The organism is Syntrophaceae bacterium, assembly GCA_013177825.1.
Lineage (GTDB): Bacteria > Desulfobacterota > Syntrophia > Syntrophales > PHBD01 > PHBD01.
The window spans coordinates 1-56,710 of the sequence record JABLXX010000007.1 but is presented as its reverse complement, the minus strand read 5'-3'; the positions used below and the strand labels follow the sequence as shown (position 1 = coordinate 56,710).

Annotated in this window: 57 protein-coding genes (1 of these 57 cut by a window edge); 34 read left to right on the top strand and 23 right to left on the bottom strand. The window is 61.6% G+C overall.

Going from position 1 to position 56,710, the window contains the following annotated elements:
• Window positions 1-354, top strand: the 3' end of a protein-coding gene (locus HPY65_14645; protein NPU85712.1) for a hypothetical protein. Its footprint begins 501 nt before the window's first position; the window shows 354 of its 855 coding nt (coding positions 502-855); the start codon falls outside the window, past its left edge; its stop codon occupies window positions 352-354.
• A 127-nt stretch (window positions 355-481) separates the two neighbouring features.
• Entirely contained in the window at window positions 482-886 is a 405-nt protein-coding gene (locus HPY65_14640; GenBank protein ID NPU85711.1) for a PaaI family thioesterase, read from the top strand.
• Window positions 887-972: 86 nt separating this feature from the next.
• On the opposite strand, the gene HPY65_14635 is transcribed toward HPY65_14640, so the two are convergent.
• Entirely contained in the window at window positions 973-1,509 is a 537-nt protein-coding gene (locus HPY65_14635; GenBank protein ID NPU85710.1) for a bacterioferritin, read from the bottom strand.
• 156 nt (window positions 1,510-1,665) lie between these two features.
• Here HPY65_14635 and HPY65_14630 point away from each other — a divergent pair, with 156 nt between their 5' ends.
• The 5 genes from HPY65_14630 to HPY65_14610 are packed head-to-tail and all read left to right on the top strand — an operon-like array spanning window position 1,666 to window position 6,323.
• The gene (locus tag HPY65_14630; protein NPU85709.1) at window positions 1,666-2,214 is read left to right on the top strand and encodes a cysteine hydrolase; all 549 of its coding nucleotides are present in this window, start codon (window positions 1,666-1,668) and stop codon (window positions 2,212-2,214) included.
• Between the two features lie 34 nt (window positions 2,215-2,248).
• On the top strand, window positions 2,249-3,250 hold the full coding sequence (locus HPY65_14625; protein ID NPU85708.1) for a radical SAM protein: 1,002 nt from the start codon (window positions 2,249-2,251) through the stop codon (window positions 3,248-3,250).
• A gap of 39 nt (window positions 3,251-3,289) precedes the next feature.
• Window positions 3,290-4,285, top strand: a complete 996-nt coding sequence (locus tag HPY65_14620) for a tripartite tricarboxylate transporter substrate binding protein (protein NPU85707.1) — start codon at window positions 3,290-3,292, stop codon at window positions 4,283-4,285.
• Between the two features lie 52 nt (window positions 4,286-4,337).
• Window positions 4,338-4,784, top strand: a complete 447-nt coding sequence (locus tag HPY65_14615; protein ID NPU85706.1) for a tripartite tricarboxylate transporter TctB family protein — start codon at window positions 4,338-4,340, stop codon at window positions 4,782-4,784.
• 24 nt (window positions 4,785-4,808) lie between these two features.
• The gene (locus tag HPY65_14610; protein ID NPU85705.1) at window positions 4,809-6,323 is read left to right on the top strand and encodes a tripartite tricarboxylate transporter permease; all 1,515 of its coding nucleotides are present in this window, start codon (window positions 4,809-4,811) and stop codon (window positions 6,321-6,323) included.
• 40 nt (window positions 6,324-6,363) lie between these two features.
• On the opposite strand, the gene HPY65_14605 is transcribed toward HPY65_14610, so the two are convergent.
• The 9 genes from HPY65_14605 to HPY65_14565 form a co-directional block, all read right to left on the bottom strand.
• On the bottom strand, window positions 6,364-8,160 hold the full coding sequence (locus tag HPY65_14605) for a 4Fe-4S binding protein (protein ID NPU85704.1): 1,797 nt from the start codon (window positions 8,158-8,160) through the stop codon (window positions 6,364-6,366).
• Between the two features lie 48 nt (window positions 8,161-8,208).
• Window positions 8,209-11,265, bottom strand: a complete 3,057-nt coding sequence (locus HPY65_14600) for an FAD-dependent oxidoreductase (protein ID NPU85703.1) — start codon at window positions 11,263-11,265, stop codon at window positions 8,209-8,211.
• Window positions 11,266-11,304: 39 nt separating this feature from the next.
• On the bottom strand, window positions 11,305-11,688 hold the full coding sequence (locus HPY65_14595; protein ID NPU85702.1) for a (2Fe-2S) ferredoxin domain-containing protein: 384 nt from the start codon (window positions 11,686-11,688) through the stop codon (window positions 11,305-11,307).
• Between the two features lie 30 nt (window positions 11,689-11,718).
• Entirely contained in the window at window positions 11,719-12,213 is a 495-nt protein-coding gene (locus HPY65_14590) for an NAD(P)H-dependent oxidoreductase subunit E (protein ID NPU85701.1), read from the bottom strand.
• A 31-nt stretch (window positions 12,214-12,244) separates the two neighbouring features.
• Entirely contained in the window at window positions 12,245-12,793 is a 549-nt protein-coding gene (locus HPY65_14585; protein ID NPU85700.1) for a sensor histidine kinase, read from the bottom strand.
• Window positions 12,794-12,798: 5 nt separating this feature from the next.
• Entirely contained in the window at window positions 12,799-13,536 is a 738-nt protein-coding gene (locus tag HPY65_14580; GenBank protein ID NPU85699.1) for a PHP domain-containing protein, read from the bottom strand.
• A gap of 65 nt (window positions 13,537-13,601) precedes the next feature.
• A complete protein-coding gene (locus HPY65_14575) occupies window positions 13,602-13,946 on the bottom strand; it encodes a serine kinase (GenBank protein ID NPU85698.1) in 345 nt (114 codons plus the stop codon).
• A gap of 15 nt (window positions 13,947-13,961) precedes the next feature.
• Entirely contained in the window at window positions 13,962-14,309 is a 348-nt protein-coding gene (locus HPY65_14570) for an anti-sigma regulatory factor (GenBank protein ID NPU85697.1), read from the bottom strand.
• Between the two features lie 94 nt (window positions 14,310-14,403).
• Entirely contained in the window at window positions 14,404-14,778 is a 375-nt protein-coding gene (locus HPY65_14565) for a hypothetical protein (protein NPU85696.1), read from the bottom strand.
• Window positions 14,779-14,976: 198 nt separating this feature from the next.
• On the opposite strand from HPY65_14565, the gene xerD reads away from it, so the two are divergent.
• From xerD to rapZ, 12 genes are all read left to right on the top strand, one after another.
• Window positions 14,977-15,867 carry a site-specific tyrosine recombinase XerD gene (gene xerD, locus HPY65_14560; GenBank protein NPU85695.1) on the top strand — a complete coding sequence of 297 codons (891 nt, stop codon included), beginning with the start codon at window positions 14,977-14,979 and terminating at the stop codon, window positions 15,865-15,867.
• A gap of 3 nt (window positions 15,868-15,870) precedes the next feature.
• Window positions 15,871-17,871, top strand: a complete 2,001-nt coding sequence (locus tag HPY65_14555; protein ID NPU85694.1) for a tetratricopeptide repeat protein — start codon at window positions 15,871-15,873, stop codon at window positions 17,869-17,871.
• Between the two features lie 35 nt (window positions 17,872-17,906).
• Entirely contained in the window at window positions 17,907-18,752 is an 846-nt protein-coding gene (gene kdsA / locus HPY65_14550; GenBank protein ID NPU85693.1) for a 3-deoxy-8-phosphooctulonate synthase, read from the top strand.
• On the top strand, window positions 18,739-19,296 hold the full coding sequence (locus tag HPY65_14545) for an HAD hydrolase family protein (GenBank protein NPU85692.1): 558 nt from the start codon (window positions 18,739-18,741) through the stop codon (window positions 19,294-19,296). Before kdsA ends, HPY65_14545 begins: the two co-directional genes overlap by 14 nt.
• A gap of 109 nt (window positions 19,297-19,405) precedes the next feature.
• Window positions 19,406-20,014, top strand: a complete 609-nt coding sequence (gene lptC, locus HPY65_14540; protein ID NPU85691.1) for an LPS export ABC transporter periplasmic protein LptC — start codon at window positions 19,406-19,408, stop codon at window positions 20,012-20,014.
• Window positions 20,015-20,099: 85 nt separating this feature from the next.
• Window positions 20,100-20,573 carry a hypothetical protein gene (locus tag HPY65_14535; protein ID NPU85690.1) on the top strand — a complete coding sequence of 158 codons (474 nt, stop codon included), beginning with the start codon at window positions 20,100-20,102 and terminating at the stop codon, window positions 20,571-20,573.
• A 1-nt stretch (window position 20,574) separates the two neighbouring features.
• The gene (gene lptB, locus HPY65_14530) at window positions 20,575-21,297 is read left to right on the top strand and encodes an LPS export ABC transporter ATP-binding protein (GenBank protein ID NPU85689.1); all 723 of its coding nucleotides are present in this window, start codon (window positions 20,575-20,577) and stop codon (window positions 21,295-21,297) included.
• A gap of 57 nt (window positions 21,298-21,354) precedes the next feature.
• Complete coding sequence (rpoN, locus tag HPY65_14525) at window positions 21,355-22,821, top strand: RNA polymerase factor sigma-54 (protein NPU85688.1); 1,467 nt, start codon at window positions 21,355-21,357, stop codon at window positions 22,819-22,821.
• Window positions 22,822-22,930: 109 nt separating this feature from the next.
• Complete coding sequence (gene raiA / locus HPY65_14520) at window positions 22,931-23,464, top strand: ribosome-associated translation inhibitor RaiA (protein NPU85687.1); 534 nt, start codon at window positions 22,931-22,933, stop codon at window positions 23,462-23,464.
• A 17-nt stretch (window positions 23,465-23,481) separates the two neighbouring features.
• The gene (locus HPY65_14515) at window positions 23,482-23,940 is read left to right on the top strand and encodes a PTS sugar transporter subunit IIA (protein NPU85686.1); all 459 of its coding nucleotides are present in this window, start codon (window positions 23,482-23,484) and stop codon (window positions 23,938-23,940) included.
• Between the two features lie 28 nt (window positions 23,941-23,968).
• Window positions 23,969-24,850: a hypothetical protein gene (locus HPY65_14510; protein ID NPU85685.1), complete on the top strand. Its 882-nt coding sequence runs from the start codon at window positions 23,969-23,971 to the stop codon at window positions 24,848-24,850.
• Window positions 24,847-25,716, top strand: coding sequence for an RNase adapter RapZ (gene rapZ / locus HPY65_14505; protein NPU85684.1), 870 nt, complete (start codon window positions 24,847-24,849; stop codon window positions 25,714-25,716). The genes HPY65_14510 and rapZ overlap by 4 nt, the downstream gene beginning before the upstream one ends.
• Before the next feature lie 8 nt (window positions 25,717-25,724).
• On the opposite strand, the gene HPY65_14500 is transcribed toward rapZ, so the two are convergent.
• Window positions 25,725-27,053, bottom strand: a complete 1,329-nt coding sequence (locus HPY65_14500) for a M23 family metallopeptidase (GenBank protein ID NPU85683.1) — start codon at window positions 27,051-27,053, stop codon at window positions 25,725-25,727.
• Window positions 27,054-27,781: 728 nt separating this feature from the next.
• Between HPY65_14500 and coaBC the strand changes: the two genes are divergently transcribed.
• The 13 genes from coaBC (at window position 27,782) to HPY65_14435 (ending at window position 39,989) form a co-directional block, all read left to right on the top strand.
• On the top strand, window positions 27,782-28,999 hold the full coding sequence (gene coaBC / locus HPY65_14495) for a bifunctional phosphopantothenoylcysteine decarboxylase/phosphopantothenate--cysteine ligase CoaBC (GenBank protein ID NPU85682.1): 1,218 nt from the start codon (window positions 27,782-27,784) through the stop codon (window positions 28,997-28,999).
• Window positions 28,996-29,736 (top strand): uracil-DNA glycosylase, encoded by a 741-nt coding sequence (locus HPY65_14490; protein NPU85681.1) that lies wholly within the window; start codon window positions 28,996-28,998, stop codon window positions 29,734-29,736. The genes coaBC and HPY65_14490 overlap by 4 nt, the downstream gene beginning before the upstream one ends.
• Window positions 29,736-31,037, top strand: a complete 1,302-nt coding sequence (locus HPY65_14485) for a nodulation protein NfeD (GenBank protein NPU85680.1) — start codon at window positions 29,736-29,738, stop codon at window positions 31,035-31,037. The genes HPY65_14490 and HPY65_14485 overlap by 1 nt, the downstream gene beginning before the upstream one ends.
• 18 nt (window positions 31,038-31,055) lie before the next feature.
• Complete coding sequence (locus HPY65_14480) at window positions 31,056-31,802, top strand: slipin family protein (GenBank protein ID NPU85679.1); 747 nt, start codon at window positions 31,056-31,058, stop codon at window positions 31,800-31,802.
• A gap of 111 nt (window positions 31,803-31,913) precedes the next feature.
• Window positions 31,914-32,243, top strand: a complete 330-nt coding sequence (locus tag HPY65_14475) for a hypothetical protein (protein ID NPU85678.1) — start codon at window positions 31,914-31,916, stop codon at window positions 32,241-32,243.
• Window positions 32,240-32,986: an MtnX-like HAD-IB family phosphatase gene (locus HPY65_14470; protein NPU85677.1), complete on the top strand. Its 747-nt coding sequence runs from the start codon at window positions 32,240-32,242 to the stop codon at window positions 32,984-32,986. The genes HPY65_14475 and HPY65_14470 overlap by 4 nt, the downstream gene beginning before the upstream one ends.
• Before the next feature lie 6 nt (window positions 32,987-32,992).
• The gene (locus HPY65_14465; GenBank protein NPU85676.1) at window positions 32,993-33,370 is read left to right on the top strand and encodes a hypothetical protein; all 378 of its coding nucleotides are present in this window, start codon (window positions 32,993-32,995) and stop codon (window positions 33,368-33,370) included.
• Window positions 33,367-34,362, top strand: coding sequence for a methyltransferase domain-containing protein (locus tag HPY65_14460; protein ID NPU85675.1), 996 nt, complete (start codon window positions 33,367-33,369; stop codon window positions 34,360-34,362). Before HPY65_14465 ends, HPY65_14460 begins: the two co-directional genes overlap by 4 nt.
• Before the next feature lie 520 nt (window positions 34,363-34,882).
• Window positions 34,883-35,857, top strand: coding sequence for a phosphotriesterase-related protein (locus HPY65_14455; protein NPU85674.1), 975 nt, complete (start codon window positions 34,883-34,885; stop codon window positions 35,855-35,857).
• A 60-nt stretch (window positions 35,858-35,917) separates the two neighbouring features.
• On the top strand, window positions 35,918-37,570 hold the full coding sequence (locus tag HPY65_14450; GenBank protein ID NPU85673.1) for an acyl--CoA ligase: 1,653 nt from the start codon (window positions 35,918-35,920) through the stop codon (window positions 37,568-37,570).
• On the top strand, window positions 37,567-38,601 hold the full coding sequence (locus HPY65_14445) for a hypothetical protein (protein ID NPU85672.1): 1,035 nt from the start codon (window positions 37,567-37,569) through the stop codon (window positions 38,599-38,601). Before HPY65_14450 ends, HPY65_14445 begins: the two co-directional genes overlap by 4 nt.
• Window position 38,602: 1 nt before the next feature.
• Window positions 38,603-39,595 (top strand): phosphotransferase family protein, encoded by a 993-nt coding sequence (locus HPY65_14440; protein NPU85671.1) that lies wholly within the window; start codon window positions 38,603-38,605, stop codon window positions 39,593-39,595.
• A gap of 1 nt (window position 39,596) precedes the next feature.
• Window positions 39,597-39,989 (top strand): hypothetical protein, encoded by a 393-nt coding sequence (locus HPY65_14435; protein NPU85670.1) that lies wholly within the window; start codon window positions 39,597-39,599, stop codon window positions 39,987-39,989.
• A gap of 22 nt (window positions 39,990-40,011) precedes the next feature.
• Here HPY65_14435 and HPY65_14430 read toward each other — a convergent pair whose 3' ends face one another.
• Window positions 40,012-41,655, bottom strand: coding sequence for a sigma-54-dependent Fis family transcriptional regulator (locus tag HPY65_14430; protein ID NPU85669.1), 1,644 nt, complete (start codon window positions 41,653-41,655; stop codon window positions 40,012-40,014).
• 672 nt (window positions 41,656-42,327) lie between these two features.
• Between HPY65_14430 and HPY65_14425 the strand changes: the two genes are divergently transcribed.
• The gene (locus tag HPY65_14425; protein ID NPU85668.1) at window positions 42,328-43,581 is read left to right on the top strand and encodes an EAL domain-containing protein; all 1,254 of its coding nucleotides are present in this window, start codon (window positions 42,328-42,330) and stop codon (window positions 43,579-43,581) included.
• A gap of 402 nt (window positions 43,582-43,983) precedes the next feature.
• Window positions 43,984-44,679 (top strand): hypothetical protein, encoded by a 696-nt coding sequence (locus tag HPY65_14420; protein ID NPU85667.1) that lies wholly within the window; start codon window positions 43,984-43,986, stop codon window positions 44,677-44,679.
• 79 nt (window positions 44,680-44,758) lie between these two features.
• Here the strand turns inward: HPY65_14420 and HPY65_14415 are convergent, their stop codons facing one another.
• The 11 genes from HPY65_14415 to HPY65_14365 all read right to left on the bottom strand — a co-directional run.
• Window positions 44,759-45,532 (bottom strand): hypothetical protein, encoded by a 774-nt coding sequence (locus HPY65_14415; protein NPU85666.1) that lies wholly within the window; start codon window positions 45,530-45,532, stop codon window positions 44,759-44,761.
• A gap of 7 nt (window positions 45,533-45,539) precedes the next feature.
• Window positions 45,540-47,870, bottom strand: coding sequence for an acetate/propionate family kinase (locus HPY65_14410; protein ID NPU85665.1), 2,331 nt, complete (start codon window positions 47,868-47,870; stop codon window positions 45,540-45,542).
• 290 nt (window positions 47,871-48,160) lie between these two features.
• Window positions 48,161-49,375, bottom strand: a complete 1,215-nt coding sequence (locus HPY65_14405; protein ID NPU85664.1) for a SufD family Fe-S cluster assembly protein — start codon at window positions 49,373-49,375, stop codon at window positions 48,161-48,163.
• Window positions 49,363-50,118, bottom strand: coding sequence for an ABC transporter ATP-binding protein (locus HPY65_14400; GenBank protein ID NPU85663.1), 756 nt, complete (start codon window positions 50,116-50,118; stop codon window positions 49,363-49,365). The genes HPY65_14405 and HPY65_14400 overlap by 13 nt, the downstream gene beginning before the upstream one ends.
• 184 nt (window positions 50,119-50,302) lie before the next feature.
• The gene (locus HPY65_14395; GenBank protein ID NPU85662.1) at window positions 50,303-51,193 is read right to left on the bottom strand and encodes a nitronate monooxygenase; all 891 of its coding nucleotides are present in this window, start codon (window positions 51,191-51,193) and stop codon (window positions 50,303-50,305) included.
• Between the two features lie 143 nt (window positions 51,194-51,336).
• Window positions 51,337-51,528, bottom strand: coding sequence for a ferredoxin (locus HPY65_14390; protein ID NPU85661.1), 192 nt, complete (start codon window positions 51,526-51,528; stop codon window positions 51,337-51,339).
• Between the two features lie 18 nt (window positions 51,529-51,546).
• Entirely contained in the window at window positions 51,547-52,638 is a 1,092-nt protein-coding gene (locus tag HPY65_14385; GenBank protein NPU85660.1) for a hypothetical protein, read from the bottom strand.
• 168 nt (window positions 52,639-52,806) lie between these two features.
• The gene (locus HPY65_14380) at window positions 52,807-53,376 is read right to left on the bottom strand and encodes a hypothetical protein (protein ID NPU85659.1); all 570 of its coding nucleotides are present in this window, start codon (window positions 53,374-53,376) and stop codon (window positions 52,807-52,809) included.
• 248 nt (window positions 53,377-53,624) lie between these two features.
• Window positions 53,625-54,764, bottom strand: a complete 1,140-nt coding sequence (locus HPY65_14375) for an acyl-CoA dehydrogenase (protein NPU85658.1) — start codon at window positions 54,762-54,764, stop codon at window positions 53,625-53,627.
• A gap of 88 nt (window positions 54,765-54,852) precedes the next feature.
• A complete protein-coding gene (locus HPY65_14370; protein ID NPU85657.1) occupies window positions 54,853-56,427 on the bottom strand; it encodes an AMP-binding protein in 1,575 nt (524 codons plus the stop codon).
• Window positions 56,428-56,573: 146 nt separating this feature from the next.
• On the bottom strand, window positions 56,574-56,710 hold a 137-nt coding region (locus HPY65_14365), incomplete at its 5' end, for an acyl-CoA dehydrogenase (protein ID NPU85656.1).

Here is a 56,710-nt window from a genome sequence, read left to right as displayed (position 1 = left end):
GCCTGGTTTCCGACCGCTCTCCTTCCTTCCCAGGGTGTCTCCTGGACGGCCATCGACGCCTCGAGTGCGAGGGCAACCCTGGATACATCCGGTGTCAAGGTTTCTCTTGTCTTCCGCTTCGGTGACGACGGCCTGATCCGGAGCGCTTATGCCCCGGATCGGCCGCGCAGCGTCGGCGGCCGGGAAGTTCCCACGCCCTGGGAGGGCCGCTGGCTGGAATACGGAATCCTGGGGGAGATGCGCGTGCCCGTTCGCGGGGAAGTGGCCTGGCTGCTTCCGGAAGGGCGGCAGGTGTATTGGAAGGGACGGATCACGGAGGCTCTGTACGAATCATGTCGGAGTGGCGGGACCTGATGCCTGGGAAATGGAAAGGGCCACGGCCAGGAGCGGGGTCAGAACCGTCAGGTACCCGTGAATGGGTCCCCGTCGGATCCTGCTCCAGGCGGTGTGATGAAAAAATAATCCGTGAAGGAATCGAAGCATGACACTGGAAGAACAGATCAACCAGGTTCTGGCGGAGCTCCTGCCGGGCCATCTCGGCATCCGGATCGAGAAAGCCTCAACAGAGGAAGTGGTGGGTTCGCTAGCCGTCGAGGAACAACTGTGCACGTATGGCGGCATCCTCCACGGCGGCTCCGTCATGGCCCTGGCGGATACGCTGGGCGGCGTCGGGGCCTTCCTGAACCTTCCCCCCGGGACACGGACCTCGACGGTGGAATCCAAGACGAACTTCGTCCGGGCCGCGAAGATCGGGACGAAGGTGACGGCGACGAGCCGGCTGGTCCACAAGGGACGGACCCTCGTGCTCTGGCAGACGGAGGTGCGGGACCCGGAAGGAAACCTGTTGGCCCTGGTTTCCCAGTCGCAGATGGTTGTCCCGGACTGAGGGGGGAGGCTGCATGCCGGGCGGGAGAACGGGCGTCCCGTCCATTGCCGGCAGCAGGGATGCTCCGTTCTCCCGCAATCGCCGCGTTATGCGGCCGGACCGGTTGCAAAGCCCTTGGACGGGGGGCCTGTGTCGGCCGGTGTTCCCGCGATCTGGGCGAGGTAGGCAGCGCCGAGCTTCTTCAAGTGATCGCTGACATTGTCGAAATAGTTGAAATGAATCTGCTCTTCGTCGTTGATGGTCTCGAAGAGCTTCATGCTGATGCTGTCCCCGTTTTCCCGGCATACCAGGATGAACTGGTTGTAGGCGTCGATCGTGTCGTCCTCCAGGTTGGAGTTGAACGGGAACACAGCCTCCACCTTCTGGCCTTTCTGCACCTTGGCGGCAAGATCTGTCGTCGGCTCCCCGCCCAGTTCCTTGATCCGCTCCGCGAACATCTCGGCGTGGCGCATCTCGTCGATGGCGATCAGCTTGATCTTGGCCGCCAGTTCCCCGTAGTCCATGTCGTCCAGGTTATAGTGCTGGTTCATATACTGGTGGATGGCCATCAGCTCCATGGACCGTGCCTTGTTCAGGACTTCGATGACCTTCTTCCTGCGCTGTTCCTTGCTGCCCTGTGCCATAAAAGCCTCCTTTCCAGACTGTGTTGGATGATCTTCCGTTGTTGGAGACAAGAACCGCCATTCGTGGTATGCAGTTCCCCCGAACGCGGAGGGAACCGGCGGTTCCCTGGAGATCCAGAACGAAGCGATGCCCACTATACCAAAAAGGGGGTGCAAATGAAAAGAGTCCTGCTGTTGATCGACATTCAGAACGATTACTTTCCCGGCGGCAGGATGGAGCTGGCCGGGAGCGTCGAGGCCGGAGAAAAAGCCGGGCTTCTTCTTGCGGCTTTCCGGAGCCGGGACCTCCCGATAGTCCACATCCAGCATGTGTCGATCCGTCCGGGGGCATCGTTTTTTCTGCCCGACACGGAAGGTGTGCAGGTTCATGCCTCCGTCCGACCACGGGAGGGAGAGACGCTCTTTCAGAAGCATTATCCCAACAGCTTCCGGGAGACCCCCCTGTCGGAGCATCTGCGCCGGATCGGGACCGATCGGCTCATCGTCGCCGGAATGATGACCCACATGTGCGTCGATTCCACCGTGCGGGCCGCCTTCGACCTGGGCTTTGCCTGCAGCCTGGCCCACGACGCCTGCGCCACGCGGAGCCTGTCCTTCGGGAACGTCGCAGTGCCTGCAGAGCTGGTCCATGCCTCCCATGTCGCGGCGCTGCACGGAATCTTTTGCCAGGCCGCCGCCGCGGAAGATCTGCTGGCCGGTCTCTAAGAGAATATCCAAAGGAGGTACTCGATCTTTCATCATGGATGTTGACGATCTGCTCAAAAAAACCCGCGACGGCGCAACCCTGTCCGGAGAGGATCTGGTTTTCCTCCTGGGCCTTCCGCCCGATTCGGCCGACGCGTACCGGGTGCTGGCGGAAGGAAACCGCGTCTCCAGGGAGATCACGGGGAACCGGGCCGAGGTGCACGCCCAGCTGGCCCTGAACCTGGCCCCCTGTCCCTGTGACTGCCTCTTCTGCTCCTTTGCCCAGGTCAACGGCGTCTTCACGGAAGAAACCCGGCTGAGCGCCGAAGAGGCGGTGGCCTATGCCCGGCGGTTCGAGGCCGACGGGGCCAACGCGGTTTACGTCATGACGACGGCCCGGTATCCCTTCGGTCTGTTTCTCGAGGTGTCCCGGGAGATCCGCCGGAGCCTGAAGCCCGAAACGATCCTGGTGGCTAACGTGGGCGACCAGCCTCCGGAACGGGCCATGCAGATCCGGGAGGCGGGATACGCCGGCGTCTATCACGCCCTCCGGCTGCGGGAGGGAGCAGACACCCTGATTCCACCAGCCAGGCGGAAGGAGAGCATCCGCGCGTTCCGGGAGGCAGGGCTTGCCGTGGGAACCTGCGTGGAGCCCCTGGGACCCGAGCACACGAACGAGGAGATCGCGGAGGCCATTCTCTTCACCGCGTCCGTCAAACCCGCTTACAGCGGCGCGGCGCGGCGCATCGCCATCCCGGGGACGGAAATCGCCCGGCGTGGCATGATCAATGAACTCAGGATGGCTCAGATCGTCGCTGTAACAAGGCTTGGCGTTCCCCGGTCGGTTCTGGGCAACTGCACCCACGAGCCCTGCACGCTGGGCGGTCTCGGCGGGGCGAATCTCTTCTGGGCCGAGTCGGGGGCAAACCCCCGGGACACCGAGGAGGCGACGGAGAAAGGCCGGGGCCTGTCGGTTCCGGACTGTCGGAAACTGTTCCATGAATGCGGCTGGGGTGTCCTTGACGGCGTCTCGCGCTATATGAACGGAACCGCCTGAAGGTCTCGACGAAAACAGGGAAAGGAAAGGTGGGTCAAGATGAAGGGAAAGATTCGGTTTCTGGAAGCCATTCTGGTCTCATTCCTTGTTTTCACGGGACTGGCCGCTGCCGTCCCGGCCGGGGCGGCCTGGCCGGAACGGCCCGTGACCCTGCTGGTCGGCTTCGCTCCCGGCGGTACCATGGATCTGAGCGCCAGAGCTCTCGCCCGGGCGGCGGAGAAGGTCCTGGGGAAGCCGGTGGTGGTCGAGAACAAGACCGGCGGAACGGGAACCGTGGCCCTCGCGGCCCTGCTTGCCCAGAAGGCCGACGGCTATACCCTCTGCGCCACGCCCAGCTCGGTCCTGATCCGCGTTTCCCAGATGCAGAGGGTTCCCTTCAAGCCGCTGGCCAGTTTCCGGCCCATCCTCGGTTTCACGACCCCGCAGCTGGGGATCGTGGTGAAGCAGGATGCACCGTGGAAATCCCTGGCGGAGCTGATCGCCTATGCGAAGAAGCATCCCGGCGGGGTCAAGTACGCCACCACCGGTGTGGGAAGCACCACCCACGCCGCGGTGGAGGAGATCGCCGCGCGGGAGAAGGTGCGGATGATCCATATCCCCTACAAGGGCAGCATCGAGGCATTGACGGCCCTTCTGGGCGGACACGTCGACTTCGCCTCCGTGACCTCCGAATTCATCCCCTCCGTGAAGGGCGGCCAGGCCCGCCTGCTGGTCACCATGGGGGAGAAGCGGTCGCCCAAGTTCCCGCGCGTGCCGACAATGAAGGAAGCCGGATATGACTTCACGAACGACGCAGTCTATGCCGTCGTCGCGCCGGCCGGTCTGCCGCCGGAGGTCGCGAAGAAGATCGAGGAGGCCTTCGCCCGGGCCGTTCGGGACCGGGAATTCCTGGAGGCCCTCGACCGGATCGACCTGGTTCCGGCGTATTACGACGCGAAGGCGTTCCAGGAATTCCTGCGGGTTCAGTGGAAGATCATCAACCGGCATCTGACCGCGGCGGGCCTCATCCGGCAGGCGGCTACTCCTCCGGAATAGGAAGCCGTCGGGCCAGGCGGCGGGAGGCGATTTGAGCGACGGGAGCGGGAACATGGGCACCCGGGATCGGATCAGCGGCGTACTCTGGCTGCTCGCGGCCGGTTTTGTCGCTGCGTCGGGCGTGAACCTCGGAATCGGGGCGTACGACGATCCCGGCCCCGGGTTTCTTCCCTTCTGGTCGGGCCTTGTCCTGGCCCTGCTGGCCGTCGTTCTGCTTGTCCTGAGCCTCTGGGACCGGGGGCCGGCGGAGAAGCGGCCGATGACTCTGCCGGGGAGGACCGGCATGGTCGTTGTCACGGCCCTGGCCCTGTACTGCTGGCTGCTGCCCTGGCTGGGCTATCTCGTCGCGACGACGGGACTGATGCTCGTCCTGTTCGGTCTCGGGCACATTAGAATCCGCACGGTCGTCCTCGGTTCCCTGCTGGCGGTCTTCCTGAGCTACGTCCTTTTTCTCCACGTTCTGAAGGTTCCCCTTCCCCGGGGGATTCTTTCCTTCTGATCGCGGAGCCGCGGAGTTGCATCGTTGGACATTCTGAACGGTCTCCTTTACGGCTTTTCCATCGCCACCCAGCCCGGCCACCTCGCCCTGGTTTTCTCCGGCTGTCTCCTGGGGACGCTGGTCGGCATTCTTCCGGGTCTCGGACCGGTGGCGGCGATTTCCATTCTTCTGCCCCTGACGTTTCAGCTTCCGCCGGCCGGGGCGATCATCATGCTGGCCGGGATCTACTACGGGGTGATGTACGGCGGCTCCACCACCTCGATCCTGGTGAACGTTCCCGGAGAGACGGCCTCCGTCGTGACCTGCCTGGACGGCTATCAAATGGCCCGCCAGGGCCGGGCGGGACCTGCCCTGGGGATCGCCGCCTTCGGCTCCTTCATCGCCGGTACGGCCGGCATCGTCGGCCTGCAGCTGATCGCCGGCCCCCTTTCCTCCGTCGCCCTGAAGTTCGGTCCGCCGGAATATTTCGCCATCATCCTCATGGGGTTCACCTTCGTCACGTACCTGGCCCCGGGATCGCCCCTCAAGGCCGGGATCATGGCCGTTCTCGGCCTGGTCCTGAGCGGCGTCGGCCTGGATCCGATCACGTCGGAGCAGCGGATGACCTTCGGGATCCTCGACCTGTTCGAGGGAATCGGGGTGGCCCCCCTGGCCATGGGGCTCTTCGGCGTGGCGGAAGTGCTGAACCGCCTGGAGCAGGCGTCCTTCGGCAGAATCCTGCAGGTGAAGATCCGGAGCCTCTTTCCGGACCGGAAGGACTGGCTGCAGGCCCGGTGGGCCATCGTCCGGGGAACCCTGATCGGGTTCTTCCTGGGCATCCTTCCCGGCGGGGGCCCCGTTCTCTCGACGTTCGTTTCCTATGGCGTGGAAAAGAGAATCGCAAAGGACCCGGAACGATTCGGCCGGGGGGCCATCGAAGGGGTGGCCGCCCCCGAGGCGGCGAACAACGCCGCCGCCTCCACGTCCTTCATCCCGCTTTTCACCCTGGGCATCCCGCCGAATGTCGTCCTGGCGGTCCTGTTCGGGGCCTTCCTTGTTCATGGCATCCAGCCGGGCCCCCTGCTGATCCGCGATCATCCGGACATCTTCTGGGGTGTCGTGGGCAGCATGTACATCGGCAACGTCATGCTGCTCGTCCTGAATCTGCCCCTCATCCCCCTGTGGGTCCAGGTCCTCCGGATTCCGGACCGGATCCTGTATCCGCTGATTCTCCTGCTGTGCGTCGTCGGCGCCTATTCCATCAACAACAGCGTCTTCGACATCGGCGTGATGGTGGCCTTCGGCGTTGCCGGATTCTTTCTGAAACGGGGAGGCTACGAGGCGGCTCCGCTGATCCTGGCGTTCGTTCTCGGACCCATGCTGGAGGTGAACCTGCGCCGGTCGCTGCTGATTTCGGGGGGCGACTTCTCCATCTTCTTCACCCGGCCGATCGCCCTGGGGGCCATGATCGCCTGCGCGCTCCTGCTGGGGCTATCCTTCTTCCGGGTGCGGAAAGGGGTTCCGCCGCGCCGCCGCGCAATAGAAAGGGGGACAGACTGAAGTCTGTCCCCCTTCTCGAGGTTATTTTTTATCCGGCCGATCAGCTTTTCGCCGGGTGGTGGGGATCCTCCCACGACCCTTCGTAGGCCCGGTGAGGCACGTCGGTACCCCGCTTCGTGTAGTGGGTATGCAGGAGCTCGTGGGACTTGTGGCCCAGGGGCTCCTTCAGGAAGACCTCGTAGATCTTCGTGATCGACGGGTTCTCATGAGACTGCCGGAGTTTCTGGACGTCCTTGTCGTCCCGGTAGAGGGCCGAGGAGCGGAGGATGCGGATCTCGTTGTTCGTCGGGATCGGCTCGCCGCCGCCGGCGATGCAGCCGCCGGGGCAGCACATCACCTCGATGAAGGCATAATTCGCCTTTCCCGCCCGGATCAGGTCCATCAGTTTGCGCGCATTGCTGAGGCCATGGGCGACGGCCACCTTCACCTCGCCCAGGGGGCCGACCGTGAGCGCCGCCTCCTTGACCCCTTCCAGACCGCGGACCGGGGTGATGTCGAGGCTCGGCAGGTTCTCACCGGTCACCACCGCGTAGACCGTCCGGAGGGCCGCCTCCATGACGCCGCCGGTGGCGCCGAAGATCGTTCCCGCACCGGTGTACTCGCCCATGGGAGCATCGTAGTCCTCTTCCGGAAGGTTGAGGAAGTCGACGCCCGCCTCCTTGATCATCCGGCCCAGTTCCCGGGTCGTGAGGACGTAGTCCACGTCCCGGAAGCCGCTGGAGTTCATCTCCGGGCGGGAGGCCTCGAACTTCTTGGCGGTGCAGGGCATGATGGAGACGACGACGATGTCTTTCGGGTCGATGCCGGCGATCCCGGCGTAATACGTCTTCGCCAGGGCGCCGAACATCTGCTGGGGCGACTTGCAGGTGGAAAGGTTGTCCAGCAGGTCCGGATAAAAGTGCTCGCAGAACTTGATCCAACCGGGGCTGCAGGAGGTGATCATGGGCAGCGTGCCCCCTTCCTTGACCCGTTTCAGGAGTTCGTTGCCTTCTTCGATGATCGTCAGGTCGGCTGTGAAGTTCGTGTCAAAGACCTTGTCGAAGCCCAAGCGCCTGAGTGCGGCGATCATCTTGCCCGTCACGAGGGATCCCGGGGGGAGGCCGAATTCCTCGCCCAGGGCAGCCCGGATGGCCGGGGCCTCCTGGACGACGACGTGCTTCGTCGGATCCTGGAGGGCCTTCCAGACGTCGTCCACGTCGTCCTTTTCATAGAGAGCTCCCACGGGGCAGGCGAGGATGCACTGGCCGCAGGCGACGCAGGTGGACTCGATCAGGGGCAGGTTGAAGGCCGGTGTTACCCGGACGTCGCTGCCCCGGTAGGACGGCGTCAGAACGCTCACCGACTGGATGGTTTCGCAGACGGTGATGCACCGGTGGCAGTTGATGCACTTGCGGTTGTCCCGGACGATGGACGGGCTGGACCGGTCGATCATGCTTTCCGGGAAAGACTCGGGGACGTCGAACCGCATCGAGCGGACGCCCACCATTTCCGCGACCCTCTGGAGCTCGCAGTTGCCGTTGCGGACGCAGAAGTTGCACTCCTGGGGATGATTGGACAGGAGAAGCTCCACGACCAGCCTCCGGGCGTTCCGGACGCGGTCGGTCGTCGTCTTGACGACCATCCCCTCGCTGACGGGATACACGCAGGAGGCGATCAGGCTCCGCTGGTTCTCCACTTCCACCATGCAGACCCGGCAGGCGCCGGGGGTATGGCCGATCTCCTGCCAGGCGCAGAGCGTGGGGATCCGGACGCCCGCCTTCATGGCGGCGTTCAGGATCGTCGTTCCCGGCTCCACGCTGACTTTTTGATTATCTATGGTCAGAGTTACTTGTGACATGAAATGTCCTCCGTGATGATCTGAATACTGACTCCGGTGAAAGAATTCCTATATTTCCGCGTCGCAGCGCAGGCAGCGGCAGGCTTCCGCGATGGCCAGCTCCCGGGTGAACCCGAGTTCGACCTCGGCGAAAGACGTATTCCGCTGAGCCCCGTGAAGCTCCGGCATCTTCGTCTGCGGCGCTTCATCGGTCTCCTCGTCGATGATGAGGGGAATGTCGATCTTCTCCTCCTCCGGCGCTTCCCAGGCGGGTTCGCCCGCCGCGGTCCGGATGTCGGCGTCGATATCCGCCGCCGCCTGGTGGCCCGCCGCGATGGCGCCGATAACCGTATCGGGCCCCGTGACGGCGTCGCCGCCGGCGTAGAACTTCGAATTCGTCGTCCGGGACTTGCTGTCCTTGGCCAGGTCGTAGCAGTCCCACTTGTTGATGACGACGCCGCTGTCCTTGGGAACGAAGGTCATGTCGGGCACCTGGCCGATGGCCGCCACGACGGCATCCACTGTGAGGGTGAACTGGGAATCTTTTATGGCGACAGGGCGCTTGCGGCCGCTCCGGTCGAAGTCGCCCAGCTTCATGCGCTCGCAGGTGATCCCGCTCACTTTGCCGTCCTTCCCCTCGATTTTCAGGGGGGCGACGAGGTACTCGATCTTGATGTCCTCGTCCAGGGCAGCCGTCACTTCCTCCTCCGCGGCGGGCATGTCCTTCCGCTCGCGCCGGTAGAGGATGGTTACGTCGGCGCCCATGCGCTTGGCGCAGCGCGCGGCGTCGATGGCGGAGTTTCCGCCGCCGATGACGGCCACCTTCGCCCCGAGGGTCTTGGCGCCCTTCATCCAGGCATCTTCATCGAGGTTGAAGGCCCGCAGGAATTCCACACCGCCCCAGACGCCCTGGAGATCCTCTCCCTGGACGTCCATCTTCGTGCTCCGGTGGGCTCCCGTTGCCAGGTAGACGTAATCGAAGTCCTTGCCCAGCTTGTCGAAGGACAGGTCTTTCCCCACCCGGACATTGCATCGGATCTCGATGCCTAGCTGGCGGATGTTGTCGATCTCGCCGTTCAGGATGTTCCGGGGCAGCCGGTAGGAGGGGATGGCCCAGCGCAGCATGCCGCCCGCCTCGGGAAGCTCCTCGAAGACCGTCACGGAGTAGCCCCGGAGCGCCAGGTCCCGGGCGGCCGTGAGGCCTGCAGGTCCGGCGCCGACCACGGCGATCCTCTCCTTCCGGGTGACCGGGACGAGGCTGACCTTGGGCCGCGGGGCGTTGTCGGTGATGAACCGCTTGAGGAACTTGATGGCGATGGGCTCGTCCATCTTGCCGCGGCGGCACTTGGACTGGCATTTGTGGTCGCAGACCCGGCCGCAGACGGAGGGGAAGGGGTTCGTCTTCAGTAGGACCTTGTAGGCGTCCTCGAAGCGCTCCGCCCGGATCAGGCCGATGTAGGCCGGAACGTCCATCCCGATGGGGCAGGTGTTCTGGCACGGGGACTTGAAGAGGGCCGAACAGACGGCCGCCCGGCAGTGCCCGTCGCGGATGTGTTCCTCGTATTCATCCCGGAAGTAGCGGATGGTGCTGAGCACCGGATTCGGCGCCGTCTGGCCGAGACCGCAGAGGGACGCATCCTTGATGATGCCGGCCATCTCCTCCAGGAGTTCGATGTCGCCTTCCTTGCCCTTGCCCCGGGTGATGTTCGTGAGGATCTCCAGCATCCGCTTGGTTCCCTCGCGGCAGGGGGTGCACTTTCCGCAGGACTCGTCCTGGCAGAAATCCATGAAGAACCGGGCCATGTCGACGGCGCAGTTGTCTTCATTCATGACGATGAGTCCGCCGGAGCCCATGATCGCGCCCAGTTCGGCTACCTTTTCATAGTCCACCGGGGCGTTCAGGTGCTGGATGGGAATACAGCCCCCGGAAGGCCCGCCGAGCTGGGCGGCCTTGTACTTCTTGTTCTTGGGAATACCGCCGCCGATGTCGAAAACGATCGTTCCCAGTGGCGTTCCCATGGGGACCTCCACGAGGCCCACGTTGTTCACATCGCCCGTCAGCGCGAAGACCTTGGTCCCTTTGCTCTTCTCGGAACCAACGCCGGCGTACCAGGCGGCGCCCTTCAGGATGATCTGGGCAACGTTGGCAAAGGTCTCGACGTTGTTCAGAACGGACGGCCGCTGCCACAGTCCCGCGATGGCGGGGAAGGGCGGCCGCGGACGGGGCATGCCCCGCTTCCCTTCGATGGAGGTCATCAGTGCCGTTTCCTCGCCGCAGACGAAGGCGCCGGCGCCCTGGTAGATCTCCAGGTTAAAGTCAAAGCCCGTGCCGAGAATGTCCTGTCCCAGGAGACCCATTTCCGTGGCCTGGCCGATGGCGATGTTCAGGCGGTGGATGGCCAGGGGGTATTCGGCCCGGCAGTAGATGTATCCGTGATGGGCGCCGATGGCCTTGGCGGCGATGACCATGCCCTCGAGAACCGCATGGGGATCCGCCTCCAGGACGCTGCGGTCCATGAAGGCACCGGGATCGCCCTCGTCGGCGTTGCAGAGGACATATTTGATGTCGCCGGGGGACGTGGAGCAGAACTTCCATTTCAGGCCCGTGGGGAACCCGGCACCGCCGCGGCCCCGGAGGCCTGAGTCCAGCATGACCTGGACGATGTCCGCGGAGGTCATCTCGGTCAGGGCCTTCGCCATGCCGGCGTAACCGTCCCGGGCGATGTACTCCTCGATCCGCTCCGGGTCGATGAGGCCCCGGTTACGGAGGACCCGCAGCTCCTGCAGGGCGAAGAAGGGGATTTCCTGCATCGTCGGGATGACCGCTTCCGTGGTCGGCTCCCGGTACAGCAGGCGCTCCAGGACGCGGCCCTTCACCAGGTGCTCCTCCACCAGCTCCGGCACGTCCTCCGCTTTGATCATCATATAGATTATGCCCTCGGGGTAGACCACCATGATGGGGCCCTGGGCGCAGAAACCGTTGCAGCCCGTCTCCACCACCTTGATCTCCTCGGCCAGATTGCGCTTCATCAATTCGGCCACCAGGGCCTTCTTGACTGCAAGGCTTCCCGAGGCGTGGCAGCCTGTTCCTCCGCAGAGCAACAAATGTGAACGAAATACTTTCATTGGGTTTCCATCCTCCTTCACGTCAGAGATTCCATCCCGCTATTTCACGATTTCCGCGCCCCGGGCCAGCACGAAGGGTGTCTGGATCTCTCCCTCCAGGACGTGTTTCTTGAATACCTGCCGCATTTTGTTGGCGTTCATATACTCGTATTTGATCGGTTCCTGGCCGATCAGCTCCACCGTGACCAGGGGTTCGCGGCTGCAGAGACCCATGCAGCCCGAGGTGGTAACGGCCACGTCGATGGCGCCCGCCTCTTCGATGGCCTTCATCAGGGCGTCCATGACGTCCCGCGCCCCCGAGGCGATGCCGCAGGTTCCCATGTGCACGGTGATCTTCGCGCGGCGCTCTCCGTCCCGGAGGGCCGTCTCGGCGTGCACCCTCTCCTTGATCTTCTTGAGATCTTCGATCTTCAGCTTTGCCATTTTGCCGTTCCTCGCCTTTGCAAGAGTCTTTTATTCGTAGTGGCTGAGAAGTTCCTTCACTTTGCCGGGCTTGACGCGCCCGTGGACTTCCTCGTCCACGACCACCACCGGTCCCAGGCCGCAGGCGCCGAGACAGCGGACGGATTCATAGGTGAACCGCCGGTCGGGGGTCGTTTCCCCTTCCTTGACGTTGAAGGCCTTCTCGATGGCCTCCGCAATGGCCTTCCCGCCCCGGACGTAGCAGGCGGTGCCGAGACAGACCCGGATGGTATGGCGTCCCTTGGGCGTCATGGTGAAGAAGGAGTAGAACGTCACGACGCCGTATACACGGCTGAGCGGCAGGTTGAGGCCTTCGGCGATTCGTTTCTGGATCCCGATGGGCAGGTATTCCAGGACCATCTGGGCCTCTTCCAGTACAGGAATCAACCCCCCCGGTTTGCCCCTGTACTTCTCGATGATCGCATCGAGTTTCGCGATCTGTTCCTGGGAAAACTCCTTCAACAGTTCTTCGTTACCAAGTTTCATTGATGTGTTATCCTCCTTCCCGTAAACAGGGTCACGCCCCTGCTTCGATTTCCGTTAACCCCTCCTCCACCTGCAGGCGGACCCAGGACAGGATCTCCGGGTGGTTGAGGGGGATGTCCCCGATTTCTTCCCGGATCTCCCGGGTGTCCAGGACAAAATGTCGGCCGTCCCGTTCATGACGGTAAACCAGTTCCGTCTGCGGGTGACCCGTAAGGAGGGTCACCAGGGTTCCGGCAATGTCGCCCAGGGGTTGGCGGTCAATGTGGGTCAGTCCGAATGTAACCCGAACCCTCGTTCCCTCGCCGGGTCGCGACTCCAGGGTCAGTTCGCCCCCGCTCTTCCCGGCCGCCTCCGCCAGCATGGGAAGCCCCAGGCCGACCCGGCGGACTTTTTTGGTCGTATAGAACGGATCCAGGGCTTTTGCGAGGGCTTCTTCCGTCATCCCGGCCCCGTCATCCCGGATCTCCAGCGTCAAGCGGTCCTGCTCCGAATCTTCCCGGACGGCGATCAGGATATGCTTCGCCTCCGCCCGGGTGGAATTTTCCGCGATGTCCAGCACGTGCAGGGAAAGCTCCAGCATCCGGCCTATTCCTCGATGGTTCGTCCTTCCCGTTTCCGGAAGGCCATCGACAACTCCTTCACCGTAACGGCATTCATCTTCACATCCGTCCAGGCCCTCCCGATGTCCCGGATATAATGGGCATCCGAGGAGGTGATGAAGGAGAATTGCTCCAGTTCCGGATAGCGAAGCCGCCCTTCACGGATGCCCGTTTCCGGCGATATTTCCAGTGCGTCGAAAGGGGGACCCGGGACCACGAAACCAAGCTGGCTCAGGATGCTGAAGCTTTCCCGGTCGATGTGGGACGCCACGGCCAGCCCCCCCAGGTCATGGATTTTCTCTACAATCGCCTGAAGCGGGAGTTCCGTGGCCCCGATGAGAAGCCGTTCGCAGAACCCTTCCACCTCGTCCCGGTCGTTGACGATGGCCTGACAACCGAAGAGCCGCTCGTCGTTCCGGCCGGGAAGGTGGCGGTTGATCCATTCCTGGAGCGGAAGCAGCTCCTCCACCATGTCAAAGAGGGCCAGGAGATGGACCTCCTCCCGGCTTGCGACCTCCATTCCCGCCAGCACGGTGAGCGGCGTACCCTCTGCGCATCGCCGGACATGGACGATGTTTTCCGAGGCGTTGTGATCGCAGATGGCCACCGCGTCCAGCCCGACGGACAGGCAGCGCTCGACCAGCTTTCGGGGGTACATGTCCAGTTCCGCGCAGGGCGACAGGCAGGTGTGAACGTGCAGGTCGCAGCGGAAAGCTTTCAGCATGCCCGGATCCCCGAATCTCCGGCAAAAAAAAAGACCATGGGGAAACTCCATGGCCTCACCGGGGATTACCCTCCCCGTACCTTCAGGATTTCGTAAATCTTGCCGGCCGTCTCGAATCCGGACAGGTCCGAAACGAGAATCGGTACGCCTTCCCGGACGGCTTTGTCCAGGGTGTCCCGGGCCGGTTCATTCCCCTGTACCAGGACGATGCCGGCGTGATCCTTGAGACTGGCGACGGCGATGATGTTCTGGTGAACCTGGCGGGTGATCCAGAGGTTGCCTTCACTGCTGTGGGCCATGACATCGCTCAGCAGATCCCCTGTGAATCCTCCCGTCACCTCTCTGTCCAGCAGGTCGGCTCCGTGGCGGACCTTCAAACCCAGAGCCTTTACGATGGTTGCCAAATCCACGATATTCGGTCCTTCTTATATTCCGTCGAAGATCTTGTCGAGCTTGATGACCATTTTCAACTGCGTGCCTTTTCCCACGTCGGAGGAAATGCGGAAAAAATCAGAGAAGTTCTTGATGTTGCACAATCCCATCCCGGCGCCGAATCCCATTTCTCGGATCCGCTGGCTCGCCGTTGACCAGCCCTGCTGCATGGCCAGTTCGATGTCCGGGATGCCATCCCCTTCGTCGATGGCCTCGATCAGGACGTAGTCCGGCTTTACCTGGAGGTAAATAAACCCTTTCCGGGCGTATGAAACGATATTGATTTCAGATTCGTAGGATACGAGAGCCACCCGGCGGATGATCTCGCTGGAGAGCTTCATCCGCTTCAGAATGGCCTTTATCTGACTCGATACCTGCCCGGCCTTGTCGAAATTCCCACCCTCGACGGGGAACTTGTTTTCGTACAGGGTCGTCTCATGAGCGAACACGTTCTTCGTCAACCCTTTCCATGCATCCGACGATTCCCCTCTGATACAGGCGGCCTGCCGTTTCGAAGAGGATGAATTTGGTCGTCAGGATGGGAATCTTCAACTCCTCGGCCAGCGTCAATGTCTCCGGGGAGGGTTTCTTCCCTCGAACGAGAATAATGGCGGCGATGTCCAGCACATCGGACGTCCGGACCACCTGGGGATTCGTCAGGCCCGTCAGGAGAAGGCTGCCGGCCTTGGCAAAGGCAAGGACGTCGCTCATCAGGTCTGCCCCGAAGGCCGTTCGGACGTCCTTGTCCAGTTGTTCCTGTCCGACGAGCACTTCGGCATCCAGGATGTCTTTTACCTCGCGCAGGGTCACAATGCTCTCCTTGGGAGTGTTATTCCGTTTCCGCGGACAGGGATCCGAAAACCTGCGGAAATAGGGTCCAAACCGATGGGACAAGACCGATTACCATAGGCCTTATATGATGTCAACTTGTTTAAGGCATTCAGAAATGCGGCGTTTCGGCGAAAAAACTTTTTGCGTCCCCCGGGCAATTCCGTTAGAAGGGGGGCCATGGAAAACTGGGTGGACCGCTACATGACTTTTCTGTCGGTCGAGAAGGGCGCGTCCCTTCACACCCTGGATGCCTACAGCCGTGATTTGAACCGCCATGTCGACTTTCTGCGCTCCCATGGCAGGGCTGAATGGGTACAAGTTACAACGGACGATATCCTTGCCTTTCTTTCCCATCTGCGGGAAGAGGGAATGAAGGCCCGTTCCGCCAACCGGACCCTGGCGGCCATGCGGGGCTTCTACCGGTTTCTCCTGCGGGAAGGCGCTCGGGAAGAAAACCCCCTGGCGGACATTCACCACGGGAAGATCTGGATGCACCTTCCCGATACGGTATCCCGGCAGGAAATGGAGCACCTTCTCCGCCAGCCGGGCATGGACAGGCCGGAAGCCGTCCGGGACACTGCCATGCTGGAGATGTTTTACGCCTCGGGACTCCGGGTTTCCGAACTGGCGTCCCTGACGCTGGGCAGCATCAACTGGCATGTGGGATACCTGGTGACCTTCGGCAAGGGGGGGAAGGAACGGGTCGTGCCCATCGGGCGAGTCGCCCTGTCGGTCCTGAGGCGCTACGTGGAGGACGTCCGGCCGGGCCTGCTGAAGGGAGGCAACACGGACGTGCTCTTCCTGAACCGGCAGGGACGGGGCCTGAGCCGCCAGGGGCTCTGGAAGCTTGTCCGGCGGTATGCCGACCGGGCTGGAATACGGAAGCGGGTCCATCCCCACACGTTCCGCCATTCCTTCGCCACACATCTCCTGGAGGGCGGGGCGGATCTCCGTTCCGTGCAGCTCATGCTGGGACATGCAGACATAGCGACGACACAGATATACACCCATGTTACCCGGGAACGCCTCAAAGATGTTCACAGCCGGTTTCACCCGCGGGGGAAATGAACGATGAGAAAACCGGGAAGAGAAAGCGGTAGCCGATCTCCCCTTTCGGGGCGGCGGATTGCCCTGGTTGCGGCGGGGATCCTGGTTCTGGGACTCCTCCTTGCCGGCGTGCTCTCCCTGGCCGTTTCCGGGGCCGGAGCCGCGTCGCCCCTCGAGCGGTTCAACGGCTTGGTTTCCTTCTATCTGCTGGGACATCCTCCCCGTGTGTACGGGCTGGAGGGAGAAAAGAACGGATCCTTTTTTACGATCCGCCCCGGTGACCCCCTGGATGTTACCTACCGGGACGAGTTCATCCTCCGGGGGGTCTCGAGCGATTCCCTGGCGGGGCGGGGCATCGACGTCCGCATCGAGGGACTCGAGGAAAAGACGGCCCTGGGCGTGCTGTTCAAAGGGGTTTCCTTTGTGGACCGGCTGACGGCGGGACAAAGGGAGTCCGCAGGGCTCAAGCCCGGAGAAATAGCAATTATATCGGTCATTTACGACGGAAGAACGGTGGCTTCGTTTCCCCTCCGCGCTTCTCTGACCTCGCAGGATTTCCTCCGTTACGCCCGGGCGACCCGGGACAGAACGGAGAAGATCCATTACCTGAAGCAGGCCCTGGCCCTGACACCATCCGATGCGGATGTTCGGCGTGAGCTGGCCGCGGAGTACGAAAGGGCGGGACAGGTTGACGAAGCGGCTTCGGCCTTCGAGGAAATCCTGAAGGTCAAACCCGACGACGAAGGGGCTCTGCTGGCCCTGGCCAGGATCCATCTTGCCCGTAAGGATTTTGTTCAGGCCGCCGACGTATCGGCCCGGGCCGTCAAGGCAAATCCGAAAAGCGCCGCCGCCCGGGCGGCCCTCGCCTTTGCCAGCCAGATGCTGGGGAAGTACGAAGAGGCGGCCCGGCATTACGAGGCGGCGCTCCAGCTGGATCCGAACAATACGGCGGTTCGGTTTCGCCTCGGGGAAGTCTATGAACGGATGAAAAAGCCCGGCAAGGCGGGGGAGCAGTACCGTCGGGTTCTGAACCAGTCGCCCAGAGATCCGGAAGCCGTCCTGGCCCTGGCCCTGGCCAAGCTGAAAGCCGGCGACCACGACGAGGCCATCTACTGGTACAAGGCCTACCTGAAACAGAATCCGAAAAGCGCTGCCGCCTGGGCGAACCTGGGACTGGCCTATGGCGGCAAGGGGCAGGGTAAGGAGGAAATCGGCAGTTATCGGAAGGCCCTCGCCCTGGAGCCGAATAACGCCGTCATCCTCTCCAACATGGCCCTGGCGTATGAAAAGGCGAAGCAGCCCCGGGAGGCCGCCGATGCCTGGCGGAAGGTCCTGAAGATCCGCCCGGGCGATCCCGGCGCGGCATCGAGGCTCGGGGAACTGGCCCTCCGGGAGAAGCGGTATCGGGAGGCGGCTTCCTATTTTGAAGCGGCCCTGAAGGGAAGCGCCCAGAAGGGGCCGCTGCATGCCGCCGCTGCCGCTTCCTACGGAGAGATGAAGCAGTACGGGAAAGCTGTGGAGCATTATGAAAAGGCCTACCGAAACGGAGTCCGGGATCCGGAACTGCTTCTGGGAATGGCCACGGCTTATCAGAAGCTGGGAAAGAGGAAGGAAGCCGAGGCTGCCTTCAACAAGGTGACCGCCTCCGGGGCATCACGGGATGTCCTGGCCCGGGTGGCCGCCGTCCATATGCAGGAAAAGCGCTATGACCGGGCCGCCGGTGTCTACCGGGAGATGGTCCGCCGGTTCCCCGGCAAGGGGCGGTCCTACGCCGGTCTCGGGGACGCCCTGTCCCTCAAGGGCGACCTGGACGGAGCCATCGACGCCTACAGGAAGGCCGTCCGGCAGGATCCGGAGGAAGACAAGGCTTACCTGGGCCTGGGGGCGGCATACGAACGGAAGGGCAACCTGGAAGAGGCCCTGAAGGCTTATCAGAAGGCGTGGGAACTCAATCCGGACCTGGGCCAGGCGGCCCGGAAAGCCCGGGAGATCCGCGTACGCCTGCTGGAAAAAAAGCAGGGATAGAGGATCCCCCGGACGCGAAACGGAGATAAAACGGCATGAAGCCTGTGGACGTGAATGGAATCCGGTTCGGCGGCGGGGCGCCCTTTGTTCTGATCGCCGGTCCCTGTGTCATCGAAGAGGAAAAGAGGACAAGAGACATCGCCCGATTCCTCAGGGATCTGACGGGCGAACTGGGCATCCCGTTCGTTTTCAAAGCCTCCTACGACAAGGCGAACCGGAGTGCCCGCGGGTCCTACCGCGGACCCGGCCTCACGGAAGGACTCCGCATCCTGGCCGCGATCCGCAGGGATTTCGGCTGTCCCGTCCTGTCGGACGTCCATCGGTTCGAGGAGATCGACGAGGCGGCGGCTGTGCTGGACATCATGCAGATCCCAGCCTTCCTGTGCCGGCAGACCGATTTCGTCATGGAGATCGCCCGGAAGGCCCGGGTCGTGAACATCAAGAAGGGGCAGTTCCTGGCCCCCTGGGATGTGGCCAATGTCGTGGAGAAAGTGCAGGCGGCGGGCAACGAGCGGATTCTCGTCACGGAACGGGGGGCCAGTTTCGGATACAACAACCTGGTAGCGGACTTTCGTGCCCTGCCGTTGATCCGCGCCCTGGGATACCCGGTGATTTTCGACGCCACTCACAGCGTTCAGCTCCCCGGAGGGCTGGGGACCGCGTCGGGCGGGCAGCGGGAGATGGTTCCCTTTCTGGCCCGGGCTGCTGCCGGGGCCGGGCTGGACGGCATCTTCATGGAGGTTCATCCCGATCCGGACCGGGCGCTTTGCGACGGGCCGAACTCGCTGGCACTGGGGAGGCTTCAATCCCTGCTGGCGGTCCTCAGGGAGATCGATCACATCGTGAAAAGGAGCATGGGTACCGAGGATGGAAACGCTTAGGGAAGCGCCCTGGAAGGATAAACTGGCGAAGGTCAAGCTCCTGATCCTGGATGTGGACGGCGTACTGACGGACGGCCGGATCATCATGGACGACGACGGCCGGGAGATCAAGCATTTCGATGTCCGGGACGGACACGGCATCAAGATCCTCCAGCGCTATGACATAGATGTGGTCTTCCTGACGGGACGCAAGTCGTCCGTCGTGGAACACCGGGCCCGGGACCTCGGCGTGCAGGAAGTGCACCAGCAGGTCTGGGACAAGGTCGCCGCCTATGAGGGGATTCTCCAGCGGCGCGGCCTGACGGCCGATCAGGTGGCCTTCATGGGAGACGATGTGGTCGACATTCCCCTGCAGAGAAGGGTCGGATTCTCTGCGGCTCCGGCCGATGCCGAGGAGGTGGTCCGGCGTTCCGTGGATTTCGTTTCCCGACGGCCCGGGGGCCGGGGCGCGGTGCGGGAAGTCTGCGAGTTGATTCTCCGCGGGCGGGGGCTCTGGGATGAGGTCGCCCGGCGGTACGAATTTGTTCAACTACTGGAGACATAATGGTATTTTGTTTGAGCTTTACAGGGCCTGCCTATGGGTGGTATAAATTTTCCCAGGTATTGCCGCCCCATATCCATATCCCGTTCGGGTTGTTAACCGACCGCGCAGGATGCTGAAGGGACTGTTCGCCTCAAAAGTGAAGAAGAGGATACTCCTTGTCTCCGGGGTTCTCCTGGTTCTCGCCGCCGCCGGAATCTGGTGGTTTGTCCAGAACCGCGGGTCGATCCCGAAGCAGGCCCTGCAGATCATGGCGGAGAACGTGGACCTCCAGGTCCGGAACGTCACGTATACCGACGTGGGCAGTTCGGGAGAGAAGTGGGAGGTGAAGGCGGACAGCGCCCGGTATATGCGTCAGGAGAAAATCGCCCTCTTCGACAAAGTGGCGATCAAGCTGATCCTGGCCGACGGCCAGACGTTTCACCTGACGGGCGACCAGGGCCGGCTCAAGACGGACCTGAAGGACATGGAAATCACGGGCAACGTGGTGATCCTTTCCGATCGGGGGGACCGGTTCACGACGGACCGGCTCAGTTACGTCCATGGGGAGAAGAAGATCTTTACCCGCTCTCCGGTTACAATGGAGAACGACCGGATGAAAATCCGCGGCGTCGGCCTGACCCTGCGGCTGGACAGCCGGGATCTGAAGCTCTCCTCGCGGGTCGAGGCGGAGACAAAGCCTGTCGGAGCAACGGGGGGAAACGATGTCAAAAAACGCTGACAGCTCAAGGATCCGAACTGCCGCGGCGATTCTGGCCATGATTTGCCTTTTCGCCGGCCAAGCCTGGGGACAGGGAAAATTGCCGGTGAGCCGCAGCGAGCCGATCCAGATCGTCTCCGACCGCCTGGATGCGTACGATGAAAAGAAAATGGTGATTTTTTCCGGACATGCCGTGGCCGTTCAGGGTGACAAGTCCATCCGGGCCGACAGCATATCGCTTTTCTACAAGCAGGGAGACCAGCCCGCCAAGCAGAAGGTGTCCAAGGGGACTGACATGGGCGGGGGCGACCTGGAGCGGGTGGAGGCGAAGGGACACGTGATCATCACCCAGGGACCGAAGACGGTTACGGGGGACTTTGCCGTCTATTTTCAGGACGCCCAGAAGATCGAAATGACGGGAAACGCCGTCCTGAAGGAAGGTCGCAGCACAATCCGCGGCGATAAGGTCGTCGTTCTCCTGGATGAGGGACGGGGCTTCGTGGAAAGTGGAACGTCCAAGCGGGTCATGGCGACCATCTATCCCTCCGACCGGTCCGCACCGGGCAAGAAGAAGCCCTGACATGGAGCGGCTGACGGCGGAGGGTCTCGTCAAGGTCTATGGCGGCCGGCGGGTCGTCGACGGCATCCACCTGGAAATCCAGCCCGGAGAGGTGGTCGGCCTGCTGGGTCCGAACGGGGCGGGGAAGACAACGACGTTTTACATGGTCGTCGGGCTTATCCGGCCGGACGGCGGCCGGATCCTCCTCAACGGCGAGGATCTGACCGGCCGGCCCATGTATGTCCGTGCCCGGAAGGGGATCAGTTATCTTCCCCAGGAGCCCTCGGTTTTCCGGAAGCTGACGGTGGAGGAGAACATCCTGGCCATCCTGGAGACCCTGGAGATGGAACAGGGGGAGCGAATGGACCGGCTACGGGATCTCCTGGAAGAATTGGATCTGACGCCGCTCCGGACCCATCGGGCCTATTCCCTCTCCGGGGGTGAGCGGAGGCGGGTGGAAATCACGCGGGCCCTGGTCACATCACCGAAGTATATTCTTCTGGACGAGCCCTTCGCAGGGATCGATCCTCTGGCAGTCGCGGATATCCAGAAGATTATCGGTCAGTTGAAAGAGAAGGGAATCGGGGTGGTCATTTCCGATCACAACGTCCGGGAGACGCTCTCCGTCTGCGACCGGGCCTACATTGTCAACGAGGGGATGGTGCTGGTAGAAGGCGATCCCGATGCCATCGCTTCCTGCGAGATTGCCCGGAAGATCTACCTCGGGGAAGGATTCAGCCTGTAAGAGCAGTTCGTACGGCAAGAGGGGCACTCCTCACGCCGCGGACCAAAGGCGAAGGTTATGGCTCTGGAACTCAAACAAAATCTGAAGCTGACCCAGCAACTGGTCATGACACCCCAGCTTCAGCAGGCCATCAAGCTGCTGCAGGTGTCGCGGCTCGAGCTGGTGGACGCGATCAACCAGGAGATGCAGGAGAACCCGCTCCTGGAAGAGTTGACCGGAGAGGAATACAGCGAACCGGAAACCCCGGCCGAGTCGGACGATCTCAAAACGATCGAAGGGGAAGAGATCAAGCTGACCGAGCACACGCAGGAACTCACCGGGGAAGGAGACGGCAAGACCGATTTCGACTGGGACAATTACCTGGAAGACTATGGCTCTGTGGGCGTCACCTATGACCGTTCCCAGGAAGACGGGCCCGCCTGGGATAATTTTCTCACCGCCCAGTCCTCGCTGACGGATCACCTGATGTGGCAGGTCAAGCTTTCCCGGATGTCCGAAGGCGAAATGGTCGTGGCGGAGCAGATTGTGGGCAATCTGGATACGAACGGCTATCTGAAGGCGACGGTCGAAGAGATCGCCGCCCAGTCCGGCGTCGAACCGGCCTGTGTCGAAGGCGTCCTTCGCAAGGTTCACGATTTCGATCCTCCCGGCGTTGCGGCCCGCGACCTGAAGGAATGCCTGTTGATCCAGGCCCGGGTTCTCCGCGCCGGTCCCCTGGTGCAGGCGATCATCCGGGATCATCTCAAAGAGCTGGAAATCAAGAATTACAGCCAGATCTGCCGGAAACTGAAGGCCTCCGCCGAGGATGTGGAAACGGCGATCCTGGTTATCATGAACATGAACCCCAAACCGGGCGCTCTCTACAACGAGGAGAAGGCCCAGCCGGTCATCCCGGACGTGTTTGTCTTCAAGGCCGGGGATGAATACAAGATTGTCCTGAACGACGACGGCCTGCCGCGGCTCCGGATCTCCAACTTCTACCGTGAGGTCATGGCGGGACTCAGCGGCAGCACGAATTCCGAAGGGAACCGGCGCTACATCCGCGAGAAGATCCAGTCCGCCACGTGGCTCATCAAAAGCATCCAGCAGCGGCAGAACACCATCTACAAGGTGACCGAAAGCATCCTCCGGTTTCAGCTCGATTTCTTCGAACAGGGGGTGTCCTTCCTGAAGCCCCTCGTTCTCCGGGACGTGGCCGATGACGTGGGAATGCACGAGTCCACCATCAGCCGGGTCGTATCCAACAAATACGTTCATACCCCCCGGGGGATCTTCCTCCTGAAATATTTCTTTTCCAGCGGCATCCATCGGACCTCCGGCGAAAACATCGCTTCCAAGAGCGTCAAGGAAGAAATCCGGAAGCTCGTCCAGGGAGAGGATCCCCGACGGCCGATGAGCGACCAGGAAATCGTCCAGCGTCTGGAGTCCGGGGGCATTGCCATCGCCCGGCGGACCGTTGCCAAATACCGGGAGATGATGGGCATCCTTCCGTCTTCCCGGCGGAAAAGACTCATCAAGACATAAAAATAGATTGACATTTCAGAACCTCATTTCTATAAAGCGCATCTTTGCCGAAGGGGGGCGATCCCTCCCGTGGCGAACTCCCTGAGAAGGATCGTAGGAGGATGGAACCATGAAAATATCGCTTACCTTCAGAAACACGGGCGGGGAGGACTGGTTCAAGCAGGTCGTCGACGAGCGGCTGAGCAAGCTCCAGAAATACCTGGACCATCCGGCGGAGGCCCACGTTGTTCTGTCCGTCGAAAAATTCCGCCATGTTGCGGAAATCAGCCTTTCCGCCGATGGGGCGAACGTGATCGCCAAGGAAGAGGCGAAAGACATGAACACAGCGATCGACAACGCCGTCGAGAAGGTGGAGCGACAGCTCAAGAAGCACAAGTCAAAGATCCGAACCCACAAATCCGGCGCGATGCGCGGTGAAGACAGGACCCTTCGGGTTGAGCAGGCGGACGAGGAAGAGGCCCGCTCGCGGGTCGTGGAGACCCGGAAAGTCGTGCTCAGTCCCATGTCCCTGGACGACGCGGTCCTGGAGATGGACACCGTGAAAAACCGTTTTCTCATCTACCGTGATATTGCCACGGAAAACGTCTGCGTCCTCTATCGTCGGGACGACGACAATTTCATTCTGATCGAATCGAACAGCTAGCGCTCGGGGAAGACGGCATGAAAATCATCGATATGATGAAGCCCGGGTACGTCATCGAGGAGCTCCAGGCCAAAACGAAGCGAGACGTGCTGGCGGAGTTGTCATCACTTTTTCTGCTGGATCTCCAGGGCGACCCGGAAGAAATGGTGTCGATCCTCCTGGAACGGGAGAAACTGGGGAGCACCGGCATCGGCGACGGCATCGCGATTCCTCACGGGAAGATGAGCACCATGAAGGATCTCGTCGTTGCCTTCGGACGAAGCCGGAAGGGGATCGATTTCAACGCCATGGACGGCAAGCCCGTTCACCTGTTTTTTCTCCTGATGGCGCCGGAAAATTCGGCGGGCATTCATTTGAAAGCGCTTGCCAAGATATCCCGGATGCTCAAGGACGGGGCGTTCCGGAAACGCCTCCTGGATGCATCTTCCCGGCAGGAACTTCTGGCGGCCATCATGGAAAAGGACGAAATTCCCTAGCCGATCGCATCAAGAAAATTGGACGGTCATGGCGGTATTGACCATACAGGATCTCGCGGAGCGATACCGCGGCCGCCTCGGAATCGAGGATGCCGGCGGAATCGGCCGCCGGAACCGGCCGGTCCGGACAAACCGCCTGCAAATGGTCGATCCCCTGTTTCGGGGGCGATCGCACCGCTCGGGATCCATCCCCTTCCTCCAGCCGGAGGGGCTGATTCAACTGTCCCGCCTGCCTGACTCCCTCCGGAATGCCCTGTTTCAATCCCTTGTCCGTTCGGGGGCGTCCTGTCTTTTCCTCGCTTCAGCCTTCTCGATTCCCCCTTATCTGGCCGGCCTTTCCCGGCGGTTTCACCTGCCCGTGATGGCTTCCTCCCTGGCGGGGGTCCATCTTGAAAGCCGTTTTACGGGCCTTGTTCGGGAGCACCGGCAGGGGATCAAAAGGGTTCACGGCTGTCTTGTGGTCGTTTCCGGAACCGGGATCCTGATCACGGGAGAAAGCGGGACGGGAAAGACGACGGCGGCCCTGCACCTTGCAGAAGAGAAAGGCGGATCCTGGGTGGCCGACGACGCCGTGGACCTCTCGCGCCACGGAGCCTCAATCCGCGGCCGAGCCCCCGGGAGCATCCGCGGCCTCGTGGCGGTCCCGGGACTGGGAATCGTAGCCGCTTCCGGATTGATTCCCCGGTCGCACATCCGGAAGGAAGCGCCGGTCGACGGCGTGGTCCGCCTGATCCGCCCGGCGGAGGAGCCGGACGCCGGCTGGGCCGGAATTGAAATACAGGGAGAGAAGTGTCGGGTTCTGGGGGTCGAGAGACCGTTTCGCATACTGCCCTTGGCGGACGGTGAACCGATGCACAGCCGGATCGCCGGCTGGGCGGCTTCGATCAATTCGGGAGGGATGGGATCATGAAATGTCCCCGGGTAGTCATCGTGACCGGTCTGTCCGGCTCGGGAAAAAGCACGGCCTTGAGGGCGCTGGAGGACATCGGCTTCTTCTGCGTCGACAACCTGCCGGTGGTCCTGTTGCCCGATTTCCTGGAGATCCAGGCGGACGAGGAGAAAGAGATATCCCAGGTGGCACTTGTCATGGACCTGCGGGAAGCGGGCTTCCTGGATCGGTATCCGGAGATCTTCGAGCTTCTGAAGGAAAAGGGATACCGGATCGAGGTGCTGTTTCTCGACGCCGGCGACGAGGCGCTCCTGCACCGGTTCAGCGAGACCCGCCGGATGCATCCGCTGGCGATGAAGGGGTCCGTCATGGAGGGGATCCAGGAAGAGCGCAGGAAGATGGCTTCCCTCAAGGACATGGCCGACACGGTCATCGACACGACGTTCCTGAATGTCCACCAGCTCAAGGACGCGGTCCAGCGGGCCTTTCTTCCGCCCACGACGACCCGCCGCATCATTCTCCACGTCCAGTCCTTCGGGTACCGCTACGGGATCCCGGCCGACGCCGATATCGTCCTGGACGTGCGGTTCCTGCAGAATCCATACTTTGTGGAATCGCTCAAGCGCCTGGACGGCCATGAGCCGGCGGTGCGGGAGTACGTCCTGGCCTCCGAAGAAAGCCGGATTTTCCTCGATCAGCTCCTGTCGCTCCTCTCCTTTCTCCTGCCCCTTTACGAGAAGGAGGGAAAGCCCCGCATCAACGTCGCCATGGGCTGCACGGGAGGCCGACACCGCTCCGTGGTAATGGCCAACGAGCTGGCGGCCCATTTTTCCGACCAGGGCTATCTGGCCGGTACGACCCACCGGGACATCAACAAGAGCGGCTGATCCTCAACCTATGGGGCAGTCGACAGCTTTGCCGTCACGTTGTCCTTGATCCAGTGGGGATCCCACCATTCCGTCGGATTCACGAACTCCCCCGCCACGAGGATGGAGAAGTGGAGATGGTCTCCCCCGGCGAGACCCGTCAGGCCGCTCGTTCCGAGGACCCCTCCCTTTTTCACTTCCTGACCGTTTTTCACCTGGATGCCGGACAGGTGGGCGTACAGGCTGAACAGCCCCTGCCCGTGGTCGAGAATCACCGCGTTCCCGTAGATCCCGAGGGGGCCGGCGAAAACGACCAGACCGTTATTGGCGGCCTCGATCGGGGCCTGGGATGTGGATGCCAGGTCCACGCCCATGTGGGTGCTTTCACCGAGGGACTGGCCGTTGTATCGATAGTACCGGTGGTCGCCGAAGAGGGCCATCGGCGCCGCGTCCTTCATGCGCAGGAAGGTGCCTTCCCAGAGCTGTTTTGGTACGGACCGCTGGCAGACGGAGAAGATCGTACGGGCGTTTTCCTCGCGCAGTTTTGAGTTTACGTAAACAAAAGTCTCGATGGGCGTTTTTCCTCTGAGTTCCGGGAGGGTCGCCTGGAATTCGGGCATCTTCTGCTGGAAGAAGCCGTCGCCCAGGGACATCTCGTCGCTCCGGAACTTCTTTTCCAGGATCAGGGCCGGCAGGGCGACCACGGCCTCGTTGCCGGCGGCGTCCCGGGCCACGACCTGGATGCGCGGCTTGGCGGTCGCCGCTCCGATGGGAAGGGCGAAGTAGACGACCTGGGAAGGCCTCCCGCCGATGTCCGTCGGAAAGGAGGGGAAGAACCGCTGGTCCACCATGACCCCGCTCATGATCACCGGCTTGGAGATCCGGTACGTCACAAGACAGGTTCCGCCGGGGCTGATGTGATTCATGGAACCGGTAAGAAGGATCTGCGGCGGGATGATGTCGACGGTGATGGATTTCGCGATGGTCGTCGTGTTCGCCCAGAGGGAGTGGTCGGTGGCGGTGACGGTCAGGGTTGCCGGGCCTTCCTGGAGTTTCCAGTGCCATGGATCGAGGGGAAGGGATACGGTCTTTTCCCGGACTCCCCGCTGGGGGAAATCCTCGGCCGATACGACCTGGGTTCTTGTCCCCTGGGAAAGCGTCACGATAACTTTTTTGAGACCGCTTCCGGAATCGCGGAATGTGATTCCCAGGACCTTCTGCCGCCCCACGATGCTGACATCCTGATCCAGAGCAATCCGGGGCTTCTGGAATTCTCCCATGGTCAGAAAGAACCACACCAGACCTCCGATCACCAGGACCGCAGCAATCCCGATGATCATCCACTTGTTTGCCTTCACGACCAACCTCCCCGCCAGAATTGGCGCCGGCGAGCATGCTCATGCCCGTTCCCCGGCGTCCGGCGTGGTCTTTCTATAAAGGCTTTGCCCGGCCTTTTCAAGGGAAACGGGTTTCCGGTTCATGGAGGGAGTAACGGATTTCAAATCCGTCCACCCTTCCTTTTTTCTCTTTTTTTTCTGGAAGCGAGGTCGTCCGCGGATGAGAGGCCGACTCGCAAGGGAGAGAGGCTTCCCTCGCGCTCAGAAGAGTTTTTTCGATCCTGCAGCGTCTCGCTCCGCTGCAAAGTCATAACTCGCGCCTGGCGGCGCTCAGACAGATGACTTTGCGGGCGCTGCGCTGCGACGGCAGGGTGCCCCGAAAAAGCCTCTATTCGCGCTCCGGGAAGCCCCACTCCCCGCCATCCGCGGGGGCGCGGCCGGGGGTTCCCAGAGGAGCGATTAGGAGAATTTTCCTCCCGGACGGCCGCTCAGGCGGGCAATGCGCTCCGCGGGAAATTCTCCGCGACGGCGGGAGCCCCCGTGACAGCCCCCGCGCCACTATGTGAATAAAAAAGAGGTGGACGGATTTGAAATCCGTTGATCGCCGGCGCCGTGTTCCAGTCACCGTGTCCGAGTTCTGCAGGCCGCATCCTGACAGGAATTCCTTGATCTTCCCATCCGCAATTGCTATAAAATTGCACCGATATGACATCTTGCCGGGATCGGGAAACGGGGGAGGGAATCTGAAGATGCTCAAGGGGCGGCGTGTGGTGCTGGGAGTGACGGGGGGGATCGCGGCCTACAAGTGCGCCGAGCTGACCCGGGAACTGATCCGGCAGGGAGCCCAGGTGAAGGTCATCATGACCGAAAGCGCCCGGGAATTCGTGACCCCATTGACCCTTCAGACCCTTTCGGGAAACCCCGTTTACACAGAGCTTTTCACCCTCATCCGGGAGCAGGACATCGCCCACATCGCCCTGGCGGAGTTTGCGGAGTTGATGATCATCGCCCCCGCCACGGCCAACATCATCGGCAAGGCCGCCGCCGGCATCGCCGACGACCTCCTGACGACGGTCTTCATGGCCATGAAGGCGCCGGTTCTCTTCTGCCCCGCCATGAATACTCAGATGTACGCCAGCCCGGCCCTTCAGGAAAACCTGCGGAAACTCGAATCCTGGGGCTATCACGTCCTGCCTCCGGCGTCGGGTCCCCTGGCCTGCAAGGCCGAGGGGGAGGGCCGCCTCCCGGAGGTCCCCGAGATCGTCGAGGCGGCGGTCTCCCTGATGACGCCGAAGGACCTGGCAGGGGAACACGTTCTTGTCACCGCCGGACCCACCCGGGAGCCTTTCGACCCGGTCCGCTTCATCACCAACTATTCCTCGGGGAAAATGGGCTATGCCCTCGCTCTTCAGGCGCGACGCCGCGGCGCCCGGGTCACCCTTGTCAGCGGTCCGACGTCCCTCCCGCCGCCCGCCGGCGTGGAAGTGGTGAACGTCGGGAGCGCCGTGGAGATGCGCGACGCCGTCCTGTCCCGTCTGACAGGTGTCACCGTGGTCATCAAGGCGGCCGCCGTGGCGGATTACCGGCCGGCGGTGCTGCAGGAGCAGAAGATCAAAAAGAAAGGCGGAGCGCTGACGCTGGAATTGGAGCGGAATCCGGACATCATTCGGGAAATCGGAATGAAGAAGGGGAGGCGGGTCGTCGTCGGCTTCGCCATGGAGTCGGAGAACCTGCTGGAAAACGCCAAGGCTAAGATGGTCGAGAAGAACATGGACCTGATCGTGGCCAACGATCTCCGCGAGGCGGGTGCCGGATTTCAGTGCGACACCAACATCATTAAGATCATGGATCGCAGGGGGGATGTCGAGGCCCTGCCGCTGATGGACAAATCCGAAGCGGCCGGCCGCATCCTCGACCGGATCCGCGAACTCCTCAGCCATAGCGGAAGAAGAAGGCGGCGCGGATGAGCGCAATCCCGACCGATCCGCGCAGCGAACTCCACCGGATCGTTTCATCTCTCCGGGAATACGCAGAGTGGGAGCGGGAATCCCGACGACGCATGTCGTTCTTCTGCGAGGCAGGGGCTCTGCCGGCGGAGTCCGGAACGGCCGGGACGACGCCGGTTGGGCAGATCATGGAGAGTCTTCCGGTGAAAGGCACCCTGGAGGACGTACGCGCGGAGATGGGGGATTGCCGACGCTGTCCTCTTGCGGCTTCCCGGAAGAACCTGGTCTTTGGCGAGGGGAATCCGCGGGCGGAACTGGTCTTCGTGGGAGAGGCGCCGGGAGCCGACGAGGATGCCCAGGGACGTCCGTTCGTAGGAAGGGCGGGTCAGCTCCTGACACGCATCATCGAGGCTATGAAGCTCCAGCGGTCCGACGTGTACATCTGCAACATCCTGAAGTGCCGCCCTCCGGGGAACCGCAATCCCGAACCGGGGGAGATCGGGGCCTGCGAGCCTTTTCTCCGGAAGCAGCTCGAGGCCATCGGGCCGCGTGTCATCTGTGCCCTGGGAACGTTCGCGGCCAAGACCCTGCTGAAGACGGAGTCGCCGATCACGGTCCTCCGGGGCCGTTTCCACGACTATCAGGGGATCCGGCTCATGCCGACCTATCACCCGGCCTACCTGCTTCGGAATCCCGGAGCGAAGAAGATGGTCTGGGAGGACGTCCAGATGATCATGCAGGAATTGGGGACTTTATGATGAAGAAATCGATCCGGATCCTGGGTATCTGCATCCTGGCGCTCCTGCTTCTGTCCGGCCCGTCGCATGCGGCGGCGGGAGAAAAAGCACCCGTTTTAGACCTGGTCACGGTGAGCGCCGCCATCACCCCGCCGATCGCCGAGTACATCGTTCAGAGCGTCGCCGAGGCCGGGAAATCGGGAGCCGACGGCCTGATCATCCAGCTCGATACGCCCGGCGGCCTCGACCTGGCCATGCGGGACATCGCCAAGGCAATCCTGAACGCCCCCCTGCCGGTCATTGTCTACGTCGCTCCAGCAGGAGCCCGGGCGGCCTCGGCGGGGGTCATCATCACCGTCTCCGCGCATATCGCCGCCATGGCGCCCGGCACGAACATCGGGGCGGCCCACCCGGTGGCCCTGGGATTCGGCGGCGGCGGCGACAAGACCATGATGCAGAAAGTTGAGAACGATGCCGTCGCCTATGTGCGGGGTATCGCCAAGCAGCGGAACCGCAATGAGGACTGGGTGGAACGGTCCGTCCGGAAGAGCGAGTCCGTTACGGCGGAAGAAGCCCTGAAGCTGAAAGTGATCGACATCGTCGCTGCCAATGTGAACCAGCTCTTGGCCCAGATGGACGGCCGCGAAGTGGACGTGCTTTCCGCCAAAAAGGTTCTCCGGACCCAGGGCGCCTCCGTCCGGGAAAAGAAAATGGGGACCCGCCAGAAGATCCTCACCGCCCTCAGCGATCCGAACATCGCCTACATCCTGCTCCTGGTCGGCCTGGCGGGACTGTATTTCGAATTCGCCAATCCGGGAGTCATCCTCCCGGGTGTGATGGGGGGAATATCGCTCATCCTGGCCTTCTTTGCGCTTCAGACCCTGCCGGTGAATTACGCGGGTGTGGCGCTCATCCTCCTGGGGATCGTATTCTTCATCGCCGAGATCAAGGTCATCAGCCACGGGGTTCTGACCATCGGTGGCGTCATTTCGCTGGTCCTGGGCTCGCTGCTCCTGTTCGAGTCTCCCGAGCCGGCCCTCCGGGTCTCATGGGGTGTCCTCATACCGGCGGTAATCCTCATATCGCTGTTCTTTGCCGGTGTCATCAGCCTGGCGGTAAAGGCCCAGCTCCGGCAGAAGCGGACGGGAAGCGAGGGCATGGTGGGTGCGGAAGGGTATGCGGTGACGGATGTCCTTGAAGAGGGCAAGGTCTTCGTGAAGGGGGAATACTGGAACGCCTGCAGCGATCAGCCGATCGGGAAGGACCGGAAAATACGGGTCCTGGAGGTGCAGGGACTCCGGCTCAAAGTGGAAGGGCTTTAAAAAAAGGAGGATTGATCCATGTCGCTGACCATCATTACGACCATTGTCATTCTCGTCATCATGTTTCTTGCGTCGGCCCTGCGGGTTCTCAACGAGTACGAGCGGGCCGTCGTCTTCCGCCTGGGGCGGATCATCGACCAGAAGGGGCCGGGCCTCATCATCCTGATTCCCGTGGTCGACCGGATGGTGAAGGTGGACATGCGGACCATCACCATGGACGTCCCGCCCCAGGACGTCATCACCCGGGACAACGTCTCCATCAAGGTGAACGCGGTGATCTATTTCCGCGTCGTCGACGCCACGTCCGCGGTGACGGAGGTGGAAAACTTCCTGTACGCCACCTCCCAGCTTGCCCAGACGACTCTCCGTAGTATCTGCGGCCAGGCGGAACTGGACGAGATCCTTTCGGAGCGGGAGAAGATCAACCTCCATCTCCAGGAGATTCTCGACCGGAGCACCGATCCCTGGGGAATCAAGGTCTCCCTGGTGGAGGTCAAGCACATCGACCTGCCGGAAGAGATGAAGCGGGCCATGGCCAAGCAGGCCGAGGCCGAGCGGGAACGGCGGGCCAAGGTCATCAACGCCGAGGGAGAGTTCCAGGCGGCCCAGAAGCTCATCGAGGCAGCGGCCCTCATGGAGACCCAGCCGATGTCGCTGCAACTCCGGTACCTGCAGACGTTGAACCAGATCGCCTCGGAGAACAACTCGACGACGCTGTTCCCCATTCCCATCGATCTGCTCACGCCGTTTCTGAAGAAGGCATAGGCGCTCGCTGATCCTGCGGAGTTTCCGTTTCGCCCGCCCGGTCCCGGAAATGGGCGGAGGGTGAGGAAAGCCGGGAATAAACCGCGGTACCGGAAAGGAGGAAGGGATTTCTTGGAAAAGAAAGAGAAGAAACACATCCTGACGGGGGGCGTCATCCTCATCGCACTCGGCGTGTTGATTTTCCTGCACAATACCGGGCTGTGGCGCTTCGGCGAGAGTTGGCCGCTTCTGCTGATCGTTGTCGCCGCGACGACGCTGATCCAGCGGGTGAAGGATCTCGGCGGCTGGATCCTGATGGCCGTCGGAATCGTGTTCCTGCTTACGGGAACGCTGAAAGTCGACATGCAGGTGCTGGGGCAGTACGTCCTGCCGCTCCTGCTGGTTGCTCTCGGCGTCAGCATGCTCTTGAAGAAGAAAAAGAAAGACGGCCCGGATCCATGAGGGAGCCCCCCGGGGACGGGAAGGTCCTCGTCCTCTGCGATTTTGACGGCACCATTTCCCGGACGGACGTCGGGAACAGGCTCTTCAACCGGTTTACCGGCCGCGGCTGGCAGGAGATCGACGAGGCCTACTGCCGGGGCGAGATCGGCTCCCGGGAGGCCTACACGAGGGTGGCGGCCATCCTGGAGGGAGACCGGGAGCGGATGCTCGCCTTCGTCCTCAGGGAGGCGGAACTGGACGGGCATTTCCCCGCCTTCCGGCGGTTTTGCCGGGAGACGGGCCTGGACCTGATCATCGTCTCCGATGGCCTCGACTTCTACATCAATGCAGTGCTCCGGAAACACGGCCTGGAAGATATCCCCATCCACGCGAACCGGACGTTGTTTCGCGCCGGGAAGCCGCCGTCCATCGAGTTCCCCTGGGCAAGCGAAGACTGCGGGCGCTGCGGGACCTGCAAACGGGGAATCCTTCGGTCCCGGCGGGGCCGCTATGACGTCATCGTCTATGTCGGGAACGGCCATTCGGACGTATGTCCTTCTGCGGAGGCGGATCTCGTTTTTGCCAAAGGGGTTCTCCTGCAGATCTGCCAGGAGCGCCACCGCTCCTGCGTGCCATTTGAGAATTTCAGCGACGTGCTTGATTTTCTGAACAGCAATCCGTCCCGGTCCTCCGGGGCGGGACACGAATGCCTCCGCGGCGCCTGCGCCTCGGACCGAATCGAAGAAAATTCAACAGGGAGGTAATGTTTCATGGCTTCGAATGCGAAGGGGATCCGCCTCAGCCAGAAGGAAATCTGGCAGAAGAAACTGGAAAAGCGACTGGCCGAACTGGCCGCCAAGGGAATTGAAGGCACCGCCGCGGCCCGGGACGCCGTCGTGCGGGCCCTGAAAGCGAGAGTCCGGGAGGCCAACGGACGTCTGGCCGCCATTGACGCCAAAGACAAGAAGACCGCCGACAAAAAGGAGACGAAGGCCCGGAAGCTGGCGGAGGCCAAGACGGAGAAGAAGAAGGGTGAGGCGCCGCCCCCGGTGGAGGAGAAAACCTCCAAGAGCAAGAAGAAGAAAGAGGAAAAGGCGGAGAAGAAGGAAGGCGCTGCCAAGGAAAAGAAACCCAAGGCAAAGGAATAATGAAGGAAACCTGGACGGCCGGACGCCTCCTCGAGGTGTCCGGCTCTTACTGGCAGACCTGTGCGCTCCATGCCGGGGTGAAGCAGGGAATCTTCACCGCCCTCGGGGGGAGTTCGCTCTCTGCGGAGGACGTGGCGAGGGAAACCTCGTCCAGCCTGCGGGGAACGACGGCGCTTCTGAACGCCCTCACCGCCATGGGGCTCCTGATGCGGGAGGACGACCACTACCGAAACACCCACGAGTCCCGGATGCATCTCGATGGCGGATCGGAGGTGTATATCGGACACATGATCCTCCACCATCATCACCTGATGGAGTCCTGGGCAAAGCTGCCCGTGGCCGTAAAGGGGGGCAGACCGATCCGGAAGCGCTCAACGTTCCGGAACCGGGAAATCCGGGAGAGCTTCCTCATGGGGATGTTCAACCTGGCCAGCCGCCTGGCGCCCCGAATCGTCCGGGATGTCGACCTGACGGGCCGGAGGCATCTCCTGGACCTGGGCGGCGGTCCGGGGACCTATGCGATTCATTTCTGCCGGCGCTATGCGGGACTCAGGGCTACCGTCTTCGACCTCAAGACCACCCGGCCCTTCGCGATGAAAACGATCCGCCGTTTCGGCCTGGAGGACCGCATCGCCTTCCGGGCGGGAAACTACCTGGAAGACGATCTGGGAGAGGGGTATGACGCCGCCTGGCTGTCGCATATCCTGCACGGGGAAGGGCCGGAGGACTGCCGGAAGATCGTGGCCGGGGCAGCGGCGGCCCTGGAGCCGGGAGGCATCCTGATCGTCCACGAGTTCATCCTGAATGACGCCAAGGACGGGCCTCTTCACCCGGCCCTGTTTTCCCTCAACATGCTCCTGGGGACCCCCGAGGGGCGCTCCTACTCGGAAGCGGAGATTCGGGACATGCTTGCCGCTGCGGGCCTCCGGGACATCCGCCGCCTGCCCTTTCAAGCTCCCAACGACTCGGGCCTCATCGCCGGCCGGAAATAGCCGGCCAGTCCACGGGCGGCAATATCCGGGTATCCGCTCCCGCCGAGACAGGAAGCGAATAATCTGCCCGTTTCCTGGACAATTCTTTTTCCTCCTCGATCAGGTGGTGAGAATCCTGCGGTCAGCATGCAGGATTGCGGTCCGAACGGATTGGCGGGAAGGGGAAATCCATGGTGGAAAAACCACGGAGGGTCGCGCGCGGTTTGATGATTCCAAGACAGGCCCCTTCCTTCCTTTCTTTCTGACCGGAGTGAGTCGTTTCTCCCCCTTTCCAGCGCGGACTTTTTCTCCATTTCCTCGTGACGGATCCCCGTCGGACACAATGAGACAGAGTGTCTCCCTTTTGCGGTACAACCCGGCGTGCCGGGAAGATGGCCGCCGTCCTCTGCATTCATTTAATAAATAAGCAAAACAGTATGTTGCGGCAAGCTAGCCTGCGGGAGCATACATGGTACATCTATTGCTCTATGGGAAAGCGCCACTGTTCAAAAGAATATGAACTCTTTTCAGGAGGGCAGCCATGAACGTCAGCACCGTTTCCGGATTCGTTCCTTCCGAGCACCTGGGCATGACCCTGATGCACGAACACTTTCTGTTCGGATTTCCCGGCTGGCAGGGCGACGTCACCCTGGGTCCCCTCGACCGGCAGGCCTGTGTGGAAGACGGTTTGAGAATGGCTGAAAAAGTCATGGAGCAAGGCGTGAAAACCGTTGTCGACGTCACGCCGAACGAGTGCGGCAGGGATGTGGAGCTGCTGCGGGAGATCTCGGAAAAGAGCGGCCTCAACATTCTCTGCTCCAGCGGATACTACTTCGAGGGCGAAGGGGCGCCGGCCTATTTCAAGCTGCGCAGCCAGTTCGGGCAGGGCGTGGAGCAGGTGTACGAGATGTTCAAGACGGAGGTGGAGAAGGGCGTCGGGACCACCGGCATCCGGCCCGCCGTTTTCAAGGTCGCCTCCAGTAAAGAGGCCATCACGGATTATGAAGCGATATTCTTCCGGGCGGCCGCGCGGGTCTCGAAGGAAAACGGCATCCCGATCATCACGCACACGCAGGAGGGCAGGCTCGGACCCGAACAGGCCGATCTGCTCATCGCCGAGGGGGCCGACCCGAAGCGGATCATGATCGGCCATATCGACGGATCGACGGACATGGACTACCTCCTCCGGGTCCTCGAAAAGGGCGTATACATCGCCTTTGACCGTTTCGGCGTGGAAAACGTCGGCGGAGCGCCGCCGGATTCCCGCCGGGTCGCCTGCCTCATCGGCCTTCTCGGTCTTGGCTGGGTAGATAAAATCATGATCTCGAACGATTACGTGAACTACTGGCTGGGCCGGCAGGGGGTTTCGGAGATCGTGAGCCTGGTCATGCCGAATTACAACATCACCCACATTTTCCAGGACATCATCCCGGCACTGAAGAAGGCCGCCGTCAGCAGCGGGCAGATCGAGACGATGCTGATGGCCAATCCGCGGCGGTTCTTTGAGGGAGTCTGAGGAGCTCGCGAACCATCCGGGACAGAAGGAGAACATCGACATTTCACAGAAGGAGGGAACATGCCCGAATACGTGCCGATCACGTTTGAGAAAAACAACATGCTCGAACACCTGACGCAGGTCATCAGGGAGCATCCGGAACGGACAGCCGTCGTGACTGCAGACGGCACGGTCCGGAAGACCTACGGGGAGATCGACCGTCGGTCGAACCGGCTGGCGCATTATCTTGCGCGGCTCGGCGTCGGCAAGGGCGACCGTGTCGCCATCTTCCAGAACAACGGCTGGCAGTACCCGGAGCAGTATCTGGCGATCCTCAAGCTCGGTGCGATCTGCGTTCCCATGAACTTCCGCCTGAAGAGCCCAGAGGCTCTGTTCATCCTGACGGAATCGGGGGCCAAGGCGCTGATCCTGGAAAGCCGGTATGCCGCCGTTTTCGAGCCGACCCTCACGTATCAACTGGGGGTGAAGCACTATCTCTGCACCAACGGAGAGGCCCCCGAATGGGCGGTCGATTATGAGACGGCGCTGGCCGGGGAGACGGAAGAAGCGATCGAGACGCCGCACATGACTCTGGACGACATCCTGGCCATCTGCTACACCAGCGGCACCACGGGCCTTCCCAAGGGTTCCATGGCGACGCACCGGCAGATCATGACGAACTTCTATGGTGAGATGGGGAACCTCATCGAGAGCACCATGCATCCGGACCGGGGATATCATGTCGTCATGATGATCATTCCCGTGTACCACATCGCAGGCATCATGACGCTCTACGCGGGCATGAAATTCGGCTGCAACATCGTCGTATCGTCGGATTTTGTGCCCGAAGGATTCATGCAGACGGTGGAGAGGGAGCAGGTCTCCCTGTGCTACCTGGTGCCGATCATGTTCTTCTTCATTCTCCACGATCCGTCCTTCGGGAAGTACGATCTCAGCAGCTTGCGTTTTGTCCCCTATGGCGCGATGCCGATGGACCCCGCTCTCCTCCAGGACATCCTGAAGAAATTTCCTCCGGGCATTCGCTACATGGACGCCTTCGGCTCGACGGAAGTGTGCATCAACATCGCCAAGCTTCCCGAGGATCACGATCTGACGGGTACCCCCGAGGAGGTCGAGAAGAAAATCGCCCGCCTGAAGAGCATCGGCCGTCCTTTCCGTTACGGTATCGAGAGCACGATTCTGGATCCTTTCGGCAAGGAGGTTCCTCCCGGGGTCGTGGGGGAGATTGCCTCCCGGGGCGAGAAAGTGACCGTCGGATACTGGCGCAATACGGAAGAGACGGCACGGACGATCGACAGGAACGGATGGTTCCACACCGGCGACGCCGGATGGATGGACGAAGACGGGTATGTGTACTTCGCCGACCGGGCAAAGGACATGATCAACCGGGGCGGCGAGAACATCTTCCCCGCCGAGGTCGAGCGCCGGCTCAATCAGCACCCCAAGGTATTGGAAGCGGCTGTCTTCGGTGTTCCCGACCCGGCCTGGGGAGCCCGCGTCGTCGCGGCCGTCGTCTTGGCGCCGGGGCAGACAGCGGAGGCGGTTCCTGCGGAGGAACTCATCGGTTTCTGCAAGGAGCAGATGGCAAGCTACAAGGCCCCGTCGGCGATCTGGTACATCGACCAGCTTCCGCGGCGGTTCGAGCTCGGGAAGGTGATGCGGTTCATGCTGCGAGACGAATACATGAAGAAAAGGGAGGACGCCGTTTCATGAGGAATATGCTCGACACCCTGTCCTTCCGGGTTTCCCCGGAGGACGAGTACAATCATCCCGTTGATGATGCGAAGAACTTCAATGAAAGCATGTACATCAACATATTCGACTTCAACCAGGCCATGGGCGGATGGTTTCGCGTGGGAAACCGTCCGAATGAGGGGAACGCGGAGGTCACCTGCTGCCTGTATCTCCCCGACGGAAGCGTGGGATTCATCTTCAGCCGTCCGAACATTTCGTCGAACGAGTCCCTCGACGCGGCGGGGCTGAAATTCGAGGTCCCGGAGCCGCTGAAGCGGATCCGGGTCACCTACAGCGGACCGGTGTGCCTCCTGAAGAATCCGCACGAGATGGCGAAACCGATGAAAGCCTTCGCGGAGAATCCCATTGTCGATTGTTCGGTGGCCCTGGACTTCCATGCGGTCGGACCGGTCTTCGGCGGCGAGATGGTCAACAGGGACGGCAGCCCTTTCCAGGAGCCTCCGGAGGAGGCGTTTGCGAAGGCGCATTACGAGCAGCACATGAGCGGCTCGGGAACCATCCGTGTCCAGGAGCGGGAATGGAAGATCGATGGTTTCGGACTGCGGGACCACTCCTGGGGCCCGCGGTACTGGCAGAACATCTACTGGTACCGGTGGCTGCCGATGAATTTCGGCCCCGATCTCGGGTTCATGTTCATGATCATGGGCAAGGAAGACGGAAACCACCAGATGATGGGGATCATGCTGGAGAACGGCCTGTACGTTCCCTTCCGGGACGTGGAGCTGCAGACAGAGTGGGACGAAAACTACTATCAGACCGCCCTCAAGGTGAAGGCCGGGACCGACGACGGCGTGCATGAGATTGAGGGGCGGGTCCTGTCCCTCATCCCGCTCCGCAACCGGAGAAAGAACGAGGCGGGCGACGTGCTCGAAACCCGTATCACCGAGGGGATGACAGAATACCGGTACCGGGGCAGGGTAGGATATGGGATGTCGGAATACCTCGACCAGATTATCCACGGCGAACCGGCGGGAAAGGAGAAGGTATGACATGAAGCAGGAAGAACTCGCCGGCTGCCTCACCCGCGCCGCCTCGCGGCATCTGGGGAAACCGGTGGTGATCGAAGATCTACGGCCTCTCTCCGGCGGCGCTTCCGCGGAGACGTGGCATTTCGACGCCCTCTGCGACGCTGTCCGCCATGAGCTGATCCTCAGGCTGTCGCCCCCGGGAGGGAAGAAAGACAAGAACCGCCTCGACCGGGGAACGGAGGCACAGGTGCTGGCAAACGTGCAGAAGGCGGGCGTTCCCGTTCCTCCCGTCCATTTCGTTCTCGATGACGAGGACGGGATCGGTCCCGGGTATGCCATGCAGCGCATACCGGGCGAGACCATCGCGCGGAAGATCCTGCGAGACGACGAGTATGCGGAGGCGCGGGGCGTCATGGCCCGGCAATGCGGAAAAATTCTCGCCGGCATCCACGCCGTCGATGCAGGCCTTCTCCCACCCCTGAAGAAGCAGCCAGCAGAGGCGGGGCTGAAACAGCTGTACGCGTTCTACGACGCCTTCGGCGCCAGGCACCCCGTTTTCGAGTTCGCCCTGCGCTGGCTTCAGGACCACCTTCCGGAGCCGGGGGATCTGCGTCTGGTGCACGGCGATTTCCGGAACGGGAATTTCATTGTCGGCCCCGAGGGTGTCCGGGCCGTCCTCGACTGGGAGCTTGCCCATCTCGGCGATCCCATGGAGGACCTCGGCTGGATATGTGTCAATTCCTGGCGCTTCGGCCACATCGACCACCCCGTCGGCGGCTTCGGCACCCGGGAGGACCTGTTCGCCGGGTACGAGGGAGCGGGAGGCGTTCCCGTCGATCCCGCCGCGGTCCATTTCTGGGAGGTGTTCGGAACGCTGAAGTGGGGAATCATCTGCATTGTCCAGGCTTTCACCCATCTGATGGGAATGAAGCGCTCCGTCGAGCTGGCCGCCATCGGACGGCGGACCTCGGAAACGGAGATCGATCTGCTGCGACTGCTGAGAGAGGGAAAGTGACATGGCTCCATCACGACCGACCGTTTTAGAGCTGCTGGAGGCCGTTCAGGAATTTCTGGAAAAGAGAATCGTGAAGGTTGTCGATTCGCACCGGGCCTTTCACACGCGGGTCGCCATCAACGTCCTGGCGCTGGTGCGGAGGGAACTCCAGCTGGGCCCGGGATTCGCAAGCGAGGAACAGGGGCGGCTCCGCTCGCTGCTCGGTATCGAAGGCGGGGTCCCGGAGCTGAATGACGAATTGTGCCGCCGCCTGCGGAACGGCGAACTGGACGACCGCGAAGGAGATCTTTTCCGACACCTGTTCGAGACGACGATGGCACAGCTGTCCATCGACAATCCCGAGTATTCCGGGTACCGGAAGGCCCTGGAGGAATCGGTGGGCGCGGGAGGCTGAAAAACGGGGTCCCTTTCCCCCGTTACGCATTCTCCCTGGAAAGGCGGTACTTTGCCATCTTCCGGTACAGCGTTGAGCGGGCCATTCCCAGCGAACGGGAAGCGCGGGAGAGGTTCCACCGGCATGTCCCGAGGGCGGTCCGGATGCGGCGCAGCTCCAGGGAGTCCGGCGATTCCGCGTGGCGGCCGCCGGCGATGTCCTCCCTGAGGTCACAGGCTTCGATCACCCGCCCTTCCGAGAAGATGCAGGCCGTCTCGATCACATTTTCCAGTTCCCGCACGTTGCCGGGCCAGGGATAGTCGAGCAGCGCTCCCATGGCCCGGCCCGACATCTCCTTCATGTCCCCTCCGTGCCTGTCGCTCATTTTCCGGAGGAAATGGTTCACCAGCCGGGGGATGTCCTCCCGGCGCTCCCGCAGGGGCGGGATGTGGAACGAAATCACGTTGAGGCGATGGTACAGGTCGCCCCGAAAGCTTTTTTCTTTCACCATCTCCCTCAGGTCCCGATTCGTCGAGGTGATGATCTGGACGTCGACCCGCTTCGGCCGGCCGCCGCCGAGGGGGGTCACCGTCTTGTCCTCGATGACGCGCAGCAGGTAAGCTTGAAGGTTCATGCTCATTTCGCTGATTTCATCAAGATAGATGGATCCTCCCGCCGCCTGCTCGAACCGGCCGGGGCTCCCTCCCCGCCTGGCCCCGGTAAATGCTCCCGCCTCATAGCCGAAAAATTCGCTCGCCATCAGGTCGGGCGGGATGGCCGCACAGTTGACGGCCACGAACGGAAGATCCCTGCGCCGGCTGTGTTCATGAATATAACCCGCTAGGATCTCCTTTCCCACGCCGCTTTCTCCCAGGATCAGCTTGGTCGAATCGTATTGCGCGGCCTTCCGGGCCTTCCCGAGGAGCCTGCCGATGCCGGCGGAGCCGAATATGAACTCGCGATGCAACCGGGTCCATGCGGACGGGTCTTCTCCTTCGGGAAAGCGAACGCCTGCGGCGGTTCTCGCGCCCGCTCGGGGTACGGAGGGGATGGAAGACCTTGATGTCCAGTTCATTCGAACGGCCGGTGCCGGGGCGTATCTCAGTCTTTCTTCGATCATGCCGGCGATGGACTGCACGATGCCCAGTGCAAATATGTGAAAATGCTTGATGAAGCAGGTCAGGCACACGGCACCGGCAACTTCCCCCGTGAAGGGGTCCCGGATCACCGTTGCCGCATTGGCCGAATCCTGCCACTGCTTGATGTAATTCTCCTCCCCGATGACACACATGGGCTGGCCGGTGGCAAGAGAGGTCCCGATCGCGTTGGTCCCGATGTATTCCTCGCTGCAGCTCGTTCCGATATTGAAGCCGCAACGCATCCCGCTCTCGGACCACCTGCTGTTTCCCGTGCCGGCGATGATGACGGCTTTCTCGTCGGCCACGGCCACCACGAAGCGCGACAGCTCGAGCATGGAGTGGAATTGCTCCAGGACGGGCGTTGCCGCATCGACGAGTCTCCTCACCTGTTCGGACCGGTCGTTGATGTACTCTTTGCTGAATGTTACAGGGGCTTTTTTTATGTTCTGATTGATGCCGACGGCGCAGCTTCTCTCCAGGGAATAATCGATCTGCCGGCGAAACATGCTTCTGAGGTACAGCGCGCTGTCCCGAGCTGTTACATACATAGGATACTCCCTTATCCGTTTCTGCGATGTGTGTCCCGGATATAGCCGGGGATGCTGCTCCATGCCCGCTCTGTTCACATTGTTTTGCTTCCGCGGTCCGGAAGACTTTAAATGCCCGGTAAATCAAAAGTCAAGGAGGGATGGCCGCTCGAACCGACGTTGGATGTATTCGCTGTCCCGCTACGCTGGTTGTTTACGGAACACTGCACCGGACCGGTGCTTGCCATGGCTCCGCCAGCCAGCTTCATGCCGTGAGTCACCCCGTGAGTGCCGCCGGACGCCGTCAGCCTCGGGCAAGAATGAAAACGGGGCAGCGGGAGGAGGATCCAAATGCGGCCCCATGATATCGGGATGATCATGTTCCATGCGGAACGATGGGGCAGACCGCTGAGGTTCAGGCGAAGGAAATAGAGTGAGCTATTTGGTGGCAGTCCGGGACGAACCTCCGGCGGACTCCGTTTCCACATATTTGTCCTTCCACCCTTCTATCGGCCGGAATTGTCCCGTTTCTTCCCTCCCCTCCGGCTAGAAATATTGTAATTTTATAATGAATACGGGATGATTGTTCAGCGTGTCGGATTGGTATTCAACTTGCGATAAAACAAAATTCAGGGGTTGTCCTACCGGAGAGGGGATGCTCCCGAGAAGGCATGCTGACTGCGAGGAGCTCCATTGACCAATTGCTCTAGTGCGCCCCTTTCCCTGTCAGAGCTGAAGGAGATCATCGCCGCCGAGGGGATCATCGTCCATTTTCAGCAGATCCTGTCGACCCGCAATCATTCCGTCATCGGATGCGAGGGACTGATCCGCGGCCTGTCCCCGGACGGCCGCATCCTGCCGCCTCTGTCCCTGTTCGACGCCGCACGGCGCCACGGTCTCACTTTGGAGTTTGACCGTCTCTGCAGGGAAAAGGTCCTGGCCTCCTTCCGCAAACTCCTTGATTACAAAAAGAATTATCTGCTTTTCCTCAACCTGGAAACATCGTTTTTGTCGTCCGAGACCGTGGGATCGGGATACTTTCTCAATCAGGTCATTCGGAACGGAATCCCGCCCGCCAATATCGTGATCGAATTCGTGGAATCCCGGACAGCCGACACCGGCGCCCTGCTGTGGTTCGTGAAAGCATACGGTGAATGCGGATTCAACATCGCCCTGGATGACGTGGGAGCCGGACACTCCAACTTCGACCGTATTTCCCTCCTGCGGCCCAATATCATCAAGGTCGACCGCTCCATCATCAGCGGGGTCGCCGCTGACTACTTCAAACAGGAGATCTTCCGATCCCTCGCCAACCTGTCGCAGAGCATCGGTTCCCTGATCCTGGCCGAAGGAGTGGAAACGAGAGAGGAGGCCATCCGTTGCCTTGAGTACGGTGCGGATCTGTTTCAGGGCTACTACTTTGCCCGGCCCCGGGACCGCACCATTCTCGTTCCGGACGAGGCGGAACAGAAACTCACGGATGTCGCGAACGACTATAAAATCAAGTGCATCGATATGGTAAAGGCCCGCCGTCTGCAGAACAAGCTTTATCAGAAAGCGGCCCGGAGCGTCATTCGGAGGCTGGAGGGAAAGCCGCCGGCGGCATTTGAAGGTGAACTCAGGGAAGCCATGTCGCAATTCGACTTCATCGATGCGCTTTATGTCGTGGACGACGGGGGGATTCAGCAGACGGATACGGTCATGAAGGGATCCATCAACAGGAATGTCAATCCTCTGTTTCAGGCGGCCAGGAAGCATGAGGACCTTTCCTACAAGGAATACTATTTCCAGCTGATCAACACCGATCTGAAAAGATATACAACGGACCACTACATCTCCTTCGCCACGGGCAACCTGTGCATCACCTTGAGCCATCTGTTTCAGGGCAGTAACGGACATCGATATATCCTCTGCATGGATTTTCTGGCAGACGACCGTTCGATCTGATTTCTTCGGCTTTATTCAATGTCCGGCGCGCTATTTTTAAACCGCTCGGGTTGTCGTGCATCCAATTCCCCAAGAAAAATTTACAAAAGAATTCATCCTGAATATATATTTTACAATTCTTGACATACCACGGTCATTAATCTCAATAATTTTACTATTCTTATTGTTTTGTCTCCTTGACATGTACTTATAATTCTGTTGTTCTTCTTCTGCCTCCTTAAGAAAATTCTCACTGCACTAAATAATCAATAAATACGTCGCAGGATATTCAATCTGTCACTATTGATGCGAATAAAAAGTTCGCAGTCATTCGCCTGCCGATTGAGAACAGGGCTTTAAACAACTTTTATCCAGCTCTTAAGATACAAGTAAGCTGAAAAAGGATTTTGAAATAAAAATATTATGAAAAAAATACGCATATGGATTCTATCCCTGATTATTATTGTACCGCTGTTTGTCTATCTGGGGTGCAAACAGTATGATGCATTCAGGGCGGAAAGTAAGGTGAGGGCTGCCGTCAACAGTAACTACTGGCAGAACATGTATCATTCTTTCAGTAAATCCCAGAAAATGAATGGATCTGTCATTTTCGTGGGCGACAGCCTGACCGGGCTCTTCGATTTGTCCGTCTTTCAAAACCCTGCCGTGCTGAATCGCGGGATTTGCGGCGATTTCAGTTACGGCGTCCTCCAGCGCCTCGATGAGGTGATTCGCCACAACCCTTCGAAAATTTTCATCGAGATTGGAATCAACGACATCCGCGAAGAGGTTCCCCCGGTAACAACGCTCACCAACTACGAGGCGATCATTCAACGGCTGAAGAGCGGGCTTCCACATGCGGAAATCTTTGTCCAGAGCATTCTACCGACGGCCGACGGCCATCACAACGAATCTGCGCTGCAGTTGAATCAATCCCTGATGGAACTGAGCAGCCGCTACCATGTGGAGTTTATCGATCTCTATTCGCATTTCGTAACCGACGGCCTTCTCGATTCCGAGCTCACAACCGACGGGGTGCATTTGAGCGGGCGTGGCTATTCGATCTGGCATGACGTTGTTGCCGGTCATGTGACGACGCAGGGATACGTACTGCAATGACGCATTTCTCCTCATCGACTTGAGGTGCCGGAAAGATCGATATGGCGGACAGTTTACGATATTCCCGGAAGGACGGGCTTCAGGGGAGGCCCCAGGCCTGCCGGTGCCGCTCGTATTCGTGGCGGGGAAGCTGGATCAGGACGGGATTTGTCTCCGGCCGGAGGCGGCGGAGGATTTGCAGGAGGCTGGATTCATCGAGGGCCGTGCAGCCCGATGTCGGGCTGGACGGGTCGAGCCAGATGTGGAGAAAAATGCAGGAGCCGCGACCGGGCCGGGGTGGGTCGGCATTGTATTCGATGAGGGCGCCCCAGCGGTAGCGGTGGTCCGGGAGGACCATCTGTTCGGAGCTGTTCCAGTCCGGCCGGGCCGTTTCAAATTTCCTGGCCAGACGGTTGTAGTGGGCGGAATGGATATCGTCCACGCACTCCCAGCCTTCCCGGGAGGCGATGTAGGGAAGTTTGAGAAAGGCGGCCTCATCACCGGCGGCATAGCCGAAGGCGGTGCCGATGCGGAAAACGCCGGCGGGAGCCCGGCCGTCGCCTTCCTGTTTTCGCGGGTCCGCGGGGTTTGCCTCCCCGTCGAAGCCCGCGCCCCAGCCAAGTCCGCTGCGGCCTAGCAGGGCCGGCGCCGCCGCTGCGGCGGGCCGCCAGGTATCTCCCGGTCCTTCACGCTCGAAGAGCGTCAGTTCCGCCTGCGGACTGTCCCAGCCTTCCGCCACCACGAGGATGGCCTGGCGAGAAGAGGCGAGAGGGCCTTTACTGAGGGGCGCATCCGGTGCCGACTCGCCGGCCACTGTCAGGATCAGGAAAATCAGCAGTGCTGCCAGGGCTCTCGTACGGGCTGTTCGGGGCATGCGCTCCCTACATGAAGTTCCGGTGCTGGATGGCCTCGATGAAGCCCGTGGCGCCGGCGGAGATCTGGGCGGCGTTGGCCTCGTCCGTGTCGAGGTGCATGTCCATCCGGTACGTCGGATGAACGCGGACGAGGACGTCGCCGAAAATAAGTTCCCGGACGCCCTTGACCTTCACCATCACGACGTCCCGGTCTCGCAGCCCCAGGTTCAGAGCCTCCTCGGGGGACATGTGAATGTGGCGCTTTGCTGAAATCACGCCCTTCTCAAGCCGGACCGTGCCCTTCTCCCCTTCGATGACGATCCCCGGCGTGCCCTCCAGGTCTCCGGAATCGCGGATGGGTGCATCGATGCCGAGCTTGAACTGTTCGGTCCGGGAGACCTCCACCTGGGATTCCTTGCGCAGGGGGCCCAGAATGCGGACCTTCTCGATCCGCCCCTTGGGGCCGACGAGATTCACCGTCTCCACGGCGGCGAACTGGCCCGGCTGGCTCAGCTCCGTGCGCGGCGTCAGGTCCCCGCCGGGGCCGAAGAGAACATCGAAGTCCGCCCGGCAGAGATGGACGTGGTGGGCCGATGTGGACAGGGGGATGCCCCGGGAGCGGAATTTCTCGATGGTCTCCTGTGAGACCACCCGGCCGAGGGCATGGACGGTCTCCCGGGCGATCATCCGCTCCTCGTCCGCCGGTACGATCAGGACTCGCACCTTCGATTCGGGGTCGGAGATATCGGCGGGCTGCCCGCGGCCCGCCCTGGCCGTACGGTTCAGCTCGTCGGAAAGGTCGATGCCGAACGTTTCCAGTCCCTGGCATACCCGGGCCCGGATCTCCGGCGAGTTTTCCCCGATGCCGCCGGTGAAGATCAGGACGTCCAGCCCCCCCAGGGCGGCGACGTAGGATCCGATGTACTTCCGAAGGCGGTAGCAGAAGGCGCTGACAGCAAGCTTGCAGTGTGGATCCTCCGCCTCCGCCCCCTGCAGGACCTCCCGCATGTCGTTGCTTCTGCCGCTGATTCCCTTGAGGCCGCTCTCCTTGTTGAGCATCCGGTCCACCTCTTCGAGGGTCATGCCCCGGTGCCGCATCAGGTGAAGGATCGCCCCGGGATCGAGGTCCCCGGCCCGGGTGCCCATGATGAGCCCCTCCAGCGGCGTCATGCCCATGCTCGTGTCGATGCTCCGGCCGTGATCGATGGCGCAGACCGAGGCGCCGCTTCCCAGGTGGCAGGAGATGATCTTCAGTTCCCCGACGGGCCGCTTGAGAAAGGTCGCAGCGCTCATGGCGACGAAGCGGTGGTTCGTTCCATGGAACCCGTAGCGGCGGATCTGTTCCTCCTCGCCGACCGCGAAGGGAATGGCGTAGGTGGCGGCGGTATCGGGCATGGTCTGATGGAACGACGTATCGAAAACGGCCACCTGGGGGACTGCCGGCAGCAGCTTCTCCAGGGCCTCGATCCCTTCGATGTTGAACGGGTTGTGGAGAGGTGCGATGGGGATGTAGGAGCGGATGGCTTCCTTCACCTCGTCGCTGATGACGGTGGAGCTGGAGAACCGTTTTCCCCCATGGACGACCCGGTGTCCCACCGCATCGATCCCGTTCAGGGATCCCAGGGTCTTGATCTCGGGGTCCGTCAGCGCGCCGAGCATGACCGCGAGGGCGTCTCCGACCGTGGCGATCCCCGCGGCGGGCAGATCCTTCCGGGTCTCCGGGGTCCGTAAATGATGGACCGCCTCGCCGGAGCCGATCTTCTCAACGGCCCCTTCCAGGAGGGGGGCCGGTTTGGCCGTGTCGAAAAGCGAGTATTTCAGGGAGGAGCTGCCGCTGTTCACGACCAGGATCTTCATTGGTGCGGAAACGGAAGAGAAATTCAGGTCGTAAGGGTCGGTGTTTTCCCGCAGGGCGACGCAGGCCTTTTCCCGCTCCGCCAGGATCCGCTCGTCCGCGAGAAGTCGCCGGGTGATGATCTTGGTGATCTTCCCCAGGGTTTTGGGATTGGTCGCCACGACCCGGGAGACGATCTCCCGGGGGATGCGGAGGAGCTTCGACGACCAGCCGGAAACGACGCTGGCCATAGCCGGCTCTCCCGTCATGATGGACATCTCCCCGAGGACGGCCCCCCGCTCCAGGGCGGCGATGGGCTTTTCCGTACCGTCGGGGCAGGGGAGGGTGACCTCCACCTCCCCTTCGTAGACGATCCAGAGGTAGCGGCCGATCTCTCCCAGCCGGATAATCGGGGCGCCGTCCGTGAATTCCAGGTACTGGGCGTTTTCGGCCAGAAGGGCGATTTCGGTATCGGCCAGATCGGAAAGAATGTCGACACTCTTGAGAAACGGGGCAAGGTCCATGGCATCCGCTCCTTTCCCGGTTCGGGAGATCGGTCGGGGGTTTCCTGACGGCGCTGATTCCGAAGCCGGTGCAGCATGCGGAATCAGAGGATTCACAACGGCCTTTGTATAATATGTATCTATCGGAATTTCAAGAAGATAAAGGGTGTCGGGAATGCGCCGGACCTGTTTTTTGCCGTTTGGACCGTGAAAAAGGGGACGGAGTACCGATCCGTCCCCTTTTTCAAGATGTGTCGGGCCTGTTGCCCGATGTATGGCAAACCGTCTCTTTTTTGGGAGACTCTCCCGTCTTACAGGTAGTCCTTCTCGCTCATCTCCACGGCCCGGTCGATCTCCGCCTTCAGCGCGGAAGGCAGGCCCGGAATGTCGACGCTGAGAAAGCCCCGGACGATCGTCGCCGTGGCCTCGTCTTCCGTGAGGCCCCGGGACATCAGGTAGAGGATCTCCTCCTGGGCGATCTTGCCGACGGCGGCCTCATGGGACATCTCGACGCCGTCCACCTTTGCCTGGAGTTCCGGGATGGCGTGGATCAGGCCTCCCCGGAGCATCAGGCCCCGGCACTCCAGGTGGGCCTTTACGCCGGTCACCTCGCCGATCAGGTCTCCCCGGTTGATGATCCGCCCGCCGTTGGAGATGGCACGGGCGATGATCTCCGCCCTCGTCTCCGGGGCCTTCAGGAAGATCCGTCCCCCCACGTCCAGTTCCGAGCCGGGGCTTCCCACCAGGAGGCTGTAGAAGCGGGAAACGGCGCCCTTTCCCACCAGGTGGGTGGTTGGATACATCTGGAGGGAGCGGACCGGCTTCATGCAGATGTAGTTGTTCAGGAAGAGGCCGCCTTCCTCGACGACGCCCACGGACCGGGGCCGGACGCTCATCTCCTCCGCCCAGTTGTGGATCATGGTGAAGCTGAGTTTCGCGTTCTTCTTCACGAAGAATTCCGAGATGCCCACGTGAAGCCCCCGCTTGAGGGTCGGGGACGTGGCGCAGCCGGTAATGACGTGCAGTTCCGAGTCCTCCTCGGCGATGATCAGGTTATGGACGTACTGGCTGAGCCCCTCCTTGTGGATGTAGAGGCACGCCTGGACGGGGAGGGTGACCTTCGCCCCGGGGAGCGCCCGGATGACATAGCCGTCGTGGAGGTTCAGCTGGGCGCCGGCGGTGTACTTGTCGGCGTCGACGGCGACGAGCTTCCAGTAGTAATCCTTGATCCACTCCTTTTCCTTCAGGGCCTGCTTGATGGGGAGGACCTCCAGGCCGTCCTGGACGGAATGGGCATGGAGAACGCTCGTGTCCTTCTGGACGTACGTACCGGAGCGGCCCTCCTCCGTGGCGTCCACGCCGGACTCCAGGATTCGCTGCCGGTCGATCATGGGCAGCTTCGTCAGGTCTTCCAGGTAGCCGTGGTCCGTCGGCTCCGCCGAGAAGGCGGAGAGGTCGATATCGGGACCGAGGGCGGCCTTCTTCTCCGCGGCCTGCGCGGCCTTTTCGTTCATTATGTCGTGCATCGCACACACTCCTCGTATCCCGCCTGCTTGATGCAGTGGAAAATCTCCAGCGGATTGGTCTTGCAGCTCATCATGCCGTCATACAGGACCTGGCCCCTGTCCGCCGTGACGTAGTCGAGAATGAACCCGGTGTGGGTGATGATGAGGCCCATCTTGGTCCTCTGTCGCCGCCGGTCTTTCTGGGAGAGGTCGTCATCGATCCGGAAGTCCCGCTGGAGAAGGGTACTGATGGTGTTGCCGATGAGGGCGATGTTTTCCAGGTCCACGCCCGATTCGGGCTCGTCGAAGAGGAGGAGGTCCGCATCCTGGGCCATCAGCTGCAGCAGTTCGGAGCGCTTGATCTCGCCGCCGGAGAAGCCGGCATTGATGTCCCGGTCCAGGAAGTCCGTGAAGTTGACTTTTGCCGCCAGGGCCTCCACGTCCACGGCGCTGCGGCCGCAGATCCGGATCATCTGGCGGGTCTTGAGCCCGTGGATCGTGGGCGGCCGCTGGAAGGACATGCCGATTCCCAGGCGGGTCCGCTCGTTGACGGGCATGTGGGTGATGTCCACGCCCTTGAATTCGATCTTCCCGGCGGTCACCCGGTACTGGGGGTAGCCGAGAATGGTCATGAGGAGCGTCGTTTTGCCGGACCCGTTGGGTCCGAATAGGATGTGGGTTTCGCCGGGCTTGATCTCGAGGTCGATGTGCCGGAGGACTTCCCGGTCGCCGATGCTCACCTGCAGATCTTCAATTTTCAGCATGGCCGCCTCCTGCCGCCTTTCCTTTGCATCCCCCGTTTTCCAGGGGTAAGGCCGTATGGATTCGTCTTTCTTTCGGCGCAACCGGTCCCGCCGCCGAGGGATGGTTACAAGGTAGTCCTCACCGGGCGATTGTCAACACGGGGAGCGGGGGACGGATTTGAGATCCGCCCCCTTTCCCATTTTCTCAGGCGACGAGTTCCTCAATGACCTCACGGACGGTCTTGATGTCCCGGATGAGGGCCGCCACCTGGCCGGCCCCGGCGGGGAACAGATCAAGGTCCCCGGCAAGCCACCCCTTCGGGGCGTTGAAGAGGTTGTAGCGCTCCGGGAGCTTGATGTTGGGGTCGCTCATTTCCTCCTTGAGTTTGGGATTCTGAATCACCCGCATGTTCATGTTCCCCAGGTTGAGGAGCACCGTGCCGCCGTCCTCGCATTTCAGGATGGCCTCCTTCCAGACGGCCGGCGCGGGGCTTTCCTGTGTCGCGATGAGGCGCGTTCCAATCTGCACCCCCTGGGCGCCCAGGGCCAGGGCCGCCCGGTATCCGCGGCGGTCGGCGATCCCGCCGGCGGCGACGATGGGGACCCTCACCGCGTCGGCTATAAGGGGAACGAGAACCATCGTCGAAGACTCGGAGCCGGTGGACCGCAGCCCCCCCGATTCGGAGCCGGAGACGACGAGGCCGTCGGCGCCAGCCTCGATGGCTTTGACCGCTGTGCTCAGAGAGAGCAGTACATGGAGGCCCTTCATGCCGTGGGCGTGGATCTGGGGGTAGAGGGCCTTCGGCGACCCCGCCGAGGTGGTCACCGTCTTCACGCCCGCCTCGGCAAGGATCTCCAGGATCTTCGGGTTTTCCTGGTTCATGACCATCAGGTTTGCCCCAAACGGCTTGTCCGTGAGGCTGCGGACGCCTGCAACGAGTCGCTTTGCGTCTTCCCTGTTGCTGAAGCCGAGGGCCAGCATTCCAAAAGCGCCGGCCTCACTGACGGCAGCGACGTAATCCGGGGCGTTGAGGGCGGCAATGGGGCCTTGAATGACGGGATGACGGCAGCCGAGCATTCCAAGAAGTTCGGACATGGTGGATCTCCTTTCGATGAGTTCAACCGGGGCGGGATGCCCCGTGGTGTTCGCGGCGCTTTGCAGGGACGGAAGCGGATTTCCTGGGCCCTGAGGCTTCCGTCCGGAGGGCGTTTCCCCAGGGTCCGAGGGACGCAGGAAATCTATTCCTCCCAGCGGATGGCCTGGCGTGGACAACCCAGCACGGCACGCGCGACGGCCTCCCGATGACGGTCCGGCTCCTTCACTTCGAAGACCGGTCTCAGGTAAAGACCCCACTGGCTGAAGACTTCGAAACACGTCTCGATGCAGCGTTCACATCCGTTGCAGGACTTTGGATCAATGACGATCCGCATGAATTCCTCTTCCGCCCGCTATTTTCCGGATAGATTCTGGACGAGTTCCGGCAGGCCTGCCAGCAGGTCTTCCTCTTGCCCCTCACGGCAGCGGAGCGACGCCGCGGCCATGATTCCTGCGGTCTCGAGATCCGTCCGCCGGGCCTGCAGGACGAGCAGGTTCCCAAGGGGTGCAAGCCTGCCGGAAACGCTCTGGTTCGCGGCCAGCCACTTCCCGAGACGCAGGGCCTTGCCTTCCTCCAGAAGGCCGGATTCTCCCAGTTTCATCTCGTCCATGGCCCGCTTGAGATCCTGGCGGTTGACGATGGTGAATCGGCCGGACCGGTGGAATTCCTCCCGGAGGGCCTCCGTGACGATCAGGCTCGCCACGCGCAGGCGCTCCGTCGTGTCCAGGTCGTACACGACCACCCTCGGTTTTCCCGATATTTCCGGTTCCGGTTCCAGAGCTTCCGGTTCCTCCGGCGGCTCTTCATCCGTGGGAGGGGCGACGCGAGCCGGCTCCCGCGGCAGCGGTTCCACCGGCGCCAGGCGACCTTTGCGGACAGCCACAGCCAGCATGTCACCCTTGGCCTGGGTGAAAATCTTTTGGAAGGATTGGCGGACGATTTGGCGGAAATCCCCCTTGACCAGCTGCGCTGCGTGGTCCATGAATTCGAACTTCTTCCCCGACTGCAGGTTGAACAGGATCATCTGCCAGTATTTCATGCCCGCGTATCCGCGCTCCGTTATGAGAACGTAGTCGGCATGAAGCGCCCGTCCCACCTTACGGGCGAGTTCCCAGTCATTCTGCCGCCACCGGTGAGGGGCGATTTCCTGATCGCCCAGAACGGCGCGGACCTGGGGCCAGGGCGCGACTTCGTAAATTCCCGTTTCATTCAGGATTTTCTGCACCCTGCGGAAGGTGGCTTGTGAAAACTCTTCCTGGGACTTGTTGAAATGTCCTCTGGTGCCGGTGCCGGAGGGATGAACGGTGACGGGCTGGACATAGACGCGGAGTTTTGCCGTGGGGGCGGGGGGAGGGATCGTCCCGACGCGGACCTGGGCGCACCCCGCCAGGAGCCCGAGCAGGGCGAGAAGCATGATGGCCGATACCGGACAGGTGCTCCTCACGTTTTCCTCCATCGTCACGGGGGAAACAGCGGATCACAATGGTTCACACGACGCTCCGGAAGGCCGGATGGCCGTTCGCCGTGGTCAGCCGCAAAAAGACGGGAGCCGCGGCCGATTGCCCGGCATTATAAAGCGGTTTTCCTGGAAGATCAACAGAGAGGGATCCGCTCAGGGATAAAAAGGCTCCGGAGCCTTTTCCTTGAGGTAGGCCTCCGAGATGATACGCCAGCGGTCGGGGCCGCCTTTCCGGTAGAGGGCGATGCGGGTCTCGCCGTTGACGGTCTCGATTACTGCAAAGGAAGGCGGAATGGAAGCGCCGCGATACTGGTCTCCCGGGTTCAGGATGAGCGTGTCTCCGGCCATGTCCAGTAGGGCCTGGTGGGTGTGGCCGAAGAAAACCCCCCGGGCTTTGCGCTTCCTGGCCATCTTTGCCAGTTCGGCAAGGGTTTCCCTCCAGACGGACGGCGGATGATATGGATTCATGTCGAGTTGGAAGCCGTGGAGGAGCAGGTAGGACCGGCCGTCGAGGTCCATGACCTCCATGTCGGGGTAGTTGCTGCCGTAATCCTCATTTCCGTGGATGCCGTGAAACGGGATTCCCATCTCGTCGGCAATCGCCTGCCCGTCGAGCACCCCGTCACCGAGATGGATCAGGCCGTCGAATGGGCCATAACGGCCGATGGCGTCCCGGAGATCCTTCCGGTTGCCGTGAGTATCGGAGACAACGAGGTAACGCATGAGTATCCGGGTTTCCGTATTTTCCTCGGGAATGCAAAAGGCATGGAACATGAGGTCCCGGCCCCGATGGGGCGGGACCTCACGAGAAAAGGCAATACTAGAAAAGGAGACAGGTTGTCAAGAAGAGCGGGTGTTTCTTTGCCGATTGAGCGGCAAAAAGCCGACGCGGTATCCCGACGGGTGCCGGGACGGCAAACGCCTGCTCCTTTCCCTCCTGCCGCCCGCAGCAGGATAGGGATAAAGCCGCGCTAGAATTGCATGACCTTGCTGACGATCTCTTTCATGATCTCCGTCGTGCCGCCGCCGATGCTCAGGATCCGGGAATCCCGGTAGAGCCGCTCCACCAGGTACTCCCGCGTGTAGCCGTATCCGCCGTGGATCTGGACGGCGTCGAAGACGACCTTGTCGCAGACCTCGCAGGCGAAGTTCTTCGCCATGGAGACATCCCGGAGGCAGTCGATTCCCGCCTGCATCTTCGCGGCGACGCGATAGTTGTATTCCTTGGCCACGGAGACTTTCGTCGCCATGTCCACGAGCTTGTGGCGGGTCACCTGGAATCCGGAAAGGGTTTTCCCGAAGGCCTCCCGGGTCTTGGCGTACTTGATCGATTCCTCCAGGGCCAGTTCCGCCGTGGCGTGGGCCATCACCGCCAGGGCGAGGCGCTCGTTCTGGAAGTTCGCCATGATGCCGTAGAATCCCATTCCCTCGCCGCCCAGGAGGTTTTCCGCCGGGACGCGGCAGTCCTCGAAGGAGAGCTCCGCGGTGTCGGAGGCGTTCCAGCCCATCTTGCGGATCTTCTTGGCCACGGAGAAACCGGGAGTGGAAGAGTCGACGACGAGCAGGCTGATCCCCTTGAAACCGGACCCGCCGGTCCGAACCGCCGTGGTGATGAAGTTGGCACGGCAGCCGCTGGTAATGAAGGTCTTGGCGCCGTTGACGATGTAGTGATCCCCGTCCCGGACGGCCCGGGTGCGGATGTTCGCCACGTCGGAGCCGGCGTCGGGTTCCGTGATTCCCAGGGCGGCGATCTTCCGTCCGCTGAATACGGGCGGCAGGAATCGCTGCTTCTGCTCTTCCGTTCCCATGTGCAGAATGGGGGGACAGGCGATGGCATAGCTCCCCAGGCCCGACACGAGGCCGATGGAGCCGCAACGGCAGATCTCCTCCGTGTAGGCGACATGCATGAACTTGTCGCAGGGGATGCCGCCGTAGGCCTCCGGGAAGTCGAGGCCCATCAGGCCCGCCTCGGCGGCCTTGCCGTAGAGCTCCACGGGGAAGATCTCCGCATCCTCCCAGTGCTCGATGTGGGGTTTGATCTCTTTTTCCACGAACTTCCGGACGGTGGCCCGGAAGATCTGGTGGTCTTCGGTGAAATATTCCTGGTACATGAATAAGCCTCCTTTTGGCTGTCGATGGCGGTCGGTAAGGAAAAGAAAGGGGACAGATTTCAAATCCGCCCCCTTTCCTGTGTCGTTGTTATGCCTTCGCGAACTTTTCCCGCAGGATGTTCTTCAGGATCTTGCCACTCGGATTCCGCGGCAGGGCGTCCGTGAAGATGATTTTTTTCGGGACTTTGTAACCCGCCAGCTCATTCTTGCAGAAATCGACGACTTCCTTTTCGTCCAGGGATTGCCCCGGACGCGGGACGATGACGGCGGTGACGATTTCGGACCAGCGGTCGTCGGGCATGCCGATGACGGCCACGTCGGCCACCTTGGCGTGCTTGAACAGGGTCGCTTCCACTTCCTGCGAAGAGACGTTTTCTCCGCCCGTTTTGATGATGTCCTTGGCCCGGTCGACGAAGTAGACGAACCCCTCGTGATCCATCCGGACCATGTCGCCCGTGTGATGCCAGCCACCCCGGAAGGTGTGGGCCGTTTTTTCCTCTTCCCTGTAATAACCCAGCATGACGGAGGGGCCCCGGGCCACCAGTTCCCCCGTCTCCCCCCGGGGGACCTCGCAGTTGTCGGGACCGAATACCTTCAGTTCGAGGGGCAGGTGGGACCGGCCGATCGAATCCGGCCGCTTCGCCATGTCCCGGTGCTGGAGGCAGGCTCCCAGCGGGCTCATTTCGGTCTGTCCGTAGTAGTTCATGAATTCCGTATCGGGGAGAAGTTTCCGCCAGCGGTCCAGGACGGCCGGAGGCGCAAGGGCTCCGAAGACGATGCACATCCGGAGGGAGCTCAGGTCGTAGCTTTCGAAGTCCGGCACCATGGGCAGGTAGAGATACAGGGCGGGCGGCCAGATCCAGTACGTGATCTTTTCCTCCTGGGTAAGCTTGAGGATCTCCACTGGATCCGGGGCGTACTCCATCACGTAGAGGGCGCCCGTGGCGAAGCTGGCGATGCACAGGTACATGGCCGCCACGTGGTACAGGGGAATGCCGCCGATGAGGACGTCTTTCTCCGTGACCTTCAGGTCGGCCAACGCGCTCAGAAGGACCATATAGAAGTTCAGGTGCGAGTTGAGGACGCCCTTGGGCGCCGCTTCCGTTCCGGAGGTATACAGGAGAATGGCCGGGTCGTCGTAGTCGATCTCCGCCTCCGGTTCCGTGACGGGGTTCGAGTCGCTCCAGAGGTCCTCGATATTCATCCAGCCTGTCGGGATGTCCTTATCCCCCAACTTGATGCATCCGAAAACATCGACGCTTTTCAACTCGTCCTTCACGCTGCCGAGCTGGGGGATCAGGGCGTCCTCAACGAAGAAGACCTTCGGTTCCGAGTGGTTGATGATGTACTTGATCTCGTCTCCCTTGAGCATGAAGTTCAGGGGAGTGATGATGGCCCCCAGCTTCATGAGAGCCCACCAGTAAATGACATAATGATCGCAGTTGTGGGACAGGATCGCCGCCCGGTCTCCCTTTTTGATGCCGAGCCCTGCCAGGCCGTGGGCGCAGCGGTTGACGGCCTCGTTCAGTTCCCGATACGTGTAGCTCCGGTCCCGGAAGCGAAGGATCCGGCGGTTGGGATGGCGTGCCGTTGAGCGGACCAGAATATCGCCGACGCTGGTTCTGCGGATGACATTCCTCTGATACGACGCAAGAGAATTCATGAAAAAAAACCTCCTTTTCGCCGAACTTCCCCGGACAGGGTGCATTCACCCCCCGGGAAAGCGTTATCTGGGGTTGAGGAACGGAGGCAGGGGCCCCGGCGGGGCCCCTCCTCATTCTGGTGTGACAGGTTGAATGGAACTGCCGGTCAGGCAGGTTTGTAGCGGTTCAGGCTGTCCCGGGCGATGAAGGCGCGCTGCATCTCCGAGGTGCCGTAGGCGAGCTCGGCGAAGCGGGCGTCCCGGTACAGGCGCTCCACGGCGGGCCCCTTGACGTAGCCGTGGC

What these genes read in the sequence shown, in the direction of transcription:
- HPY65_14640 (NPU85711.1), top strand. Translation starts at nt 482, where the DNA reads ATGACACTGGAAGAACAGATCAACCAGGTTCTGGCGGAGCTCCTGCCG.
- HPY65_14635 (NPU85710.1), bottom strand. Translation starts at nt 1,509, where the DNA reads ATGGCACAGGGCAGCAAGGAACAGCGCAGGAAGAAGGTCATCGAAGTC.
- HPY65_14630 (NPU85709.1), top strand. Translation starts at nt 1,666, where the DNA reads ATGAAAAGAGTCCTGCTGTTGATCGACATTCAGAACGATTACTTTCCC.
- HPY65_14625 (NPU85708.1), top strand. Translation starts at nt 2,249, where the DNA reads ATGGATGTTGACGATCTGCTCAAAAAAACCCGCGACGGCGCAACCCTG.
- HPY65_14620 (NPU85707.1), top strand. Translation starts at nt 3,290, where the DNA reads ATGAAGGGAAAGATTCGGTTTCTGGAAGCCATTCTGGTCTCATTCCTT.
- HPY65_14615 (NPU85706.1), top strand. Translation starts at nt 4,338, where the DNA reads ATGGGCACCCGGGATCGGATCAGCGGCGTACTCTGGCTGCTCGCGGCC.
- HPY65_14605 (NPU85704.1), bottom strand. Translation starts at nt 8,160, where the DNA reads ATGTCACAAGTAACTCTGACCATAGATAATCAAAAAGTCAGCGTGGAG.
- HPY65_14600 (NPU85703.1), bottom strand. Translation starts at nt 11,265, where the DNA reads ATGAAAGTATTTCGTTCACATTTGTTGCTCTGCGGAGGAACAGGCTGC.
- HPY65_14595 (NPU85702.1), bottom strand. Translation starts at nt 11,688, where the DNA reads ATGGCAAAGCTGAAGATCGAAGATCTCAAGAAGATCAAGGAGAGGGTG.
- HPY65_14590 (NPU85701.1), bottom strand. Translation starts at nt 12,213, where the DNA reads ATGAAACTTGGTAACGAAGAACTGTTGAAGGAGTTTTCCCAGGAACAG.
- HPY65_14585 (NPU85700.1), bottom strand. Translation starts at nt 12,793, where the DNA reads ATGCTGGAGCTTTCCCTGCACGTGCTGGACATCGCGGAAAATTCCACC.
- HPY65_14580 (NPU85699.1), bottom strand. Translation starts at nt 13,536, where the DNA reads ATGCTGAAAGCTTTCCGCTGCGACCTGCACGTTCACACCTGCCTGTCG.
- HPY65_14570 (NPU85697.1), bottom strand. Translation starts at nt 14,309, where the DNA reads ATGAAGCTCTCCAGCGAGATCATCCGCCGGGTGGCTCTCGTATCCTAC.
- xerD (NPU85695.1), top strand. Translation starts at nt 14,977, where the DNA reads ATGGAAAACTGGGTGGACCGCTACATGACTTTTCTGTCGGTCGAGAAG.
- HPY65_14555 (NPU85694.1), top strand. Translation starts at nt 15,871, where the DNA reads ATGAGAAAACCGGGAAGAGAAAGCGGTAGCCGATCTCCCCTTTCGGGG.
- kdsA (NPU85693.1), top strand. Translation starts at nt 17,907, where the DNA reads ATGAAGCCTGTGGACGTGAATGGAATCCGGTTCGGCGGCGGGGCGCCC.
- HPY65_14545 (NPU85692.1), top strand. Translation starts at nt 18,739, where the DNA reads ATGGAAACGCTTAGGGAAGCGCCCTGGAAGGATAAACTGGCGAAGGTC.
- lptC (NPU85691.1), top strand. Translation starts at nt 19,406, where the DNA reads ATGCTGAAGGGACTGTTCGCCTCAAAAGTGAAGAAGAGGATACTCCTT.
- lptB (NPU85689.1), top strand. Translation starts at nt 20,575, where the DNA reads ATGGAGCGGCTGACGGCGGAGGGTCTCGTCAAGGTCTATGGCGGCCGG.
- rpoN (NPU85688.1), top strand. Translation starts at nt 21,355, where the DNA reads ATGGCTCTGGAACTCAAACAAAATCTGAAGCTGACCCAGCAACTGGTC.
- raiA (NPU85687.1), top strand. Translation starts at nt 22,931, where the DNA reads ATGAAAATATCGCTTACCTTCAGAAACACGGGCGGGGAGGACTGGTTC.
- HPY65_14515 (NPU85686.1), top strand. Translation starts at nt 23,482, where the DNA reads ATGAAAATCATCGATATGATGAAGCCCGGGTACGTCATCGAGGAGCTC.
- HPY65_14510 (NPU85685.1), top strand. Translation starts at nt 23,969, where the DNA reads ATGGCGGTATTGACCATACAGGATCTCGCGGAGCGATACCGCGGCCGC.
- rapZ (NPU85684.1), top strand. Translation starts at nt 24,847, where the DNA reads ATGAAATGTCCCCGGGTAGTCATCGTGACCGGTCTGTCCGGCTCGGGA.
- coaBC (NPU85682.1), top strand. Translation starts at nt 27,782, where the DNA reads ATGCTCAAGGGGCGGCGTGTGGTGCTGGGAGTGACGGGGGGGATCGCG.
- HPY65_14490 (NPU85681.1), top strand. Translation starts at nt 28,996, where the DNA reads ATGAGCGCAATCCCGACCGATCCGCGCAGCGAACTCCACCGGATCGTT.
- HPY65_14485 (NPU85680.1), top strand. Translation starts at nt 29,736, where the DNA reads ATGAAGAAATCGATCCGGATCCTGGGTATCTGCATCCTGGCGCTCCTG.
- HPY65_14480 (NPU85679.1), top strand. Translation starts at nt 31,056, where the DNA reads ATGTCGCTGACCATCATTACGACCATTGTCATTCTCGTCATCATGTTT.
- HPY65_14470 (NPU85677.1), top strand. Translation starts at nt 32,240, where the DNA reads ATGAGGGAGCCCCCCGGGGACGGGAAGGTCCTCGTCCTCTGCGATTTT.
- HPY65_14465 (NPU85676.1), top strand. Translation starts at nt 32,993, where the DNA reads ATGGCTTCGAATGCGAAGGGGATCCGCCTCAGCCAGAAGGAAATCTGG.
- HPY65_14455 (NPU85674.1), top strand. Translation starts at nt 34,883, where the DNA reads ATGAACGTCAGCACCGTTTCCGGATTCGTTCCTTCCGAGCACCTGGGC.
- HPY65_14450 (NPU85673.1), top strand. Translation starts at nt 35,918, where the DNA reads ATGCCCGAATACGTGCCGATCACGTTTGAGAAAAACAACATGCTCGAA.
- HPY65_14445 (NPU85672.1), top strand. Translation starts at nt 37,567, where the DNA reads ATGAGGAATATGCTCGACACCCTGTCCTTCCGGGTTTCCCCGGAGGAC.
- HPY65_14440 (NPU85671.1), top strand. Translation starts at nt 38,603, where the DNA reads ATGAAGCAGGAAGAACTCGCCGGCTGCCTCACCCGCGCCGCCTCGCGG.
- HPY65_14435 (NPU85670.1), top strand. Translation starts at nt 39,597, where the DNA reads ATGGCTCCATCACGACCGACCGTTTTAGAGCTGCTGGAGGCCGTTCAG.
- HPY65_14430 (NPU85669.1), bottom strand. Translation starts at nt 41,655, where the DNA reads ATGTATGTAACAGCTCGGGACAGCGCGCTGTACCTCAGAAGCATGTTT.
- HPY65_14420 (NPU85667.1), top strand. Translation starts at nt 43,984, where the DNA reads ATGAAAAAAATACGCATATGGATTCTATCCCTGATTATTATTGTACCG.
- HPY65_14415 (NPU85666.1), bottom strand. Translation starts at nt 45,532, where the DNA reads ATGCCCCGAACAGCCCGTACGAGAGCCCTGGCAGCACTGCTGATTTTC.
- HPY65_14410 (NPU85665.1), bottom strand. Translation starts at nt 47,870, where the DNA reads ATGGACCTTGCCCCGTTTCTCAAGAGTGTCGACATTCTTTCCGATCTG.
- HPY65_14405 (NPU85664.1), bottom strand. Translation starts at nt 49,375, where the DNA reads ATGCACGACATAATGAACGAAAAGGCCGCGCAGGCCGCGGAGAAGAAG.
- HPY65_14400 (NPU85663.1), bottom strand. Translation starts at nt 50,118, where the DNA reads ATGCTGAAAATTGAAGATCTGCAGGTGAGCATCGGCGACCGGGAAGTC.
- HPY65_14395 (NPU85662.1), bottom strand. Translation starts at nt 51,193, where the DNA reads ATGTCCGAACTTCTTGGAATGCTCGGCTGCCGTCATCCCGTCATTCAA.
- HPY65_14390 (NPU85661.1), bottom strand. Translation starts at nt 51,528, where the DNA reads ATGCGGATCGTCATTGATCCAAAGTCCTGCAACGGATGTGAACGCTGC.
- HPY65_14380 (NPU85659.1), bottom strand. Translation starts at nt 53,376, where the DNA reads ATGCGTTACCTCGTTGTCTCCGATACTCACGGCAACCGGAAGGATCTC.
- HPY65_14375 (NPU85658.1), bottom strand. Translation starts at nt 54,764, where the DNA reads ATGTACCAGGAATATTTCACCGAAGACCACCAGATCTTCCGGGCCACC.
- HPY65_14370 (NPU85657.1), bottom strand. Translation starts at nt 56,427, where the DNA reads ATGAATTCTCTTGCGTCGTATCAGAGGAATGTCATCCGCAGAACCAGC.